At 60.1% G+C, this 56950-nt stretch carries 55 protein-coding genes (2 of these 55 cut by a window edge); 25 read left to right on the top strand and 30 right to left on the bottom strand.

Going from position 1 to position 56950, the window contains the following annotated elements; all coding sequences use genetic code 11:
* The 3 genes in view from F8N62_RS18240 to F8N62_RS18230 are tightly spaced (at most 38 nt apart) and all read right to left on the bottom strand, a layout consistent with a single transcriptional unit that may run on beyond the window.
* Window positions 1-558: the 5' end (the start) of a CHAT domain-containing protein gene (locus F8N62_RS18240; protein ID WP_150711970.1), read on the bottom strand. It extends 5388 nt beyond the left edge of the window; 558 of the gene's 5946 nt are visible here — the first part of the coding sequence; its start codon is at window positions 556-558; its stop codon lies off the left edge, out of view.
* 38 nt (window positions 559-596) lie between these two features.
* Window positions 597-1394, bottom strand: coding sequence for a caspase family protein (locus F8N62_RS18235; protein WP_150711969.1), 798 nt, complete (start codon window positions 1392-1394; stop codon window positions 597-599).
* Window positions 1395-1418: 24 nt separating this feature from the next.
* Window positions 1419-3011, bottom strand: a complete 1593-nt coding sequence (locus F8N62_RS18230) for a glycoside hydrolase family 19 protein (protein WP_150711968.1) — start codon at window positions 3009-3011, stop codon at window positions 1419-1421.
* Between the two features lie 211 nt (window positions 3012-3222).
* Here F8N62_RS18230 and F8N62_RS18225 point away from each other — a divergent pair, with 211 nt between their 5' ends.
* Window positions 3223-4275 (top strand): hypothetical protein, encoded by a 1053-nt coding sequence (locus F8N62_RS18225; RefSeq protein ID WP_150711967.1) that lies wholly within the window; start codon window positions 3223-3225, stop codon window positions 4273-4275.
* 209 nt (window positions 4276-4484) lie between these two features.
* Here the strand turns inward: F8N62_RS18225 and arsJ are convergent, their stop codons facing one another.
* The 6 genes from arsJ to F8N62_RS18195 are packed head-to-tail and all read right to left on the bottom strand — an operon-like array spanning window position 4485 to window position 8531.
* On the bottom strand, window positions 4485-5705 hold the full coding sequence (gene arsJ, locus F8N62_RS18220; protein WP_150711966.1) for an organoarsenical effux MFS transporter ArsJ: 1221 nt from the start codon (window positions 5703-5705) through the stop codon (window positions 4485-4487).
* A gap of 9 nt (window positions 5706-5714) precedes the next feature.
* Window positions 5715-6719, bottom strand: coding sequence for an ArsJ-associated glyceraldehyde-3-phosphate dehydrogenase (locus F8N62_RS18215; protein WP_150711965.1), 1005 nt, complete (start codon window positions 6717-6719; stop codon window positions 5715-5717).
* 23 nt (window positions 6720-6742) lie between these two features.
* Window positions 6743-7255, bottom strand: a complete 513-nt coding sequence (locus tag F8N62_RS18210) for a cyclin-dependent kinase inhibitor 3 family protein (protein WP_150711964.1) — start codon at window positions 7253-7255, stop codon at window positions 6743-6745.
* A 12-nt stretch (window positions 7256-7267) separates the two neighbouring features.
* Window positions 7268-7984 (bottom strand): arsenical resistance protein ArsH, encoded by a 717-nt coding sequence (gene arsH, locus F8N62_RS18205; protein ID WP_150711963.1) that lies wholly within the window; start codon window positions 7982-7984, stop codon window positions 7268-7270.
* On the bottom strand, window positions 7977-8132 hold the full coding sequence (locus F8N62_RS18200) for a hypothetical protein (protein ID WP_224791384.1): 156 nt from the start codon (window positions 8130-8132) through the stop codon (window positions 7977-7979). Before F8N62_RS18200 ends, arsH begins: the two co-directional genes overlap by 8 nt.
* Before the next feature lie 27 nt (window positions 8133-8159).
* Window positions 8160-8531, bottom strand: coding sequence for a metalloregulator ArsR/SmtB family transcription factor (locus tag F8N62_RS18195; RefSeq protein WP_150711962.1), 372 nt, complete (start codon window positions 8529-8531; stop codon window positions 8160-8162).
* Between the two features lie 296 nt (window positions 8532-8827).
* Here F8N62_RS18195 and F8N62_RS18190 point away from each other — a divergent pair, with 296 nt between their 5' ends.
* From F8N62_RS18190 to F8N62_RS18160, 7 genes are all read left to right on the top strand, one after another.
* Complete coding sequence (locus F8N62_RS18190; protein WP_150712000.1) at window positions 8828-10687, top strand: ABC transporter ATP-binding protein; 1860 nt, start codon at window positions 8828-8830, stop codon at window positions 10685-10687.
* A 337-nt stretch (window positions 10688-11024) separates the two neighbouring features.
* The gene (locus tag F8N62_RS18185) at window positions 11025-11969 is read left to right on the top strand and encodes a PDR/VanB family oxidoreductase (protein ID WP_150711961.1); all 945 of its coding nucleotides are present in this window, start codon (window positions 11025-11027) and stop codon (window positions 11967-11969) included.
* Between the two features lie 49 nt (window positions 11970-12018).
* A complete protein-coding gene (locus F8N62_RS18180; RefSeq protein ID WP_150711960.1) occupies window positions 12019-13350 on the top strand; it encodes an aromatic ring-hydroxylating dioxygenase subunit alpha in 1332 nt (443 codons plus the stop codon).
* Window positions 13340-13873, top strand: a complete 534-nt coding sequence (locus F8N62_RS18175; protein ID WP_150711959.1) for an aromatic-ring-hydroxylating dioxygenase subunit beta — start codon at window positions 13340-13342, stop codon at window positions 13871-13873. The genes F8N62_RS18180 and F8N62_RS18175 overlap by 11 nt, the downstream gene beginning before the upstream one ends.
* Window positions 13873-14466, top strand: coding sequence for a cysteine hydrolase family protein (locus F8N62_RS18170; RefSeq protein ID WP_150711958.1), 594 nt, complete (start codon window positions 13873-13875; stop codon window positions 14464-14466). Before F8N62_RS18175 ends, F8N62_RS18170 begins: the two co-directional genes overlap by 1 nt.
* On the top strand, window positions 14463-15296 hold the full coding sequence (locus F8N62_RS18165) for an SDR family oxidoreductase (RefSeq protein ID WP_150711957.1): 834 nt from the start codon (window positions 14463-14465) through the stop codon (window positions 15294-15296). Before F8N62_RS18170 ends, F8N62_RS18165 begins: the two co-directional genes overlap by 4 nt.
* Before the next feature lie 46 nt (window positions 15297-15342).
* Complete coding sequence (locus F8N62_RS18160; protein ID WP_150711956.1) at window positions 15343-16578, top strand: dienelactone hydrolase family protein; 1236 nt, start codon at window positions 15343-15345, stop codon at window positions 16576-16578.
* A gap of 964 nt (window positions 16579-17542) precedes the next feature.
* Here F8N62_RS18160 and F8N62_RS18155 read toward each other — a convergent pair.
* From F8N62_RS18155 to F8N62_RS18145, 3 genes are all read right to left on the bottom strand, one after another.
* On the bottom strand, window positions 17543-18571 hold the full coding sequence (locus F8N62_RS18155) for an AraC family transcriptional regulator (RefSeq protein ID WP_224791383.1): 1029 nt from the start codon (window positions 18569-18571) through the stop codon (window positions 17543-17545).
* A 3-nt stretch (window positions 18572-18574) separates the two neighbouring features.
* Window positions 18575-19588: an AraC family transcriptional regulator gene (locus F8N62_RS18150; protein ID WP_191632399.1), complete on the bottom strand. Its 1014-nt coding sequence runs from the start codon at window positions 19586-19588 to the stop codon at window positions 18575-18577.
* Window positions 19589-19950: 362 nt separating this feature from the next.
* Window positions 19951-21207, bottom strand: a complete 1257-nt coding sequence (locus tag F8N62_RS18145) for an OprD family porin (protein WP_150711955.1) — start codon at window positions 21205-21207, stop codon at window positions 19951-19953.
* 394 nt (window positions 21208-21601) lie between these two features.
* Between F8N62_RS18145 and antA the strand changes: the two genes are divergently transcribed.
* The 8 genes from antA (at window position 21602) to F8N62_RS18105 (ending at window position 29330) form a co-directional block, all read left to right on the top strand.
* Window positions 21602-23005: an anthranilate 1,2-dioxygenase large subunit gene (gene antA, locus F8N62_RS18140; protein ID WP_150711954.1), complete on the top strand. Its 1404-nt coding sequence runs from the start codon at window positions 21602-21604 to the stop codon at window positions 23003-23005.
* Window positions 23006-23007: 2 nt separating this feature from the next.
* A complete protein-coding gene (antB, locus tag F8N62_RS18135; RefSeq protein ID WP_150711953.1) occupies window positions 23008-23499 on the top strand; it encodes an anthranilate 1,2-dioxygenase small subunit in 492 nt (163 codons plus the stop codon).
* Between the two features lie 18 nt (window positions 23500-23517).
* Window positions 23518-24543, top strand: coding sequence for an anthranilate 1,2-dioxygenase electron transfer component AntC (antC, locus tag F8N62_RS18130; RefSeq protein WP_150711952.1), 1026 nt, complete (start codon window positions 23518-23520; stop codon window positions 24541-24543).
* Between the two features lie 107 nt (window positions 24544-24650).
* Window positions 24651-25811 carry an ABC transporter substrate-binding protein gene (locus tag F8N62_RS18125; protein ID WP_150711951.1) on the top strand — a complete coding sequence of 387 codons (1161 nt, stop codon included), beginning with the start codon at window positions 24651-24653 and terminating at the stop codon, window positions 25809-25811.
* A 146-nt stretch (window positions 25812-25957) separates the two neighbouring features.
* Window positions 25958-26869 carry a branched-chain amino acid ABC transporter permease gene (locus tag F8N62_RS18120; protein WP_129444802.1) on the top strand — a complete coding sequence of 304 codons (912 nt, stop codon included), beginning with the start codon at window positions 25958-25960 and terminating at the stop codon, window positions 26867-26869.
* A gap of 10 nt (window positions 26870-26879) precedes the next feature.
* Window positions 26880-27905 (top strand): branched-chain amino acid ABC transporter permease, encoded by a 1026-nt coding sequence (locus tag F8N62_RS18115; RefSeq protein WP_150711950.1) that lies wholly within the window; start codon window positions 26880-26882, stop codon window positions 27903-27905.
* On the top strand, window positions 27902-28651 hold the full coding sequence (locus tag F8N62_RS18110) for an ABC transporter ATP-binding protein (protein ID WP_150711949.1): 750 nt from the start codon (window positions 27902-27904) through the stop codon (window positions 28649-28651). Before F8N62_RS18115 ends, F8N62_RS18110 begins: the two co-directional genes overlap by 4 nt.
* On the top strand, window positions 28644-29330 hold the full coding sequence (locus F8N62_RS18105) for an ABC transporter ATP-binding protein (RefSeq protein WP_150711948.1): 687 nt from the start codon (window positions 28644-28646) through the stop codon (window positions 29328-29330). Before F8N62_RS18110 ends, F8N62_RS18105 begins: the two co-directional genes overlap by 8 nt.
* An 88-nt stretch (window positions 29331-29418) precedes the next feature.
* Here the strand turns inward: F8N62_RS18105 and F8N62_RS18100 are convergent, their stop codons facing one another.
* The 15 genes from F8N62_RS18100 to F8N62_RS18030 all read right to left on the bottom strand — a co-directional run bounded on the left by F8N62_RS18100 (window position 29419) and on the right by F8N62_RS18030 (window position 42944).
* A complete protein-coding gene (locus F8N62_RS18100; protein WP_150711947.1) occupies window positions 29419-30042 on the bottom strand; it encodes an NIPSNAP family protein in 624 nt (207 codons plus the stop codon).
* A 135-nt stretch (window positions 30043-30177) separates the two neighbouring features.
* Window positions 30178-31176 (bottom strand): 3-hydroxybutyryl-CoA dehydrogenase, encoded by a 999-nt coding sequence (locus tag F8N62_RS18095; RefSeq protein ID WP_150711946.1) that lies wholly within the window; start codon window positions 31174-31176, stop codon window positions 30178-30180.
* Window positions 31173-32279, bottom strand: a complete 1107-nt coding sequence (locus tag F8N62_RS18090) for an NAD/NADP-dependent octopine/nopaline dehydrogenase family protein (protein WP_150711945.1) — start codon at window positions 32277-32279, stop codon at window positions 31173-31175. Before F8N62_RS18090 ends, F8N62_RS18095 begins: the two co-directional genes overlap by 4 nt.
* Before the next feature lie 217 nt (window positions 32280-32496).
* Window positions 32497-33678, bottom strand: coding sequence for an alpha-hydroxy acid oxidase (locus tag F8N62_RS18085; protein ID WP_150711944.1), 1182 nt, complete (start codon window positions 33676-33678; stop codon window positions 32497-32499).
* Window positions 33679-33819: 141 nt separating this feature from the next.
* The gene (locus F8N62_RS18080) at window positions 33820-35097 is read right to left on the bottom strand and encodes an OprD family porin (protein WP_150711943.1); all 1278 of its coding nucleotides are present in this window, start codon (window positions 35095-35097) and stop codon (window positions 33820-33822) included.
* 227 nt (window positions 35098-35324) lie between these two features.
* Complete coding sequence (locus tag F8N62_RS18075) at window positions 35325-35825, bottom strand: flavin reductase (RefSeq protein ID WP_150711942.1); 501 nt, start codon at window positions 35823-35825, stop codon at window positions 35325-35327.
* Between the two features lie 19 nt (window positions 35826-35844).
* Window positions 35845-36804, bottom strand: coding sequence for a PDR/VanB family oxidoreductase (locus tag F8N62_RS18070; protein ID WP_150711941.1), 960 nt, complete (start codon window positions 36802-36804; stop codon window positions 35845-35847).
* An 80-nt stretch (window positions 36805-36884) separates the two neighbouring features.
* Entirely contained in the window at window positions 36885-37625 is a 741-nt protein-coding gene (locus tag F8N62_RS18065; RefSeq protein WP_150711940.1) for an SDR family NAD(P)-dependent oxidoreductase, read from the bottom strand.
* 10 nt (window positions 37626-37635) lie between these two features.
* The gene (locus tag F8N62_RS18060) at window positions 37636-38115 is read right to left on the bottom strand and encodes an aromatic-ring-hydroxylating dioxygenase subunit beta (protein ID WP_150711939.1); all 480 of its coding nucleotides are present in this window, start codon (window positions 38113-38115) and stop codon (window positions 37636-37638) included.
* Between the two features lie 15 nt (window positions 38116-38130).
* Complete coding sequence (locus F8N62_RS18055) at window positions 38131-39405, bottom strand: aromatic ring-hydroxylating oxygenase subunit alpha (protein WP_150711938.1); 1275 nt, start codon at window positions 39403-39405, stop codon at window positions 38131-38133.
* Between the two features lie 53 nt (window positions 39406-39458).
* Window positions 39459-39992, bottom strand: coding sequence for a nuclear transport factor 2 family protein (locus tag F8N62_RS18050; protein WP_150711937.1), 534 nt, complete (start codon window positions 39990-39992; stop codon window positions 39459-39461).
* Window positions 39993-40008: 16 nt separating this feature from the next.
* On the bottom strand, window positions 40009-40368 hold the full coding sequence (locus F8N62_RS18045; protein WP_150711936.1) for an IacB protein: 360 nt from the start codon (window positions 40366-40368) through the stop codon (window positions 40009-40011).
* Window positions 40369-40394: 26 nt separating this feature from the next.
* Window positions 40395-41567, bottom strand: a complete 1173-nt coding sequence (locus F8N62_RS18040) for an acyl-CoA dehydrogenase family protein (protein ID WP_150711935.1) — start codon at window positions 41565-41567, stop codon at window positions 40395-40397.
* Between the two features lie 26 nt (window positions 41568-41593).
* Window positions 41594-42706 (bottom strand): amidase, encoded by a 1113-nt coding sequence (locus F8N62_RS18035; RefSeq protein WP_150711934.1) that lies wholly within the window; start codon window positions 42704-42706, stop codon window positions 41594-41596.
* A gap of 16 nt (window positions 42707-42722) precedes the next feature.
* A complete protein-coding gene (locus F8N62_RS18030) occupies window positions 42723-42944 on the bottom strand; it encodes a hypothetical protein (RefSeq protein WP_150711933.1) in 222 nt (73 codons plus the stop codon).
* A 551-nt stretch (window positions 42945-43495) separates the two neighbouring features.
* Here F8N62_RS18030 and F8N62_RS18025 point away from each other — a divergent pair.
* The 7 genes from F8N62_RS18025 (at window position 43496) to F8N62_RS17995 (ending at window position 51817) form a co-directional block, all read left to right on the top strand.
* Window positions 43496-44647 (top strand): ABC transporter substrate-binding protein, encoded by a 1152-nt coding sequence (locus tag F8N62_RS18025; protein WP_150711932.1) that lies wholly within the window; start codon window positions 43496-43498, stop codon window positions 44645-44647.
* A 107-nt stretch (window positions 44648-44754) separates the two neighbouring features.
* Window positions 44755-45792: a branched-chain amino acid ABC transporter permease gene (locus F8N62_RS18020; RefSeq protein ID WP_150632643.1), complete on the top strand. Its 1038-nt coding sequence runs from the start codon at window positions 44755-44757 to the stop codon at window positions 45790-45792.
* On the top strand, window positions 45789-47591 hold the full coding sequence (locus F8N62_RS18015; RefSeq protein ID WP_150711931.1) for an ABC transporter permease subunit: 1803 nt from the start codon (window positions 45789-45791) through the stop codon (window positions 47589-47591). The genes F8N62_RS18020 and F8N62_RS18015 overlap by 4 nt, the downstream gene beginning before the upstream one ends.
* Window positions 47588-48382 (top strand): ABC transporter ATP-binding protein, encoded by a 795-nt coding sequence (locus F8N62_RS18010; protein ID WP_178082315.1) that lies wholly within the window; start codon window positions 47588-47590, stop codon window positions 48380-48382. Before F8N62_RS18015 ends, F8N62_RS18010 begins: the two co-directional genes overlap by 4 nt.
* Before the next feature lie 73 nt (window positions 48383-48455).
* Entirely contained in the window at window positions 48456-49442 is a 987-nt protein-coding gene (locus F8N62_RS18005) for a ketopantoate reductase family protein (RefSeq protein WP_150711930.1), read from the top strand.
* Window positions 49443-49465: 23 nt separating this feature from the next.
* Window positions 49466-50230: a class II aldolase/adducin family protein gene (locus F8N62_RS18000; protein ID WP_150711929.1), complete on the top strand. Its 765-nt coding sequence runs from the start codon at window positions 49466-49468 to the stop codon at window positions 50228-50230.
* A 15-nt stretch (window positions 50231-50245) separates the two neighbouring features.
* Window positions 50246-51817 carry a methyl-accepting chemotaxis protein gene (locus F8N62_RS17995; RefSeq protein ID WP_224791382.1) on the top strand — a complete coding sequence of 524 codons (1572 nt, stop codon included), beginning with the start codon at window positions 50246-50248 and terminating at the stop codon, window positions 51815-51817.
* A gap of 18 nt (window positions 51818-51835) precedes the next feature.
* On the opposite strand, the gene F8N62_RS17990 is transcribed toward F8N62_RS17995, so the two are convergent.
* Window positions 51836-52816 (bottom strand): AraC family transcriptional regulator, encoded by a 981-nt coding sequence (locus tag F8N62_RS17990; protein WP_150711928.1) that lies wholly within the window; start codon window positions 52814-52816, stop codon window positions 51836-51838.
* A 325-nt stretch (window positions 52817-53141) separates the two neighbouring features.
* Here F8N62_RS17990 and F8N62_RS17985 point away from each other — a divergent pair, with 325 nt between their 5' ends.
* Complete coding sequence (locus F8N62_RS17985; RefSeq protein WP_224791381.1) at window positions 53142-54485, top strand: spinster family MFS transporter; 1344 nt, start codon at window positions 53142-53144, stop codon at window positions 54483-54485.
* 110 nt (window positions 54486-54595) lie between these two features.
* Window positions 54596-55072 carry a MarR family winged helix-turn-helix transcriptional regulator gene (locus F8N62_RS17980; RefSeq protein ID WP_084317873.1) on the top strand — a complete coding sequence of 159 codons (477 nt, stop codon included), beginning with the start codon at window positions 54596-54598 and terminating at the stop codon, window positions 55070-55072.
* 64 nt (window positions 55073-55136) lie between these two features.
* On the opposite strand, the gene F8N62_RS17975 is transcribed toward F8N62_RS17980, so the two are convergent.
* Together F8N62_RS17975 and F8N62_RS17970 are read right to left on the bottom strand one after the other, a co-directional pair.
* On the bottom strand, window positions 55137-56471 hold the full coding sequence (locus F8N62_RS17975; protein ID WP_150711927.1) for an amidohydrolase: 1335 nt from the start codon (window positions 56469-56471) through the stop codon (window positions 55137-55139).
* Window positions 56472-56651: 180 nt separating this feature from the next.
* On the bottom strand, window positions 56652-56950 hold the 3' portion of the coding sequence (locus F8N62_RS17970) for a class I SAM-dependent methyltransferase (protein WP_150711926.1). It continues 418 nt past the right edge of the window; the window shows 299 of its 717 coding nt (coding positions 419-717); its start codon lies off the right edge, out of view; its stop codon occupies window positions 56652-56654.

Raw genomic sequence — 56950 nt, 5'->3', positions numbered from 1 at the left:
GGCCAGGGTGCGTTCGATCACCGCCATTAAGGTCTTGGCGCTTCTACGCGCCGCCCAATCGATGGCCGGGGCGCCGAGCACATCGCTGATCTGGCTGCAGGCTTCGGCAGTGATTGCATCGTCGCTCAGCACCAGCTCGCTGATCTGCTGCCAGACCCAGCCCAGGGCGCCACGGCTGACATCTGCCTTGTCGCGCAAGCCGGCAAAGTCCACCGCCCCCGAGGCGTCCACCAGCTCCGGGCGGGTGCGGCGCAATTGCTCAATCAGGGTGTCGGTGCGGATAAAAATCGTGGTGCCGTCGGTGGCCTCCAGCGCCAGCAAGCCCTGATCGGCTGCCAGCACTTCGGCATGGGGGGCGTCGCCGCTGCGGCTCGTCGGCGCCAACTGCCAGGTGCGCTTGACCTGCACGTTGTCCAGCAGGCCGACGCCGGCGCCACCCGGCCCGCGACTGCCGGGCAAGGTCAAGGCCTGGGGCATGGCCCCGCCAGCCGTTGCCGCATGCAGCAGCGGCAGCTTCAAACCCGGCGTTGGCGGGGTTTTCTCATCAAACGTTTTCATACCCGCAGCCTCCACGGCAAAGGGATAGGCACTCGGCGTCAGCTCAGAATTGGCCAGTGACGCGCCGTGCGGCTGCCGAACAGCTGTGGATCTTGCGGCAATTGGTTTGTGGGCAGGTAAGTCGGACTGATCGCCTTGATCCAGTCTTGATAGGTCGCCGTGGCATCGAGACTGGCCAGGGTTTTCAAGGCGTAATAAGTGAAGGCGCCGTTGGGGCGGTTCTTGAAGCGCGTGTCCCAGCTCAACTGGCTGTCCGTGCAACCGGCCAGCAACAGGTCGCCACCGCTGCGCGCCAAACCGCCCAACAACTGCCTGGGCCGTTGCGCGACGTTGATAAATTGCTCTGGGGGCATCCAGACCTGAGGGGGTAAAAAGCGCGCCCGCGGCAGTTCCGGGTCCAGTTCGCTGCTGTCGCCACGGGTCACCGAGCCGGAATGGCAACTGTCGGAGATCAACAGGATACGTACGCCGCGCGCACGCTTGGCGAAGATCGCCTCGATCTCGTCATCGAGCAGGGCATTGCCCTCAGCGATGTCCCTGGGACACAAGGCCTCATCGCGCCCGTCAGGCTCGTCTGCGCCAAGGTCTGGCACCCAGGTACCGTGGCCGGAATAAGTGAACACCACCAGGCCACCCTCCCCGGCCTCGGCGATAGTTTGCGTCATGGCGCCGACCATGGCCAGTTTGGTGGCCGCGGCATCGAGCAAGGTGTTGACCACAAAGCCGCGATTGCCCAAGGCTTGCGCCCAGTCATGGGCATCGTTGACACAGCCCTTGAGGTCATTTTCGGTGCCCGGGTAGTCGTTGATGCCAATGCACAGCGCACGCTTGTCCATAAAGAGCTCCTGGTACGCACGGCGTCAGGGATGACGCCAGAAAGCAAAGGACTGGTACTGGTCGTTCAGCCACCAGGCCGAGCGGCTGACGGTGTACTTGCGATTTCTGCCGCTGGCCATCGACTGCACCGGCCGCGTCACCCGGCCGGCAGCGTCATGCCGGGCCTGGAACCCATCCTGCTGAGGGACCACCAGCGCGATTTCACCGGCCAGGTTCGGGTCTTTGCGCCGGGACACGATCAGGCAGACTTCGCCGGCGTCGGCGGCGGCCTGCAGGGTCGTCAGGTCTAGCTCGCGGTACCAGCCGAACCCGGGGCCATGGTCTTCCAGCCAATCGTGCAGGGCGTTGGCGTTGAGTTCGCGCACGCTCTGGCCATAAGCGACCGGCACGCTTTCACCTCCGGTGATGCGCAGCAAAGCGCGTTCGGTCCACCAGACCCGTGGCAGGTAGACGCCGGCGAGGTGGCAATAATCATAGGCGTAGATATCGCTACAGGTGCTGCCGGCGGCGGCTTTGTAACGACGGTGGGCGGCTGCGGCACAGTCCAGGTAATCGATGATTTTCAGCAGTTGCGCCGCCCGGGCCGAAGGCTTGCTCGCCGTGCGGTGCGGGCGCCGGCCTTCACCGAGTGGGTAGGCCCTGCCTGTTTCGCTTTTGCGGGTAATGGCCTTGAGGTTCTGCTGCAAGTGCACACCCGGGAATACCCGTTCTGGCACCGGCGCTTCTACCGGGTCGAACCCTCCACGGGAGATTGGCAGCGGCGCCAGATACTGTTCGGCCACAAACCCTTCGCGCACCGCGTGGCCGATCTGCACTCGGATCTGCACCCAACCCTCGGCGAGTTGGCTGACAACCTCGACCTTGCAACCCTGATGCAGCGTGGCCACCCAGGTTGCCGGTGTCACACGCGGGGCCGAACGCAGGTTCAATTGCAGAGGCGCTACCTGATGGGCCGGCTTGAAGTCCGTGCTGTCCAGCTCGGCCGCAGGGCTCTGGCCTTCGGGCTCATCGCGCAACGCGGCCTTGGCTTTTTCCAGCAGCAGGCGGCGCTCGTCGAAGCCCTTGAGCCCGCCATTGATGGCCTCGGTGATGCGCCGGATGTCGTCGGTATCGGCCAACCGATTGAGGTGGTGGCTGTCCCAGAAATACACCGCCGAATGCGAGGCAAAGTGCTGGGCAACGCGCTCGGGCGCGGCCACCACGTCTTCCTCAAGCCAGTTTGAAAACGCCTTGTAGTTTGATTTACCCGTGAGTTGCATCAGCCCCCGGCCGCGGTACAGGTAACCATCGCCGCTCGCCTCGTCGCCATTGCCCATTCGCGAGGCATAGACATGGTTGCCGATCATCATCGGCTTGCGCGCGTAGGTCTGGGCCAGGGACCGGGAAGGAAAATACTTGCCGAACACATTGAGCAAGCCGTCAACCGAGTAATTCATGTTCTCTTCGACATGCTTGAAGTGCCCGGACTCGTGGACCACCTGGGCGAGAAAATGGGCGATGCGTAACCGGGAAGCAATGCCGTACCTGGCCATCGCCGCAGTGAGCGGTTCGAGGTATTTGTCCACATCGGCGTGGCTGACGCCGAGTTTGCCGAGCACATCACCAGAGAGTTTCATGGCAGGCGTCTCACAGACAAACGTGCTCAGTGGATTTAAGTTCACGCAAGGCGTTATTTCAAGGCGCCAGATTGCCCGGCAGGCACGGATTACGCGGCGTTCAGCCGAGATGCCTGATTGTGTATGGCATTGCCGAGGCTTTTTTGAATTTCACTGAATCGGTTAGAGTTCTGTGACCACGCTTCACCACCCACGGAAGGTTTGACAACCCATGGCAAAAACACGCGCATTCACCTCCCCTCACGATGCCGGCCTCGACCACATGGTCACGGCCAGACAAGTCGCCCATCAGCGCACGACCCAGTTCAACGGGCAACCCACACCCGACCGTTACTTCAGCAACCATCGGCCCGGAAAGCGCGTTCCGGTCAAACATGTCATGAAGGGCGAGAGCTGCTACTTCTCCTACATCGGCGACGGTAGTGGCGGCCATGGCGAGGGGGAGTCGCTGAATCACCTCCTGTTCAAAGAGGCACTGCTCAGCGTCACAACGATGACCTTGAGCCTCGATTTCCCTGCCAGCGGCAAATCAAGGAACAGCCATCAAATACCGATCACCATCACCCATATCGAAGCTGAAAAGCTGGTGACTACAGTCAATGGCAATCGCTACGTGGACATCTATCTGGAATTCCAGGCAGCGCATTGGCTGACCACCAAATGGGAAGGCAAACTTTACCTGGAGATCCACAACACCCACGCAGTGGATGCCGCCAAGCAGACCGAACTCAGAGCGCTCGGTATTCCGCTTGTGGAGGTCGGTATTCCCAAGGTCTTCGAGTACAAGACCCCGGAAGAGGACACCACCGATGATCGCGAAGAGGCACACCGTCAACGCATCAAGCGGACACTTGAAGGACCGAATGGCTACCTGCAGGGCGTGGTGCTGAGCAACCCGAGTTCAAAAGCATTTCTGGAATCGGTGGCCAAGGAACAGTTGAAAAATATCGAAGCCATCCGCCAGGAAAATATCCAGCTGAAACAGCACGTGAGCACCGCCGACGATGCCCTGCGACAAGCACGGCAAAGCGCTGCAGAGACGGCAGCGAAACTGGTCGAAGCGACCCGGCAGCGTGATGCGTATGCCAGCGCCGCGAGCGATGCCGCCAATAAACTGAAGGCGATGACGAAAGCGCGCGACGAACTCCAGGCGGACCAGCGCTCCTTTATCATTGAGCGACGCTGGTTGATCGTTGGTATCTGCCTGATGACGGTGCTGTGTGCAGTCTCCGTGTGGATGCTCTGGACCCAGTTGCCGAATTAGGTGAAAGCTATGTAATTGCGAGATCCCGACACCCACACACAAATCGCGCACAAACATCTGGAGCGGGAAACGAGACTGAAATCCTCGCTCTTTCTCTTTCAAAACATTGATGCTTTTCGGTATCGATGCCGTCGATGTACGGGATGAGGTACGTCTTGACGGTCGCGGCTCGGCCTTGGCGACTGGTTGCAAGCCACTTCAGAGTGGCTTTATATCGCCTCGGCATGCCTGGGCAACCCAATAGAAATCAGTGCTGCGAGCAGCACGAATGCGCTCGATATCCATAAGCACGCACCCAGCCCATACACCTGATAAACCCAACCGGAGAGCACCGTGCCGATCAGTCGTCCCATAGCGTTCGACATGTAGTAAAAACCTACGTCCAGCGACACGCCGTCTTTCTTGGCGTAAGAGACAATCAGGTAGCTGTGCAGTGACGAATTCACCGCGAACAGCGCGCCAAAGACCATTAATCCGCCGAGCAGCACCCTCTGTTGCGACAAACCCGTGTTTAACCCGAGCGCGATTGCCGCAGGTAACCCTGCCAGTGCAAGTGCCCACAAAAATGCCGCGCGACCGTCCGGTACGTGTCCACGTTTCTTGCCGGTGATGTTAGGCGCGAAGGATTGCACGATGCCGTAGCCGATTACCCAGGCCGCGAGGAAGCCACCCACCTTCCAGAAGTCCCAGCCCAAGACACTGCTCAGGTACACCGGCAAGGCCACTACAAACCAGACATCGCGAGCACCAAACAGAAACATCCGCGCCGCTGAGAGGATATTGATCGCCCGGCTCTTGGAGAGGATGTCGCGAAATTTTGGCTTTGCTTTGGCCTTGCCCAGGTCCTTCTTCAACAGAATCAAGCTGCTGATCCAGATCAGCGCCAGGACACCCGCCATGGCCAGCAAGGCGCCTTTGAAGCCGATAAGTGCCAGCAACGCTCCGCCAAGAAAGAAGCCGACACCTTTGAGCGCGTTCTTCGAGCCGGTGAGAATGGCCACCCACTTGTAGAGCTTGCCCTGTTGCCCATCCGGAACCAGAAGCTTGATGGAGCTTTTGGCGCTCATCTTGTTCAGGTCTTTGGCAATCCCCGACAGCGCCTGAGCGCCCATCACCCACGGGATGGTTAGCCAGGCGACAGGAACCGTCAGCATCAGTAGCGCCGCGACCTGAAGGCCCAGCCCGATGTTCATGGTTCGGTTCAGACCCAGCCGGGCGCCGAGGTAGCCACCCACCAGGTTAGTGATCACACCAAAGAGTTCGTAGAACAGAAACAATGCCGCGATTTGCAGTGGGCTGTAGCCCAACGCGTGAAAGTGCAGCACCACCAACATGCGCAAGGCGCCGTCGGTGAGGGTGAAGGCCCAGTAGTTGCCCGTGACGAGCAGGTACTGCCGCACTTCCGGCGCGAGGGCTGACAACGCTTTCATGACCGCTCCTCAGACTGCCAGACCGACCATCTTGGCCAGTTCAACGGTGCGGTTGGCATAGCCCCATTCGTTGTCGTACCAGGCATAGAGTTTGACCTGGGTGCCGTTGACAACCATGGTCGACAGCGCATCGATGATCGATGACCGCGGGTCGGTACGGTAGTCGATGGACACCAGTGGACGCTCCTCGTAGCCGAGAATGTCTTTCAGCTCATTCTCGGAAGCGTCCTTGAGGAACTGATTCACCTCTTCGACAGTGGTGGCCCGCTCGACCTCGAAGACACAATCGGTCAGCGAAGCGTTGGCCAGCGGCACGCGTACGGCGTGACCATTCAGGCGCCCACGCAGCTCCGGGAAGATTTCGGCAATTGCTGTGGCCGAGCCGGTGCTGGTCGGAATCAAACTCATCCCGGATGCACGTGCACGCCGCAAATCCTTGTGTGGCTGATCGAGGATGCTCTGAGTGTTGGTCAAGTCGTGGATAGTGGTGATCGAGCCGTGGCGAATGCCCAGCTTTTCGTGGATCACTTTCACCACCGGCGCCAGGCAGTTGGTGGTGCACGAAGCAGCGGTGACGATGCGATGTTCCGCCGCATTGAACAGCTGATGATTGACGCCCATGACGACGTTCAGCGCGCCCTTTTCCTTCACCGGAGCGCAGACCACCACACGCTTGACGCCCTGATCCAGGTAGGCCTGCAAGACCGCCACGGTTTTCATCTTGCCGCTGGCTTCGATCACCAGATCGCAGCCCGACCAGTCGGTGTCGGCAATCGCTTTGTTCGCGGTCACCTTGATGCGCTTGCCGCCGATCACAACATGATTGCCTTCTGCAGTGGCTTCGTTGTGCCAACGACCATGCACAGAGTCGAAGTTGATCAGGTGCGCATGGGTTGCTGCATCGCCTGCCGGATCGTTGATCTGCACGAATTCGAACTCTGGCCAGCTCCAGGCAGCTCGCAGCGCGAGGCGACCGATCCGGCCAAAACCATTGATGCCAACTTTGATAGCCATGTTGTTGTGCTCTGTCTCTGTTGTCAGAGGGAGTTCGACTGAGGGTCGAACTGGCCGATGTATTCAATATGGGCAGGATGCTGAATGGCGCGTGGACGCAACGACTGAACATCGCGGATGGCATCGCTGAAGGGCACACCGCTTTCGATCAACAGTTGAGCGGCGACCAAACCGGTACGGCCCGAGCCGCCCTTGCAATGGATGGCGATGGTTTTCCCTTCGGTCAGCAATTGCTTTAGACGCGGATGGTGTTGAGCCCATGCGGCTTTGAAGGCTTCGCCAGGCGCTTGATCATCTTCTATGGGCAGGTGAAACCACTCGATGCCGAGCATTTGGCACTCTTCGGGCAGCAGGTCGATCTCGGTCTGAAGCAACTCCTCGGTCGGCATCAGCGTCAGCAACGCCGATGCACCTGCATCCTTAAGGGTTTGCAACGCCTCGAATGGTCGGGTGCCCTTTGTGCCTGGGCACGGGGTGAAGATCAATTGGCCATTGAACTGTGCCAGAGGCAGTACGGAATAAGGGTGTTGTTGCACGGTGAAAAGTCCTCAGATGGAGCGCTGATTGACACGTTTCATGAGTTCTTCCGCTGACTCTTTGCGCTCGGAATAACGATCAACCAGATAGTCCTGACGGTCGCGAAGCAGCAGCGTGAATTTCACCAGCTCTTCCATCACATCAACGACACGGTCGTAGAACGGAGAAGGTTTCATTCGGCCGTTGTCATCAAATTCCATGTAGGCCTTCGGTACGGAGGATTGGTTGGGGATGGTGAACATGCGCATCCACCGCCCCAGCACTCGCAGCTGATTGACCACGTTGAACGATTGCGAGCCTCCACACACCTGCATGACGGCGAGGGTTTTGCCCTGGGTCGGGCGTACCGCGCCCATCGCCAGTGGCACCCAGTCGATCTGCGCTTTGAACACTGCGCTCATGGAACCGTGACGTTCTGGAGAGCACCAGACTTGCCCCTCGGACCACAACATCAGGTCGCGCAGTTCCTTCACACGTGGGTGATCGTCGGGTGCGTCATCTGGCAGCGGCAAGCCTGACGGATTGAAAATCCGCGCCTCGGCGCCGAAGTGTTCCAGCAATCGAGCGGCTTCCTCTACCAGCAGGCGACTGAAGGAGCGCTCACGGGTCGATCCGTACAGCAGCAGAATGCGCAGTTTGTGGATGGAGGTCTTCTCGATGCCCAACTTGTCAGTCGATGGGAGTTCGACCCATTCAGTATCGAGTTGGGGGATGTGATCATCAAACATAGTCTTTGTCCTGCGCAACGGCGCTCTTGGGTTCATCGAACCAGCGGCGTTTCAGCCAGAGGGCAACGCCAACCAGGGAGATCTGCACCGGCACTTCACAAAGGACGCTGCGACAGCTATTGGCAGGGCAGAGGAACAGGATTTTCATCGAGCGATCTCGTAGTCGAAGGCGGAATCAGGCGATTTTGCTTTCACAGCACACGGCTGCCCGTTCAGGACGGTCACCCATTTCATCAAGGCGTTTGGCATCAGGGCTCAACCAGTGCTTGTTGCTTTCCAGCACGGTGGTCAGTATTTGATGAACCCAGTCAGGGAGATTGGGGTGCAGTCGGTAATACACCCATTGCCCTTGCCGACGGTCCGACAACAGGCCGCAAGTACGCAGTTGCGCCAGATGCCTGGAGATTTTTGGCTGACTCTCGTTCAACGCGCAGGTCAGCTCGCAAACACAAAGCTCTCCTTCACGGGTGATGAGCATCATCGTGCGGACCCGAGTGTCGTCGGCCAGGCATTTGAAAACAGTGGTCGGTGTCAGATGGTCAGCCATATCGTTTTCTCAGTGTTTGTTTTTGCCCCAGACGAACATCTTGATGCGCTCATGAATTTCGTGACCCTCTGCCCATATGCGGTTTGCCGAATATATGTTTTTCCGTATGCAAGGTAAAGAGCCAACGACCCACTAATCCTTCAAAACGATTGGACTTCGCCGAACACCTTCACTGAAAGCTCGCTCCCAACTTCCAGGGCAACATGCCGATAGAGCCATAGCCGCCACTCCACATAACCCTCAAAGGTCTCTTTAAATGGCAGAATCTCCTCAACTTGATCGTTTCGGTGACCACCATGCTTCGCGTATTTGAACAAAGACTCGACCCCTTCCCGCCCGACGAGGTACCACCGCCACCCGAAGGCCTGGCTCGGTTCCTTTGGGCGTGCACACGGGGCGCCCGCGGCTATATGCTCGTGTTTGCGCTGCTCAGTGCCGGTGTGTCGATCTATGAAGCCTGGCTGTTTTCTTTCCTCGGTCAGGTCGTGGATCTGCTGTCGACCTGGCAAGCCGGTGGTGATGCGGCTGCGCAGGAAAGTCGTGTGTTGTGGGGCATGGGCATCTTAATGCTGACCAGCATCGGGCTGGTGGCGTTGCGTACCATGGTGCAGCACCAGATATTGGCGATCAATCTGCCGTTGCGGCTGCGTTGGGACTTCCACCGCCTGATGCTGCGGCAAAGCCTTTCGTTCTTTTCCGATGAGTTCTCCGGCCGGGTCACCACCAAGGTGATGCAGACGGCGCTGGCCGTGCGCGACGTGCTGTTCACCCTTATCGAGATTGCACCCGGAATCGGGGTGTATTTCATCGCGATCATCGCACTGGCCGGCGGCTTCGCACTGAAACTGATGCTGCCTTTCGTTGCCTGGATCGCGCTGTTCGGCCTGGCCATGCTCTACTTCGTGCCCCGCTTGGGGAAAGTCGGACAGGAACAGGCCCATGCGCGCTCCTCGATGACCGGACGTATCTCAGACGCCTACACCAACATCACGACAGTGAAACTGTTCTCCCATTCCAATCGTGAAGCGCACTTCGCGCGCGCGGCCATGGAAGATTTCAAGCAGACCGGCTTTCGCCAGATGCGCCTGGTCAGTCAATTCGAAATCGTCAACCAGGCGTTGGTGGTGGCGTTGATCATGGCAGCAGGCGGATATGCACTTTGGCTGTGGCACCTGGGCGAAGTCGGCACAGGTGCCGTGGCGGCGATTACCGCCATGGCGTTGCGCATCAACGGCATGTCGCACTGGATCATGTGGCAAATGACCTCGCTGTTCGAGAGCATCGGCACCGTGCAGGATGGCATGGCGACACTTACCCGCGGCCCCAAGGTGCAGGATGCGCCGGACGCGGGCGTGCTGGTGACCTCTGGCGGGGCAGTAACCTTCGACAATGTGAGCTTCAACTATAGTGGCGAACGCCAGGTGCTCGATGGCCTGAGCCTGAACATTCGCCCGGGCGAAAAAATCGGCTTGGTAGGCCGCTCCGGCGCGGGCAAATCCACGCTCATCAATTTGTTGCTGCGCTTCTATGATGTCGACAGCGGGCAGATTCGCATTGACGGGCAAGACATTGCGCACGTGACGCAAGACAGCCTGCGCAGCGCCATCGGCATGGTCACCCAGGACACTTCCCTGCTGCATCGTTCCATTCGCGACAACATCGCCTACGGCCGACCCGATGCAAGCGACGCACAAATTCGCCGTGCCGCAGCCAATGCCCAGGCCGATGAGTTCATCAGCCAACTGAGCGACCGGCAAGGTCACACCGGCTACGACACCCTGGTGGGCGAGCGCGGCATTAAGCTGTCGGGCGGCCAGCGCCAGCGCGTCGCGATTGCCCGAGTGATGCTCAAAAACGCCCCGATCCTGTTACTTGACGAGGCTACCAGCGCGCTGGATTCAGAAGTCGAAGTGGCCATTCAGGAAAGCCTCGATGAGATGATGCAGGGCAAAACCGTAATCGCCATCGCCCATCGGCTGTCCACAATTGCGGCGATGGATCGCCTTATTGTCATGGATGATGGACACATCATCGAACAAGGCACCCACACCGAATTGCTCGCCAGGAACGGCATCTATGCGCGGCTGTGGCACCATCAGAGCGGCGGGTTCCTGGGGGAGGATCGGGGGGTGGCCGAGGCTATGGATCAGGTATGAGCGTGAACAGCCCGGGGATAATCTGCAATCGGCTGCTTTGGGTCGATGGCTGCCCGTCAGCTCTCAATCAGGCGACATAATCACAGCCGCATTGCCTTGCCCAGTGCCGCGGATGGCTCCGTGCAGTATCCACTCCCGGTGAACGCCGCGGCACTCATGAATTGCCCCATCACCGCCACCCACATACGATTGGCTCACTGCCTGACACCCAGTCCCGCGTACTTACGCAAAATGCGGCTATCGACTTGCCGATATCGGCTTTTTCACCCCAGCCCCCCTCCCTACAGTGTGTACGACTTCAACGGCGAGCAGCGCTCGCCCCGTTCAGGAATCGTGCATGCCCAGCCTGTCTTTGCGTATCGAAAGGATCGACCTGCTCACGCCTCACATTCGTCGCCTGATCCTGGTCGCTGACGCCGGCCATACCCTGCCCGGTTTCACCCCGGGGGCTCATATCGAAGTGCTGATACCCGGCAGTAAACCCATGTGGCGTGCTTACTCGCTGGTCAGCCTGCCTGAGCACTCTCATTACGAGATCGCGGTGCAGCTGGAGGATCAGAGCAGCGGTGGTTCGCGCTGGATGCACGAGGTGCAAGTCGGTCAACCACTGACGGTACGTGCGCCCAACAACCATTTTCCATTGGTGGCAAATGCCAGTGATTACCTGCTGATCGCGGGAGGGATAGGCATCACCCCAATGCTTGGCATGGCCCGCTCGCTGGCGGCCAGGCAGCAGCCATTCACTTTGCACTATGCCGGTCGCGACGCTGACCGCATGGCGTATCTGGAAGAGGTCCAGGCACTCGGCACCGCCCGATGCTGGATCAGCGGCGGCGATCCGGCGCGGCGCCTGCCCCTGAACAGCCTGCTGGACTCGCCCGTCAGCGGACGTCAGCTGTATGTGTGCGGCCCCAAGTCATTGATCAGCAACGTGCTGCAAACGGCTCGCGCACTGGGCTGGGATGACAGCCAACTGCACAGCGAATTGTTCATCGGCAGCCTCGGCACCGAGACCGAAGGCGGTTTTGAAGTGGAGCTGCGCAGCAGTGGAATAACGCTTCAGGTGGCCGCGGGCAAAAGCGTGCTGGACGCAATGATAGAAGCCGATCTGGACCCGATGTTCGATTGCCGTCGGGGTGACTGTGGGGTGTGCGTGGCCCAGGTGCTCGAAGGCGCCGCTGACCACCGCGATATTTGTCTGTCAGAGCGCGAACGGGCTGACGGCAGTTTCTGCACCTGTGTATCGCGCGCCTCCAGCGCTCGCCTGGTGCTCGATTTGTAAGTGCGTTGCTGTGCCACGCACCTCTTTATGGCTGGTTAAAGGAGACATCATGATTCCCTCGAACGAACAGATCGCGGCATTGATCCGCGACGACAGCGTGCACAAAAGCGTCTACACCGACCCTCAACTGTTTGATCTGGAAATGCAGCGAATCTATGGTCAGGCATGGATCTACGTCGGCCATGAAAGCCAGGTCAAAAACGTCGGTGACTACCACACCACACGCATCGGCGATCAGGACGTGATTCTGGTTCGCGGTGCCGATAAAAACGTCAATGTGCTCTACAACCGTTGCCCGCACAAAGGCGCCAAGCTGGTGGCCGAAGGCGACGGCAACGTCGGCAAATTCTTCCGCTGCCCTTACCACGCCTGGACCTTCAAGCTGGACGGCCAGCACCTTTCGGCACCGTTGAAGAACGGCTTCGAAGGCACTTGCTTTAACCCCCGGCACCCGGACTTTTCAATGGTGAGCCTGGCGCGGGTCGACAGCTATCGGGGCTTCGTGTTCGCCAGCCAGATCGATCATGGCCCCGACCTGAAAAGCTTTCTCGGCGGTGTGATCACGTCCATCGACAACCTCTGCGATCGCTCGCCAGTGGGTGAAGTCGAAGTGGCTGGCGGTATTTTTCGGGTCATGCAGCGCTCCAACTGGAAAGTCTTCTACGAAAACCTCCACGACACCATGCACGCTCGCGTCACGCATGAATCCTCAGTGGACGCGGCCCGCAGCGAGGCCGAATCCTTGGGAGAAATGCCATTTGAACTGCTGATCATGGACGGCAACGGCGAGCCTTACTATTTCTGGGAGAAGCTCGAACTGCGCGCCTACAACAATGGACATGGCTACATGGAAGCGATCTTCGACCCGGCCGCCGCCGAGCGCGACGAAGTGTCCAGGGCCCACTTCGAATGCCTGAGCAATGCCTACGGCGAAGAACGCGCCCGAGGCATCATGGGGATGAATCGCCACAACACCGTGATCTACGGCAGCGGCTCACCCCACACGGTGTTCATGCAGTTTCGGGTGATCCGGCCGATGGCCGTCGACCGCACCCTGGTGGAAATCCAGACGTTTCGCTGCAAAGGCGCTCCGGATGCCGTATTTGACCGGGCGCTGACGTACGCCAACGTCATCAACTCGCCCTCCTCCAACGTCATGCCCGACGACGTCGAAGTCTATGCCCGCTGTCAGGAGGGCAACATGACCCGTGGCGGTGAATGGATCAGCATGCATCGTTATGTCGGCACCGACCGCTTGCTGCCCGATGGCGCGGTTTCGACCAATGGCACCAGCGAGTTGCCGATGCGCAACCAGTTCGCCGCCTGGAAGCACTACATGACCGCCACCCTGATCGCCAAGGAGAGCACCCATGCTGCTTGATCGCACCTTCGACGTCTCGACTCACGCCCTGACCCCGGCCCAGGTACCCAGCGAAACCTTGCGCGAGATCGAGCAGTTCCTCTATCGCGAAGCACGCCTGCTGGATGAGCGCCGCTTCTGGGAGTGGGATCAACTGTTTACCGATGCAGGCATGTACTGGGTGCCGCACCTGCATGGGCAGGCCGACCCGTTCGAGCACATTTCGCTGTTCTGGGAAAACCGCATGCTGCGCGCAGTGCGCATCCGCCGGGTAGAGAACACACGCAACTGGTCGCAACAACCACCGACCCGCACGGCTCATCTGGTGGGCAACGTGATGGTCGAAGGACTCGACAGCCAGGGACTTCTGGTGGTGAGCGCGACGTTCCAGGTCAGCGAATGGCGTCTGGAACAACGCCAGTTGGCCGGGCGCTACACCTACAAGCTGGCCAGTCAGGACAGCGGCGGCTGGAAAATCCAGCTCAAGCGGGTTGACCTGATCAACTGCAACGATGTGTTCGCCAACCTCGAGGTCTTTGTCTGATGGGGCGCCCGACCGTATTGGCCCTGCATTACCAAAACGACGTCTTGCATCCTGACGGCCGCATCCGGGTCGGGCTCGCAGCCGATGATCCGGCCCGTGACGCCGTGCTGGACGCCGCCATCAGGCTGCAGCAAGGTGCCCGCGCACGGGGCTGGCCGATCATTCATGTGCGCGTGGCGTACCGCCCGGACTATGCCGACCTGGTGCAGAACGCGCCGATCCTGCGTGCCGTCGCGGACAGTGGCGCCGTCCAGGAAGGCACTTGGGGCGCGCAGTTCCATGACGCGTTGCAACCGCTGGATGGCCCGAACGAGTTCGTCGTCACTCATAACCGCATCAACGCGTTTTACGGCACACCGCTGGACACCCTGTTGCGTCAGCTCGAAACGCGACAGTTGCTGATCGCCGGCGTTGCCACCCACTCGGTGGTGGAAAGCACGGTACGGCATGCCGTCGATTGCGGTTTCGAGGTCACGGTGCTCGCCGACGCCTGCGCCGCCGCCCGCCCCGCGACACATCTGGCGGCGCTGGACAGCATGCGGTTGATCGCCACTGTCACGGATGTCGCAAGCACCCTGGAGTCAATGCCATGAAGTCCATTCCGACTGCCAACCTGCAAGGTCAGGTGGCGATTGTCACGGGCAGCACCCAAGGCCTGGGGACTGACATTGCTCGCCAACTGTTAAACGCCGGCGCCAGCGTCATGCTGGTCGGCCGCAACCGTGACACCGGGCCGGCACTGGCCAGTGAGTTGGGTGAGCGGTGTCGGTTTGTCGCCTGCAATGTCGAACTGGACGAGGATATCGACGACTGTATCGACACAACGCTGGCCGCCTTCGGCCGTCTCGACATTCTGGTCAATAACGCCTGTGTCTACGACGATCAGGGGCTACAGTCAGACCGCGAGCAATGGTTGAACACTCTCAACATCAACCTGGTGTCGGCGGCAATTTTCGTCCAGAAAGCCACGCCACACATGAATGAAGGCGGCACGGTGATCAACATTGGCAGCACCGGCGGTAAGTTCGGCGCGGCCGGGCGGGCCCTGTACCCGGCGTCCAAGGCCGGACTGCTACAGCTGACCCGAAACCTTGCGGTGAGCCTGGCACCGGATTCGATCCGGGTCATCAGTGTCTCGCCGGCCTGGACCTGGTCGCCGTCGGTGGCGAACCTCAGCGGCGGCGACCTTGCAGTGGCCGACCGTGTAGGGGCGACCTTTCACCCGCTTGGGCGCGTCGGCCGCGGCGAAGAGATTGGCCAGGTGGTCGCCTTTCTGTGCAGCCATGGCGCGTCCTGGATTACCGGGGTGGACATTCCGGTGGACGGCGGTTTCTCGATCCTCGGCCCCGATCAGGGCCTCTCGCCCCGCGTGTGGTTCGAGCGTTTGCGTGACCAGCCTGAATCGCTCGACAGCCCCCATTGAACAACGTCAATAAAACCTGATGATGAGTCGATAACGAGGTAACACCATGGGCAAGATGATCACCGTAAAAGCCAGCGACGGCAGCGGCAGCTTCACCGGTTACCTGGCGCTACCCGCCAGCGGCAAAGGCCCCGGCGTGGTAATCGGCCAGGAAATTTTCGGCATCAACGCCAACATGCGTGAAGTGGCCGATTTTTACGCCGAGGAAGGCTATGTAGCCCTGGTGCCGGACCTGTTCTGGCGACTGGAACCGGGCGTAGAACTGGGCTACACCGAAGCCGGCTTCGCCCGTGCCATTGAGTTGTTTCAGCGCATGGACGTGGACAAGGCTGTCGATGACATCGACGCCAGTTTCAGGGCGCTCAGCGATTTGCCCGAAGTCGAGGATGTCGGTTTCGGCTATGTGGGTTTCTGCATGGGCGGCAAGCTGGCCTACCTGACGGCGACGAGAACCGACGCCGCCTGCTCGGTGGGCTATTACGGCATGGGCATTGAACAGTTGCTCGACGAAGCCGACAACATCAAAGGCCGCCTGGTGCTGCACTTCGCCGAACAGGATGGCTACTGCGATGCCAGTGCCCGCCTACAGATCAGCCAGCGCCTGGGCGGGCGCAGCAACGTCGAGATTTACACCTACCCCGACGTCGACCATGCCTTCGCCCGCAACGGTGGCATGCATTACAACAAGCCAGCCGCGTTGATGGCCCATCAGCGCAGCATCGCAGCGCTCAAGCAGGCCATCGGCCCACATTACAATCTGTCCGAGCTGTGGGACAAGCACATCGAATTCGAGTTTGCCGTTCGCGATGTCCCGGCGACGATGGCGACCATGGTTGCCGAACCTTACGTCAACCACATTCCGACCATGACCGGTGGCGTGGGCTACCGCGAATTGAGCCGTTTCTACCAGCACCATTTTGTCCATGCCAATCCGCCGGACATGAAGCTGGTGCCCATCTCTCGCACGGTTGGCGCCTCGCAAATCGTCGACGAGTTCGTGATGTGTTTCACCCACACCAGCGAAATCGACTGGATGCTGCCCAACGTCGCACCGACGGGCCAATACGTCGAGATACCCATGCTGGGGGTCATCAAGTTCCGTGGCGACAAGCTGTGTCACGAACACATCTATTGGGACCAGGCCAGCGTTCTGGTGCAGATCGGCCTGCTCGACCCCACCGGGCTGCCCGTGGCCGGTATCGAAACGGCGAAGAAACTGCTCGACGAACAACGGCCGTCCAATACGCTGATGGGCAAATGGGCGGGTAGTGCCGAGCGGTAAAGCCACGTGGCTTGCTGATATGGATCATTTAAAACGCGGAACCGCTTTTCTGCAGGACAGACCGCTCCCCTTGTGGGAGCGAGCCTGCTCGCAAAGGCGGCCTGACAGGCGACCTGGATGTTGTTGACCGGGTACATATCCGTTGCTGCGGTAACGGCGGCTTCGGGTTTCGCCCTTACGGCGAGTCACTTTTGAAAAGCGCAAAAGTAACCCAAACGCTCTTGCCCCACCACTTGGCACCTCGCTTAGGCTCGGTGTGCCCGAACGCAGGCATTGCTCCGCGGGTCGCCGCGATGGGCCATCCCTGGCCCAGCGCGGCTAAACCGGCATCCTTGCCGGTTTCCCCGCTGCGCAATACCTGCGTTCGGCCAGCGTGGTTAACGGGGCGCCAAGATCAAAATCTGACCGCGGCGGCCTTCGGGCCGACCGTGGCATCAAGCGGGCGCGCTTCGCTTGTTTGATTGTGCACACGCACTGAATTTGCACCAATCCCCGTGGGAGCGAGCCTGCTCGCGAAGGCGTCGTGTCAGCCAACATTTATGGTGACTGACACTCCCTCTTCGCGAGCAGGCTCGCTCCCACATTTGGATTATTGTTGGGCATGGTATTGGTGTTCAGCGCCGATGGCCTGATCGAACTCACCGCCAGGTCGGCTCTCAGGCCGCCTCGCGCGCCTTTGATATTCTTGCCCCACGGAGCAGGACCGCAGCGAGGGCATGCCGAGCCTAGGCGAGGCACCGGACGAAAGGGGCAAGAGCGCTTGGTTACTTACCGCTTCTGCAAGTGACTCGCCGTAAGGGCGAAACCAATAGCCGCCGTTACCGCAGGAATGGATATGCACACAACCCACAACCTCCAGCCTGAATGTCCCCGGTCGCGGTGCAACATAGAATCTCCCACAATGGATCGCGGACGAGCCTGCAATCAGGTCGCCTGCAGGTCCCATTTGCCATGAACAGCGTGTTCAGCCGGTCATGGCGGCAGCCGTCTGATGCGGGAGTTCGCCAAAGCGTTCACGGTAGTAACGGGCGAAGCGACCGAGGTGGCCAAAGCCATGCTCCAGGGCGACTTCGGTAATGCTCACGTCGCAACGACCGATCAAACGATCACGCACCGCTTCCAGTCGCAGGTTGCGCAACCGCTCCATGGGCGTTTGTCCGTAACAGCGCTGGCACAGGGTGTTGAGGCTGCGCTCGCTCATCCCCGCCGCAACGGCCAGTTCGCCCAGGGATAGCGGGTCACCCAGACGACTGCGCATCAAGTCTTCGATCTTATGCAACTGGCGCAAGGCATGGCGCTGTGCCGGCGACGCAACGACCGCCATCGGCGACCCGTCGACTTTCGGTGGATGGGTCAGCAGGAACAGCGGCAGGCTTTCTTCCAGATGTCGCAACCAGTGCGCATGCACCGGCTCACCCGCGCTGGCCCCCAGTTGTTCAAGCAAATCATCGACCAGGCGCAACCAGCCACGCGCCTGCCCGGTGTCGAGCCGGTAAGCGGGTGGCAAGCTGAAATCGGCGGCCAGCCCGCCTTCCTCCACCAACCTTTCCTGCATCAGCCTCAACAATGAGCGCGGCACCTTGAGCAGCAACTGTTCGCAGCCACTGTGCCAGACCAGTCGCGCCTGTCGATTGGGCGAAAGCACGGCCACCTGGCCCGCCTCCAGCTCCAGCGCCAGCCCGTCGCACTCGATACTCGCCCGCCCGCGCAACGGCATCTGCATCAGGACGAAATCGGTAAAAGGCCGTGGCCGTACCTCAACCTCGGCGCCGTAACGCAAGACAAACAATTGGCAACGCCCCACTTCAGCGCGAAAAAACGCCGTGTCGACATGGCCGCTGCGCCAACTCAGATCGTGTTCGACCAGCTCACGGGCGAGCAGCCGATGGCTTTCTTGCCGCGAGCGGCTGGTGAAGACCGGTGTCTGGCACAACCGCGACAGATCAAGCCCCGTGCCAGCGCCAGGCATTGGGTGAACCGATAGCCCGGCCATGGCTCAAATCGACCGGCTTCGGCGAGCTTCGTTACGCTGCAGGGTGGTGCTCGGGGTTTCGTCGAACAGCTTGCGATACTCGCTGGAGAACCGTCCCAAGTGGGTGAAACCCCACCCCATGGCGATCACCGAAATGTTGCGCGCCGACTTGTCCTCGAGAATTTCCTGGCGCACCGCCCCCAGCCGGTGCTTCTTCAGATACGCCATCGGCGACATGCCGAAGTATTTCTTGAAACCTTCGAACAGCTTGAACCGCGACACACCGGAAATCGCCTCGATGTCTTCCAGGTGCAGCGCTTCGCGGGCATTGTCGTGGATGTACTGCTTGGCTCGAATCAGGTAGTGCGGCAACTTGACGCCGAGCACATCGCGCAACTCTTCGGAGTAGTTGTTCGGCTGGGCGAGGATCAACCCCTTGATCAGCGAACTCTCGATGTCGCGGGTGAAAAACGTCTGGTCATACAGCTCGCGGCTGCGCTCCAGTTCGCTGATGAAGTAGCGCGCCATGCGCCACCAGGAGGCAGAAGAACCGTTGACGGCGTCCATCAACGGTTCGAAACGCAAGGGGGTTTCCAAGGGGCGCTGCAACATGTCTTCAAGGGATTTGCGCATGGCCGCGCGGGTGATGACGACCTGGACCTTGCGGCAATCACCGTTGATCGTCAGTTCCTGGTTTTCGTGAGGCGACACGATGATTGCGCAGTCCCGATCAGACGTTACCTGACAGCCACTCTTGCTCAAGTGCTGCTCACCGACGAGGGGCAGACTGAGGCTGTAGCTGCTCAGGTGTTCGGCGTCTTCGATGCCGACTGTGACGTCGGTGCCGTACTCGATCACCCCCAGAGTAGTGGACATCGATTTGAGGACATTGCCGCTGTGATGAAACTGAATGCGATCGGGATGGCTGGTCTTGAGCAGATGGGGCCCACAGATCCCGGCCATCCACTGTCGCGCACCATTGAGGTCATAACGCTCGATACGAATGTCACGAACATGCACATCAGGTCTTGTACTCATCACGGGGCACCCACGGCTGTTTTATGAACGCGCTCTAACGGCACGCCTCTGTCAGGAAGAGCAATCTTCATGCCGCGTGCCGACCTCCGGGGGGCGGCCGAAATATATGGATAACATTCACCGACTAATCGGATAGGGACAGGGCATCGCCAGGACCGTCCATGCCCCTGGACGTCCTTCTCACGCAATAAACACGGGTATGGCGCTGCAAAAAAGAGCAGAGGCACACCGGTCGGCACAATCGGCATGCATTGATCACCAGGCGTGATTGGGTATTACCTGCCCAGATGAGCAGGCAGGTGTTACCCCCTGGAATTGGTGAAGTGCAGAACCCGAAATCTTCCTCGGGTGAGGCTGATCGCTTACCAGAATTTCCAGGTGTAGGTGGTGATCAGGCGGTTTTCGTCGAAGTCATTACCGTGTCGGAACTTGACGTTGATGTTGCGCAGTTCGACGCCAAGGTTCTTCAGCGGGCCATCCTGAACCACGTAGGACAGGTAGATGTTGCGCTCCGATTCGCTGTTGTCGCTGAGGGCGCCGCGATCGATGTCGGTGCCGCGCATGTAACGCGTCATCAGCTTCAAGCCCGGCACACCCACACCGGCGAAATCGAAGTCATAGCGTGCCTGCCAGGATTTTTCGTTGGGTTTGACGAAAGCGATGGCGGACCAGTTCACCAGGTAAGGCTGCGGCGCGTAACCGTTCAGGGTCGGGAACGTGCTGTCGCCGAGCATCCGCTGATAACCCAGGCCAAAGGAGTGTGCACCTTTGCGCACCGTGGTCATGGCGCCGTAGGAGCGGTTATCGATGCGGCCGTACAGTGCGTCGCCATCTTCCTTGTTATTGAAATAGCGCAAATCGGTCTTCAGAGCGTAACCGCCGCCCAGGTCTGCCAGATAGGTTGCGCCCAGATAATGCTGGCGATAGATGTCTTCCAGCTGACCATAGAAATAGGTCCCGGTCAGCGCCGGCGTGAACGCGTAGCTGGCACCGCCGAAGTTCAGACCGTCGCTGCGGCGCTGCACATCCGGCCCGTTAAACAAGTACATTTTTTCGCTGTTGGAGGATTCGCGACCGCTGATTTCGGTGAAGCGCCCGCCCGTCAGCGTCAGCTTGTCCACCTCTTTGGACTCGATCAGGGTGCCGTGATACGTGGTCACCAGTTGCCGCGAATCGTCGGTGTAGGCCACCGGCAGTGTTGGCCGATGCTCACCGTATTTCAATTCGGTTTTGGAATAGCGCACCTTCGCGGTGTAGCCGCCACGGCCATAGTCGGTCGCTTGCTCTTGCTTGCTGACGCTATAGGGAATGATGCTGTCAGGCCCCCTGCCACCACCGCCGTCGAGCCGGTAGGCGTATTGCATCGAAGCATCCAGGCCAAATTGCAGCGGCCCTTCGGTGTAGCCCGAGATGAAGCGCAGGTCGAAGCCCTGGCTCCAGCTGCCGACGCGGGAGTTCTTCGGGTTTTCGCCCTTGAAGTCGCGGTCGATGTAAAAGTTGCGCAAGCCCAGCGCCAAATGGCTGTCCTCAACGAAATCCGCCTGGGCCATCATCGGTGTAATTATTCCGGCCAGGCTGGCCGTCTGAACGCAACGGGTAAACCAACTCGCTTGAAACATAACTTATCCCCTCTTATTTAATGTGCGAACACATCAAGTAGCGGCGCGACCAAAGTGATCGCTCCAATCGTTGGCAGTTGTTTCTTTATTAAAATATTCAGCGTGAGTCGTTATGGTTGATGTCGGTTCGGCGGGACAGCCGATACGCATCGACAACGATTAGGCAGCATTGGCGCCAGAGTCTCTATCCTGTTAATTCGAGACTCATATCCGTTTACTTCGATTTATCAATCTCTCTCCAGCCCGCTATTTATGGACCCACGCGCACTGGCCAATTTTATGGACTGTGTTTGCCGACAAAGCGGATAGACCCCGCCGCGGGCAACTTATTTAATGCAGGCACGAACAACTTATTGAACGCACGAATTATCCCGATGCAACGAGGTATCGATTAATGAGCAGTGCCAAAAGCGTCGAACAGTGGAAAAGTTTTATTGAAGGCTGCCTGGACTTCCGGCCAGCGGAAGGCATCTTCCGAATTGCCCGGGATATGTTTACCGAGCCGGATTTGTTTGATCTGGAAATGGAACTGATCTTCGAGAAAAACTGGATCTACGCCTGCCACGAAAGCGAAATCGCCAACAAGCATGACTTCATGACCCTGCGCGCCGGGCGTCAGCCGATGATCATCACCCGCGACGGCGACGGCCAACTCAACGCACTGATCAATGCCTGCCAGCACCGGGGCACCACCCTGACCCGCGTCGGCAAGGGCAACCAGTCGACCTTCACCTGCCCGTTCCATGCATGGTGCTACAAAAGCGATGGCCGTCTGGTCAAGGTCAAGGCGCCAGGTGAATATCCGGAAGGCTTCGACAAAGCCACCCGAGGCCTGAAAAAAGCCCGCATCGAAAGCTACAAGGGGTTCGTGTTTATCAGCCTCAATGTAGACGGGACGGACTCACTGCAGGACTTCCTCGGCGACGCCAAGGTGTTCTTCGACATGATGGTCGCCCAGTCGCCCACCGGTGAACTGGAAGTGCTGCCGGGCAAGTCCGCCTACACCTACGACGGCAACTGGAAACTGCAGAACGAAAACGGTCTGGACGGCTATCACGTCAGCACCGTGCACTACAACTACGTGGCCACCGTACAGCATCGCCAGCAGGTCAACACCGAGAAAGGCCTGGCCGGGGCGGACACCCTGGATTACAGCAAGCTCGGCGCTGGCGACAAGGAAACCGACGACGGCTGGTTCGCCTTCCACAACGGCCACAGCGTGCTGTTCAGCGATATGCCCAACCCGGCGGTACGTCCCGGTTACAACACCATCATGCCGCGCCTGCTCGAGGAGTACGGTCAGGGCAAGGCCGAATGGATGATGCACCGGCTGCGCAACCTGAACATCTACCCGAGCATGTTCTTCCTCGACCAGATCAGCTCGCAGCTGCGCATTATTCGTCCGATCGCCTGGAACAAGACCGAGATCAACAGCTTCTGCCTGGGTGTGGTTGGCGAGTCGGATGCCGATCGGGAAAACCGCATTCGTCAGTTCGAAGACTTCTTCAACGTGTCCGGCATGGGCACCCCCGACGACCTGGTGGAATTTCGCGAAGCCCAACGCGGTTTCCAGGCACGTCTGGAGCGCTGGAGCGACATTTCCCGTGGCGTGGGCAAATGGGTCGAGGGGGCGACGCCCAATAGCGAGACCATTGGCATCTCACCGGCGCTGACCGGCACCGAGTTCACCCATGAAGGCCTCTACGTCAATCAACATGGCAACTGGCAGCGCTTCATGCTCGAAGGTCTGGCGCGCAAAGCCGCCGAAGAGCAACCGTTGAAACTGCGTGAGGTGTGAACATGAATTCGCAACTGCAATACCGCATCGAGCAATTTTTCTACCGCAACGCCGAAGCCTGCGACGCCCAGGACTGGGATACGTACTTGTCGATGTTCAGCGACGACAGCGAGTTCCACTTGCCGCAATGGGACTCGGAGCATGTCTACACCACCGACCCGAAAAAAGGCATGTCGCTGATTTACTACCCCAATCGTGGCGGCCTCGAAGACCGGGTGTTCCGTATTCGCACCGGCAAGGCGGCGTCGACCATCCCGATGCCGCGCACCCTGCACCTGATCAGCAATGTGCGGGTTGCGCCACTGGACGACGATGAGCTGGAGGTGCGGGTCAACTGGCACACCCTTTACTACCGCTTGCAAACCGCCGAGCAATTCTTCGGTCGCGCCACCTACCGCCTGCGGCCCGATGGCGAGAGCTGGAAGATCAGCCGCAAGCATGTGGTGCTACTCAACGACACGATCAACTCGGTGCTCGATTTTTATCACCTCTGACTGGCGGAAATCTGGATCATGAGTCACAAGGTCGCGTTCAGTTTTGCCGATGGCAAAACCTTGTTCTTCCCGGTGCAGAACAATGAAATCCTGCTCGATGCGGCGCTACGCAACGGCATCAATATCCCGCTCGACTGCCGGGAAGGCGTGTGCGGGACATGCCAGGGACGCTGCGAGTCGGGCCAGTACAGTCAGGACTATGTCGACGATGAAGCGCTGTCGGCCGACGATCTGCGCCAGCGCAAAATGCTGACCTGCCAGACCCGCGTCCAATCCGATGCTGCGTTCTACTTCGACTTCGCCTCCAGCCTGTGCAATGCGCCGGGACCGGCGCGGCTCAAGGGCATTGTGCGAGCCGTCGAACAGGTATCGCCGAACACCGCGATCCTGCATCTGGACGCCGGAGCCGATGGCCAGCAGCTGGACTTTTTGCCCGGCCAGTACGCTCGACTGCAAGTGCCGGGCACAGACGGCCAGCGCTCCTACTCATTCGCCAACCGCCCCAATGGCAGCAACCAGTTGCAGTTCCTGATCCGGTTGCTGCCCGACGGGCTGATGAGCAATTACATCCGCGAACGCAGCCTGATCGGCGACGAGATCATGCTCGAAGCGCCCCTCGGTGCCTTTTACCTGCGCCATGTCGACAAGCCTTTAGTGTTTGTCGCGGGTGGGACCGGGCTCTCGGCGTTCCTGGGCATGCTCGATGAACTCGCGGAGCGTGGTGGGTGCGGGCATCCGGTGCATCTGTACTACGGCGTGCGTAACGCCGCCGACCTTTGCGAAACCGCGCGCATCACGGCCTACGCAGAGCGGATTCGCGATTTTCGCTTCACCCCGGTCATCAGCGATCCGACCCCGGACTGGAGTGGGAAGCGCGGCTACATCACCGAGCATTTCGACCTCGCCGAGTTTCGCGATCAGGACCTGGACATGTACCTCTGCGGCCCGCCGCCGATGGTCGAGTCGATCAAGCAATGGCTGGCTGGCCAGGCGCTGGACCAGACGCGCCTGTACTACGAGAAATTCACCGAAAGCAACACCTGACACTGGAACCCACAGCCACAACAAATTTCCAGGCACCCGGATCTTTTTTACTGCCCTCAACTAACAACTACGTCACGCGCGATGCGGACTTCATTAAAGGCGGCACTATGAAAAAACTACTCGTGGGTACACTGCTGGCGGCCAGCTGCGTGACCAGTCTGCTGGCCCAGGCCCAGGACCCGGTGCGCATCGGTTTTATCACCACCCTCTCGACCCCCGCCGGTTATCTGGGCGAAGACTCCCGCGATGGCTTCCAGCTGGCCATCGACCAAGAGGACGGCAAGCTCGGCGGTGTGCCCGTCAACCTGCTGGTCGAGGACGACGGACTGCAACCGGCGCGCGCCAAGCAGATTATCGACCGGATGAGCCTGGACGGCATTTCGCTGTACACCGGGGTGATCTTTTCCAATGTGCTGGCGGCGGTGGTCAACACGGCAACCAAGGACGGCTTCTACATCAGCAACAACACCGGCCCTTCGAGCCTGGCCGGCAAGCAGTGCAAACCCAACTACTTCGTGGCCTCGTACCAGAACGACACGATCCATGAAATGGCCGGTGTCGCGGCGAACGAGCTGGGCTACAAAAAAATGGTCATCCTCGCCCCCAACTACCAGGGCGGACGCGATGCACTGGAAGGCTTCAAGCGCACGTACAAAGGTGAGGTCACCGAGATCTACACCAAGCTCAACCAACTGGATTTCTCGGTCGAACTGGCCCGGGTGCGTTCACTGGCACCGGATGCGATTTTCGAGTTCCACCCCGGCGGTGCAGGCATCAACTTCGCCAAGCAATACGGCAGCTCGGGCCTGAGCAAAACCATCCCGATGGTCGTGCCTGTGTTCTCCATGGACGAACGCATGCTCGCCGCCACCGGCGATGTCGCCAAAGGCATGAACATCGTGACCCTGTGGAACCCTGAATCCAAAAATCCGGCCAACCAGGCGTTCGTCAAAGCGTTCAGCGAAAAATACAAGCGCGTGCCAACGGTATATGCCGCTCAGACCTATGACACGGCGCGTCTGATCGGTGCAGCAATGAAGAGTGTGGGCGGCAACATGAAAGACCCCGAGGCCTTCCGAAACGCACTGCGCAACGTCAAATTCGACTCGATCCGTGGCGATTTCGCGTTCGGCAAAAACCAGCATGCGGTCATCGACTGGTACTTGCTGCGCGTCGAAGCCGATGCCAACGGCAAGCTGATTCAGGTGCCGGTGCAGACGATCGCCAAGTCGCAAGTGGACAGCTTCGCCGCTGAATGCGCCCTCTAATCCGCTAGCCCCGTGGCAAGGGAGCTTGCTCCCGCTGGGGAGCGAAGCGCCCCCCCCCCGCTCTTGCGCTTTAAAGAAAGGACTGCTGCGCAGTCCAGCGGGAGCGAGCTCCCTCACCACAGGGACTTTTCGTAGGATTTCCCAGCATGCTGTTACTTGAACAAATTCTGAACGGCCTGCAATACAGCGCCTTGCTGTTTTTGCTCGCCTCCGGCCTGACGCTGATCTTTGGCATCATGGGCGTCATCAATCTGGCCCATGGCGCCTTCTACATGGTCGGTGCGTTCTGTGCCGCCTACACCGCTTCGCTCAGCGGGTCGTTCTGGCTGGCCGGACTGGCGGCGGTGATTGGCTCCGCACTGTACGGGCTGCTGATTGAAACCAGCATCATGCGCCGTCTCTACACCCGCGATCACCTCGACCAGGTGCTGGCCACCCTGGCCGTGGTGTTTTTTACCAACGAGTTGATCACCGTGCTGTTCGGTCGCAGCCCGCCGGCGATGCCGACACCCGAGTGGTATGGCACCTTCGTCGAAGTCCTGCCGGGCTTGATGTACCCGGTCAGCCGCCTGCTGTTCATCGCTGCCGGGGCCTTGGTGGCGATTGCCATGTGGCTGCTGATCAACCATACCCGCCTGGGGATGCTGATACGTGCCGGGGCCGACGATCACGAGATGGTCGGTGCATTGGGCGTGAACATCGCGCGCCTCTACACCCTCGTGTTCGTCTTCGGCTGTGTGCTCTGCGGGCTCGCCGGCTTCATGGCCGCCCCGCTGCTGTCGGTGGAAATCGGCATGGGCGAAAAAGTCCTGATCACCACGTTTGTCGTGATCGTCGTCGGCGGTGTCGGCTCAGTGCGCGGCGCGCTCGCGGGTGCCTTGCTGATCGGCATGGTCGACGGCCTCGGGCGAGCGTACATCCCGCAATTGCTCGACCAACTGTTGCCTGCCGAAGTCAGCGGCACCTTGAGTGGCGGGCTTATTTCCGCCAGTGCCTACATCGTCATGGCCGTCGTGCTGCTGGTCCGTCCACGCGGCCTGTTGCCCGCCCGCGCCTGAGGAGAACACCATGTCCCGTCGAGTTCTTATCGATCTGCTCTGCCTGGCGACGTTCGCCCTCCTGCCGCTGCTTGCGTCGTTGTTGCACGAACCCTTTCTGGTCAGCCTGTTCACGCGTCTGGCGATCTACGGCATGGCCGCCGCCAGCCTGGACCTGTTGATCGGCTATGGCGCGATGATCAGCTTCGGTCATGCAGCGTTCTTCGGCCTGGGCGGCTACGTGGTCGGCGTCATCGGTTTCCACACCTCGCAGGCCATGCCGTTGTGGGGCTGGGACGGCTCTGACAGTGCGCTGATCGTCTGGCCGCTGTCGCTGCTGGTCTGTGCGCTGTTTGCCCTGGTGGTCGGCTATCTGTCGCTGCGTACCAGCGGTGTGCAGTTCATCATGATCACGTTGGCGTTCGGCCAGATGCTGTATTTCCTCCTCAGTTCGCTGTCGTTGTATGGCGGCGACGACGGCATCCTGCTCAACCAGCGCAATACGCTACCGGGAGTGGATCTGGAAAACCCCGTGCAGTTCTACTACCTGTGTCTGGGGCTTCTGGTGGCCTGGCTGCTGTTCTGTCGGCGGCTGGTCAACTCGCGCTTCGGCTATGTATTGCGAGGCCTGAAGCAAAGTGAACGGCGCAGCATCAGCCTGGGTTTGCACCCGTTGCGCTACCGCCTGAGCGCCTTCGTCATCGCCGGCGTCGGGGGTGGCCTGGCCGGGATTTTGTGGGCCAATTACGCGATGTTCGTCAGCCCCGACATGGGCGCCTGGCACAAGTCCGGCGAACTCATGGCGATGGTCATTCTGGGCGGCGTGGGCACCCTGCTCGGACCGGTGCTCGGCGCTGCGGTGTACCTGGGACTGGAGCAGGTGTTGAGCCTCTGGACCGAACACTGGCTGCTGATCTTCGGTCCGTTGTTGCTGGTCGTGGTGCTGTTCGGCAAAAAAGGCCTGTACGGCCTGCTGCTCAGTCCGTGGCCGCAATGGCGCAAGCCCCCGGTGCCACACGCTCCGCCCGCCATTGCCAACAGCGAGGTACGCCCATGATCGCGCAACTGTCGATCCAGGATCTGGAAAAAACCTTTGGCGCGGTCAAGGCCACCAACGGTGCAAGCTTCGATATCGCCCCGGGAGAATTGCACGCCATCATCGGCCCCAATGGCGCCGGCAAGTCGACGTTGATTTCGCAGATCGCCGGGGAGATACGCCCGGACAAGGGGCGGATTTTCCTCAACGGTCAGGACATCACCGCCGTGCCCGCCCATCAACGCCCGCGCCTCGGCCTGGCGCGCGCCTTTCAGGTCAGCCAGCTGTATCCGGAATTCACCCTGCTGGAAAACGTCGCGGTCGCCATCGCCGCCCGCGAGGGCAAGACCTTCGGCATGTGGAAACCTCTGAGCAGTGACGCCCGCCTGCTGGGCCCGGCAGCGGACTATCTGCAACGCGTCGGCCTCGCGGCACGTGGCCAGGCACTGGTGCGCGAGTTGTCCCATGGCGAACGGCGGCAATTGGAAATCGCCCTGGCGCTGGCCCAGGAAGCTTCGGTGCTGTTGCTCGACGAACCGATGGCAGGCATGGGGGCGGAGGAATCGGCGCGCATGACGCAATTGTTGCTCGAACTCAAGGGTCGCTACGCGATCCTGCTGGTCGAACACGACATGGACGCCGTGTTCGCCCTGGCGGATCGCATTACCGTGCTGGTCTATGGCCAGACCATCCTGACCGGCAGCGTCGAACAGATTCGCAACGACCCGCAAGTACGTGCCGCCTACCTGGGAGAAGAACATGCTTGAAGTGACGGGATTGCAGGCCGGCTATGGCCTGAGCCAAGTGCTGTTTGACATGCACTTGAAGATCGAACAGGGCCAGGTTGTGTCGCTGATCGGGCGTAATGGCATGGGCAAGACCACCACGGTCAAGTCGATCATGGGTCTGCTCAAGCCCACCGCTGGCAGCGTCTTGATTCACGGTCGGGAAATGCGCGGCGCCCCGCCCTACCGCATTGCCCAGGCCGGACTGGGACTGGTGCCCGAAGGCCGGCGCGGTTTTGGCAGCCTGAGCGTGCGGGAAAACCTGCTGGCCACCGCGACCCGGGGCAAGTGGGACCTGGCGCGAATTTACCAGTTGTTTCCACGACTGCAGGAACGCCAGGACCAGTTGTCGAAGACCCTCTCCGGTGGCGAACAGCAGATGATGGTGGTCGCCCGCGCCCTGCTGACCAACCCACAATTGTTGATTCTCGACGAGGCGACCGAAGGCCTGGCGCCGATCATTCGCGAAACCATCTGGAGTTGCCTGGCGAGCTTGAAAGCCGAAGGCGAAACAATTCTGGTCATCGACAAGAACCTCAAGGAAATGGCCCGGGTGGTCGACTGCCATCACATCATCGAAAAGGGCCGACAGGTTTGGCACGGTACGCCGCTGCAGTTGGCGGCAACACCTGAGTTGTCCCAGCGTTATCTGGGTGTTTGAACACACCGTCAGCAAGCCCGATCTTTGATCTGTAGGAGCCGGCTTGCTGGCTCCTACAGGGGAACGCGTCAGTGTCCGTCAGCGGGGCTTATTGCAGCGGTGAAAAGCTCGCCGGCAGGTAGATCGTCGAGTGCATGTCGCGCAGTTGCGGGCCTGAATTTTCCGGCGGCCAGACGCCGTCGTGTACGGCACGGGTGCGCACGTCCAGGCGCTGTTCGAGCGAGGCGTAAGGCCAGATGTGCAGGTAACGCGGCAGTTGACCGTCGGTGGCGTAGAAAGCGGCATACACCGGGGAGTATTGCGCGCCGGTTCTGGGCCCTACGGCTTTTTCCCAGCCCTGGAGCGTAGGTGCCAGGCCCGACGGTACGAGATCGTAGACGCGAAGTTCGTAGAACGGCCCGTGGTGCCCGGCAGGCAGCGGCTGGATAAAGGGAAACAGCGTGTAGTTTTCCACACGCATGTCCGTCAGATACGCCTCGATGCCAAACGCGTCGGCACTCGACAGATAACGTTCGCGCTCAGCCTGGCGAGACGCTTCATCGACAAAACCACGCAACACCGCGATCTGATTCAGCGGGCCGATTTCCGACGCCCAGCAGCCGATCAGTTTGGCTGCGGCGTTACCGGCGGCCAGGCGTTGCTCCAGACAAGCCATGGCAGGAGCGACAGTGCGCACCCGCACGGTGAACGTGATCAATTCGTACAGCTTCATGACAACCTCGATTCAGGACCCGACAAATCCGTGGATGACCTGCATCCACCACTAAAAAACCGACGCAGCCATAAACGGCGCGCCGGTTGTGCAACCCGGTCGTGAAGCTGGCGCGATCACACGGCAGCTCCGCGCTCAGGACGTTGCCACAGCACCGTTGAACACCGGCGACAGCCCCATCAACTCGAGCTTGCGGGTGAACTCACCCAGCCGCTGCAGTTTGTAGGCCTCCAGGTCAACGTCCTGGTAATCATAAAAACCCTGACCTTCACGCAGCCCGTTCCGCCCTTGCGCCATGTTCTCGGCAATGACTTTGGGCGGCAGGAAACGCGGATCGATGGCTTCAGCCAGATAATGGGAGGCATAAAACAGAATGTCGCCGCCGCCCCAGTCGATAAACTCAAGCATCCCCAGCACAGAGAAACGCAGGCCGAAACCGACGCGAATCGCGGTGTCGATATCCTCGGCGCTGGCCACCCCCTCTTCGACCATTCGCGCCGCTTCATTCATCGCCAGTGCCTGGATTCTCGGCACGATGTAACCGGCTGCCGGGGAGCATTGCACGGGAACTTTGCCAATTCGCTTGAGCAATGCCATCAGGCGTTGCACCCCCTGCGGGCAGGTGTCCTCGCTGCGACTGACCTCGACCAGCGGCATCAGGAACGCCGGGTTCAGCCAATGGGCATTGACGAAGCGTCGCGGGTGCGTAACCAGTGCCGCCAACTGCGTCACCAGAAAGGTCGAGGTTGTCGATGCAATCACGGTTTCATCGCCACAGGCCGCACTCAGCCAAGCGAACGTCTGGGCCTTGAGTTCAAGCACTTCAGGCACGGCTTCGAACACGACGGCAGCACGGTGCAAATCGTCGCCACTGCCCCCGCGATCGCTCAAGCGTAAATGGCTCATCGCCTGGTCCACTTGCGCCGAATCGAGTGACCCCAGACGTGCAAGTGTTGCCAGTTCGCCGCGCAAGTGGCCCTCGATCTGGCGGAAGTAGCGGTCCTGCGCCATGGGCTCGCGTTGCTTGATATCGATCAGCGTCACCGGCAGCCCCGCGAACATGAACGCCAGGGCAATGCCCTCGCCCATGCGTCCCGCGCCGACGATACAGATGCGTTGCGGGTCGGCGCTCATGCCTGCAATCCCTGGCTCAGGCACTGCGCCATTTCGCTGCGGCTCAGTTGATCCAGCCCGAGGTTTTCCAGGGTTCGACCCTCGGCGTACAGGTCGATGCCACTGACCACCGTGGCCAGGCTCAACAAGCCTTGAGCGACCGGCGTCGGCACGCCGGCCCAACGCCCGACCGACACCAGCAACGACAAGCCCAGTCGTGTGTCTTCAAGCATGTAGCGGTGCTTTTGCAGGTCGATGTCTTCACGCCAATCGCCGCTGTCGGTCAGTTTGCCGTGAGCGCCGCGACCGTACATCCACTCATCGCCGTCAGTGGCGTAATGATCGGCCAGTGGGAAATGCGGGGCGCCATAGCCCAGTGCTTCACGAACGGCGATACGCTCGGCGTCGAGGGCATTGGTCACGCGACGAATCGAAGGCACAGTGCCCTCGTTGTGAATGTCCCAGGTCTCGAAATGCTCAAGGGGACCCGCGTTCATCAGGATCAACGGCGGATGAATGATCGGCCCGGCGTTCATCAGCGCACCGCTGAGTGCATCTTCGATCGGTTCGACGCTGGGGTAAGCCTCGCGCAAGACGGCGAACGCCGACTCGCTTAATCGACTCGGAAAAACCCCGGTTGGCAGACGGGTCGCGTAGCCGCTGATCACCACTTGGTTGTCGCCATGCTTGCGCGCCAGATAGGGCAAGGTGCCGGTCTCGGCAAACGCCACTTCGCTGTGATTCCCCACTTTCGCCATGGCTTGGGCGAACACCATGCTGCCGAACGTCCCCGGCGGCAGGAACACCACTTGCCCATCGCGCAACAAGGGGGCCAGTTCGCGGGCAAGGGCTGGGTGAGAGGTAGACGGCAAGGCAATGACCAACAACTGAGCATCGGCCACGGCCCGTGCCAGATCAGCCGTCAAGGTCAGGGCATCGCCGACCTGCCCCAGGCTCAAGCGGCGTTCGCCACGAAAGTCGCGCACGAGCAGATGACCGAGGCCTTGCAGTTTTTCCAGCGCGGCACTGTCCCGGCGCCACAACTGCACCGCGTGACCTTTTTCCGCCAACTCTATCGCTGCCGCGTAGCAACCGTGACCACCGCCGATAACACTGATATTCATGAAAGCACTCCTGTAGAAGAGCCTCGATCCTAGCAACGGCCCCGGTGAGCCACTGCCCGAAACGCGCAAGCGTCATTCCGATTCTGCAACGCAATAAACCGCTCGAGTGCGACCACAATCCTTGTGGGAGCGAGCCTGCTCGCGAAGGGGCCGGCACGTTCAACATTTGCATCGCCTGACACTCCGCTTTCGCGAGCAGGCTCGCTCCCACAATGGTTCAAGCGCGTCGGCGTTCGAACACGCTGTCGCCATCAAGGTGGTTGAGGTGCGTGCAGCCCATCAGGTTCATGGTTCGCGCCAGTTCTTGCGTCAATACGTCAAGTGCCCGACCAGCACCGTCTTCACCTGCCACCGCCACACCGTAAAGGGTGGAGCGCCCCAGCAGCACGGCATCGGCCCCCAGCGCGAGCGCTTTGACGATGTCGCTGCCACGCCGGATCCCGCCATCCACGAGCAGACTGAACTTGCCTTTCGCCTGGGGCGCAATGGCCGCCAATGCGTCGAGGCTGCTCAGAGCACCGTCCAGTTGACGGCCGCCGTGATTGGACACCACCACACCGTCGAGCCCGAGGGCGACAGCGCGCTCCACATCCGCCGCATGCAACACACCCTTGAGCAACAGCCGCTCGCCCCACTGATCACGCAGACGCGCCAGCATGTCCCAGTCAAGCAAGGTGTCCATTTGCTTGCCGATAAACGCCATCGATCCCAGGGGATTGCGCTCGCTCGTCGGCAAGTAAGCTTCAAGATTGCCCATGCCAGGCAACCCCGATGGCCACATCACTTGCTTGAGCCAACGCGGGTGACGGACTACGTCAAACTTGCTGCGCCATGTCAGCTGTCGCGGCCTGGCAAAACTGCGGCGGTCCCACTCGCGATTGCCTAGCACCATGGCATCACAGGTCAACACCAGGGTCCGGCAACCGACAGCGGCGGCTCGCTGCAACAGGCTTTTTTGCACCGCCGGATCGCGCATGGCGTACAGCTGGAACCACAGGTCGACGCCGGACGCCGCCGCGACGAGGTCTTCAAGTGACGTGTTGGAGGCGGTGCTCAGGCTGAACGGCAAACCACGTGCCGTTGCAGCCCTGGCCAAGTGAATGTCGGCATCGCGATGCAGCAGGCCGTTGTAACCCGTCGGCCCGATCAGCATCGGCATTGGCAGCACCTTGCCGAACAATGCGCGAGACGTGTCGGGCGCATGGCAGGGCACCATGGCTCTGGCGTGCAGGCCATAAGCGCTGAACGCGTCGAGATTATCCTTGAGCGTCAGTTCGGCTTCCGCGCCGCCGCTAAGGTATTCCCAGACGAAACCAGGCACGCGTCGCCGGGCCATGTCTGCCAGTTCGGCAATGCTGTGCACACGATTCAGGTCGGAACCGGTATAGAAACGACGCATGGGTCATCCTCGTGGGGCGGATAAAACCGCTGCGAAAAAAAACCCGGCAGGAGCGATCCGGGCGAAGGAAAACCAGTGTCGAAACCCTTTGCCCGATGCGCGGGCAATCCCGGAAGCCGCGAACAGCTCCCGGGGGGGTTTTCAGAACTTCCAGGTGTAGGTGGTGATCAGGCGGTTTTCCTGATAATCCGCACCTGATGCGCTGCCGTTGCCATAGCGCGTCTTGACGTCAATGCGGCGCCATTCGAAACCCACATCTTTGAGCGGGCCGCTTTGCACCACATAGCCGAGCACGATGTTGCGTTCGCTTTCGACGTTTTGGTCGAGGGCATTGTTGCCCCGATCGATACCCGTGCCGCGCATGTAACGCGTCATCAATTTCAGACCCGGAAAACCGATGCCCGCGAAGTTGTAGTCATAGCGCAACTGCCAGGAGCTTTCGTTCGGCTTGACGAACGCCACTGTCGACCAGTTCACCAGGTAAGGCTGCGGCGCGTAGCCGTTGAGCGTCGGGAATGTCGACTCGCCCAGCATGCGCTGATAGCCGACACCGAACGCATGGGCCCCTTTCTTCAGGGTCGTCATGACCCCGTAGGACTTGTTGTCGATGTCGCCGTACAGTGCCTTGCCGTCTTCGCTGTTATTGAAGTAACGGAGGTCGGTCTTCAAGCCGTAACCGGCGCCCAGATCGTGGTTATAGGTCAAGCCCAGGTAGTGTTGTTTGTAAATATCCTCCAACTGACCGAAGAAATAAGTACCGGACAAGTTCGGTGTAAATGCATAGGTGGCACCCCCGAAGTTCAAGCCGTCACTGCGACGCTTAACGTTAGGTCCATTGAACAAGTACATCTTTTCAGTATTGGAAGACTCCCGGGAACTGATTTCGGTAAAACGGCCACCGGTCAGTGTCAGGTTGTCCACTTCTTTCGATTCGAGCTGTACCCCGTGATAGGTGGTGATTAATTGCCGCGAGTCGTCGATGTACGCCACCGGCAACGTCGGGCGAAGTTCACCTATCTTGAGTTCGGTTTTGTTGTAACGAACCTTCCCGGTCAGCGCCGCACGGCCATAGTCCCGGACTTGTTCGCCCTTACTGGTGTCGTACGGAATGATGCTGTCCGGACCACGGCCACCGCCGCCATCCAGGCGATAGGCGTACTGCGCCGAGAGGTCCAGGCCAAACTGCAGCGTGCCTTCGGTATAACCCGAGATCGCGCGAAAATCAAAGCCTTGGGACCAGCTGCCGATCCGCGATTGCGGCGCGTCATGCTGTTTGAAATCGCGGTCGATATAGAAGTTTCGCATTCCCAGACTGACTTGACTGTCGTCTACGAAGGCAGCCTGCGCAACCACAGGTGTGAAGATCCCCATCACGGCCGCAGTGGTGACGCCACGGCTTACCCAGCTCTTCTGGAACATCAAGCTTTCCTTCTTTTTTACATGCACGAGGGCACGACTAGTGGGAGCAGATCAATCCAGCAAAAGTGCAACTTTGGCAGTCAATCCGCAGTATTGTTTTTATAACCACTTACTGCAAAAAAGTCGTAACGCAGCCGTTCGCCAAAATAGCGAAAACCGCTTTATAGTTATTTTAAATACTCAACGATGATGGAAAGTCTTATCGTTATCCTTGGAATGAATTCCTATCAGGAAGTTGCTTTAGAGGCATCTCCCAAGCGGTGGTAGGCACGATTGAAATACACCAGGCCCTCCTGGCTTTCGCCATTACGAATTCCCAGGACTTCACAATAGAAAATCGTGTGCGACCCGACTTCATGAGCCTGGGCGATTCGGCAGTCGAAACTGACCAGTGACTCATCGAGCAGCGGCGCACCGCTTTCCATCGTGCTCCAGGATGCGCAGGAAAAACGCTGCTCTGTGTCGAGGTTGCGGTTGGAAAACGCCCCTGACACTTCTTGATGCCCGGGGGTCAGCACGTTGACGCTCAGCACGCCGTTGGTCTTGAAATGCACGTTGGAAAACGACGAGCGATTCATGCACACCAACAGCGTCGGTGGCTGGTCGGTCACGCTGCACACCGCCGAAGCGGTAAACCCGAAACGACCCGCAGGACCATCGGTGGTGATGACCGAAACCGCGCCACCAAGCATTGCCATTGAGTTACGAAATCCAGTTGTATCGACCATGGTCTTACCCTCCGGTCTATCAGATATCCAGCACCAGTTTCTTGGACTTGGCCCGGGAACAGCACACCAGAATCTGGTCATTGGCAGATTTTTCGTCATCGGTGAGATAGACGTCGCGATGATCCGGTTCGCCCTCGATAACGTCGCACACGCACGTGCCGCAAACGCCTTGCTCACACGACACTTCAATCTTGATGCCCACGGCTGTCAGTGCATCGACGATGCTCTGGCCCTCGGCAACCTGTACGGTCTTGCCGCTGCGCTGAGCGACCACTTCGAAACCGGCGCCCGAAGCGTCGACTTCGACCTGGAAATACTCGCGGTGCACATGATCGTCGGCGTACCCGGCGTCCAGGGCCTGGGCAATCACCCAATCCATGAACCCGGCCGGTCCACAGACATACACGTGTACGCCGGCGTGTGGAGTGCCCAGCACTGTTGGCAGGTCGAGTTTCTGTTCGGCGGCTTCGTCGTCAAAGTGGGTGTGCAACCGCGACGCAAACGCAGCGTTACCCAGCTCCCCGAGAAAGGCGCTGCGGCTACGCGAACGACCGCAATAATGCAGATCGAAATCGCTGTCGCGGGCATTCAGCGCGTAGGCCATGGCGACCATCGGGGTGATGCCGATCCCGCCGCCGATCAGGATCGAACGCCTGGCATCGCTGGCCAGCGGAAAGTGATTGCGCGGCAGGCTGATCTCGATTTCGCGACCTTCCTGAAGCAGTTCATGCACCGCCACCGAACCGCCACGCGAGGCGGGATCCTTGAGTACACCCAAGCGATAGGCGCCAGCGTTGGCCGGATCACCGCACAGCGAATACTGGCGAACCAGACCGGTCTTGAGGTGGATATCGACATGCGCGCCCGCCTCGAAGGCGGGCAAAGGCTGCCCGGACGGATCGCTCAGATCCAGTACGACGACCCCTTCGCCCTGCTCTTCGCGCTTGCGCACGACAACTTTCAATAATTGATCGCTCATACAGGCCATCCCGAATTCTTTGTAAGGGAGCGCCTCTGGGCGCCCCCTGCTTGGTGTTGCAAAACCTGAAACCCATCCGCTCAGCGCATGAAGATCCCGCCGTTCACATCCCAGGTCGCCCCGGTGGTGAAGTAGGCGTCTTCGCTGGCCAGTTGCACGATCAGCTTGCCGATGAACGCGGCGTTGCCCAATTGCTTGACCGGGATCGCCTCTATCAGTTTTTCCAGGCGCTCGGGCGGCACGGCGGCGCGCACCGCCGGCGACTCGATAGGGCCCGGTGCGATGGCGTTGACCGTGACACCGGACGCCGCCAGCTCCTTGGCAAAGATTTTGGTCAAGGTAATGATGGCGCCCTTGGACGCGGCGTAATGCGCGCCGGTCGCGGTGCCGCCGTTCTGCCCGGCCAGGGAGGCCATGTTGATGATCCTCCCGTAACCCTGGGCCGCCAGATAGCTGCCGAACACCTGGCAACCGACAAACGTGCCGCGCTGATTGACGCTCACCACACGGTCGAACTCTTCCGGGCTGATCTGCATCACGGGTGTGGTCATGGTCATCGCGGCGTTGTTCACCACCACCTGCAATTCACCCCAATGCGCGACGACGGCCGCCAGCGCTTCTTCAAAATCGGCCTTGCTCGATACATCGAGTTTGAGTGCCAGGACCCGTTCGCCCGTGGCGTCGAGTTCAGTGGCGGTGGCCTGTGCCGACTCCAGCGAACGGTCGCTGATCACGACCCGGTACCCTGCGTTCAGCAGTTGCCCGGCAATGCTTTTGCCCAGCCCCTGGGCTGCGCCGGTGACCAATGCAACCTGTGTCATGGCAACGTCCTCAGAGGATGTAGCCGATACCGGCGAGGGTATCGGTGGAGTTGATCAACTGGATCAGCTTGCGCTGAATCTTGAAACTGTCACCGCTGCGTACCAGTTCGAACGTGACATCGGCGGTGTACTGCTTGAGCACATCCTTGCGAAACTCGCGCAGGTTCTGCGCACAACGCACGGTGACGATTCCCTCTTCATCCGACAGCACGCGAAAGCGCGACTGACTGCGCACGGTGCGCGCCCGGGGGGTGGTCGAAATCGATTCGCCGCTGGTCAAGCGGGTGACACGCAACTGACGCATGTGGTGGTCGTCGTAGGCGTAGTTCAGGGTGTTCTCGAAGTCGGTTTCCAGCGGATCGATCGGGATGATGTAGGTCGCGTTTTCGGTCCACAGATCGAGCCATTCGACGAAATCGCCGTGGTCGAGCATGTCCGCTTCCTGCCAGATGAAAGCGCTGACTTGGTTGAGCAATTGCAGATTGTTCATGGTGTTCTCCGTCACTCAGGCCGACATCATCTTTTTCCACTGCTGGTAGCCAGCACGCATGCCGGTCTCGGCGCTCACATCGCTCACCAGCCCGTCTTCGGATTTTTTTTCACCCGGCAAGCCGCGGTTGAGCATGATCCACAGATCGGTGCCGGCACTGGCGCCGCGCTGTACGCGCTCCCAGGCTTCGGAATCGTCCGGGGTGCCAAAACCCATCGGGCCCTGGAAGTGTTCATGCAGGCGCAGGCGATAACGGTTGGCCACGGCCGGGCCCCCGTCCATGGTGATGACGGCATGATGGATTTCGGTTTCGTTCACCGCGATCGGTTGCAGCACCCGGAAAAACGCCATGGAACAGGCGATGTTCGGGAACAGGTTGAGGTTGAAGCCCGAACCGCCGACCGCACGCACGATACGACGGACAGATGCTTCGTCCTGGCCTTCGGCGCGTAACTGCGCGGCCAGGTCTTCGAAACGCTCAGGGATCGGCAAGTCGAGGTTGGCTTCCAGGTCGACCAGGTCAGGAATCATCACCATCACGCTGTGACCGTTGCCGAGGTCTTCGACATAACCCGGCCCTTCGACGAAGTCGAACAGCTCCAGGGTCTGTTCATCCACGGACGACAGGAACGACTTGTGCACCAGCGGGAAGTGGTAGGCGTCGGTGGTGTTTTCCAGCTGGATCTTCCAGTTGCCCGGGAAGCGGAAGCGGTGCTCGCCACCCACTTTGACCGGGTAGCCGGCGCCCTGCTTCATGAACAGGTCGATCCACTTTTTGGCCGGGCCGAGGAAATCGGCGAGGGGCTCGATGTCATCCTTGAAGGTGGCGAAGATCATGCCGTTGTATTGCTCGACACGCAGGCTGACCAAAGGCAGCTCGCTTTTGTCCAGGCAGTCGGCGTAGCTTTCCGGGTGCGGCACACCGCGCAGGCTGCCATCCAGGGCGTAGCTCCAGCCGTGATAAGGGCAGACAAAACTGTTGGTCTTGCCCTTCTTGTGTTCGCACACCGTCGCGCCACGATGGCGGCAGCGGTTGAGCAACACGTGCACTTCTTTTTTGCGGTCGCGCACGACGATCACCGGCTGCTTGCCGATATAGGTGCTCTTGTAGCTACCGGACTCCGGGATCTCGCTGGCGTGAGCGACCCAGATCCAGGTGCTGTAGAAAATCTTGTCCAGTTCCTGATCGAAGATCTTGCCGTCGGTGTACAGCGACGTGTGGACGCGGTCATGCAGGACCAGGTCGGAAGGACTGGCGTCGAGCGTTACGGTGTTTATCAGGTTGTTCACGATCACTCCTCGTCGGCATTGTTCGCCGACTCTAAGAATTCCGGGTGTTGCTTTCAGGACTGGCCGGACTTGGCGGGTACGGGCAGGTGCGCGGCGCTGTTCCAGGTGTCTACCGGTCGGCTGAACAGGTTCTCGGTCTGAAAATGCGCCATGCGCCACTGCCCTTGTTCCTGGGCGAACCTCACGGTCAGGCGGGCGCTGTTGAGGTGCGAGGCACCCGAGGCAAAGGTCGAGGTCTGCAACATCACCCAACTGGCATCTGCGGTCTCACCGCTGACCCGGATCAGTTCCGAGGTCAGGAAGTGCACGTTCAACGAAAAGTGCGCCGGTTCGACCATGTAGGTGGCGAACATCGCTTTTATCGCCTCACGCCCGTGATAACCGCCGAAACTGTTCTGGTACTTGGCACCCTTGCCTTCCCAGACCGCCTGCTCGGTGAACAACCCGGCCAGTTCCTCGAGCGGGGAACCCACGCCCAGCTCGTCGCACAAAAACATGTAGCGATTCATGCAGGCGCGGATCGCGTACTCGCTTTCCAGCTGCTCGAGCCGTTGTTCCAGTGCGCGCAAATACGCTTGTGATGACATGGCGACTGTTCTCGACTCAGCGCTGGATGATCAATTCGCGACCGGTACGGGCCTCGACTTTGCAATACTTCCAGAGTTTGTAAGGGCCGTTGCCGACGTCAGTGGTGCGGAACAAATTGCACGCGGCATGCACGGTTTCAATGTCGGGTACATCGGCCAGCAGGTAGGTGGTCCAGGGCCAGCCGGCGGATGGGCCGACCATGCTCTGATCGTCGTCCATGTTGCCTAGCACGGTGACGCCCGGCAGGTCGGCGATGCCGTTCCACATGGCGCCGAACGCGGCCCAGACGTCGAGCGCTTCAGGACGCGGAGCATCGAAAAAGTTTTGGTTGATGCCGATGCAGAACAGAACTCGCAGGGCTTTTTTATCGGTCATGGGGTTCACCAATCAGTAGGAAAAAATTACAGGTAGCCAGGCAGCGGCTTATTGCCGAAGAAGATCGCGCCGGCGTTCTGGTAGGTCATATCGCCCATGAAGGCGTGCTGGGTAATGACTTGGGTGTCGTTGACGAATCGCGACAGCGGACTGGTGCGGTACACCCCGCTCATGCCCGACAGCATTTGCGCTGTGCGCGCAACATCGGCCGCGACGCGCGTGGCGTGGGTCGAAGACAAGCGCAGCATATTGGTCTGCTCGACGCTCACCGGGTCGCCGGCCAGAACGCTGGTCCAGGCATCATCGATGGATTGGTAGAACCACGAACGTGCAGCGCGCAGCGACGCTTCGGCCTTGGCCATCTCAACCTGGGCCAGCGGCCGGTCGGACAACGATGGAGCACCCGTCACGGAGATTCGGCCGCTGGCCATGCCGCTCAATTCATCAAGTGCCGCGCGAGCAACGCCCAGGCCGACCACTGACAACACCTGCGTGGCGAACGACAGTGACGGATAGCGGAAGAACGGTTCGTCAAGGTTCGATGGACCGCCGCGAACGAAGGTCCACTCCTCCGGCACCACCACGCCTTCGACAACAACGTCATGGCTGCCGGTGCCGACCAGGCCGACGACGTTCCAGGTCTCCTCGATTCTGACCTTTTCCCGAGGCATCACCGCCAGTCGTGGCAGGCCGAGCATCTCGCCGTTTTTCGGGCTGATGCCCACGCCGATGAGCGACGCGCCCATACAACCGCTGGAAAATTTCCAGCGCCCGTTGACTTCCAGCCCACCCTCAACAAAGGACGCAGGCTGCGGAGGAAAGATCCCGCCGGCGAACACCACGTCAGGTGAATCAGCATAGATTTTCTTGATGGTTTCCAGCGGCAGCGCCGCCAGATAAACCGGGCTCATGCCGAAGCTGGCAACCCAACCGGCGGAGCCATCGGCGATCGAGATATCTTCCACCATCTGGCAAAACTCGGCCGGCGAACGCTCGTCGCCGCCGAAGCGTTTTGGCACCAGAGCCCGATAGACGCCGAGCTTGCGGAACTGCTCGATCACGTCTTGCGAGATGAATTTTTGTTGGTCGAATTCTTCGCTTCGAGCGCGCGCACGAATCTCGACCAGCAGTTTCTGAAACGCTTCATTCGCCGTGATCGGCACGCAGCGCTGGTGATTCAGCTCGCTTGGCGCAGTCATGGGTTTCTCCATAGTAAGCATGACGATTACTCTTCCAGGCGCCGGACCAGTTCGCGAGCGACTGCACACAGCAGTTCGTCCGCGCCATGGGCGGCAATGAGTTGAAGGCCGACCGGAAGTCCCGAGGCGCTTTCCAGAGGAATGCTCAGAGCCGGATGACCGGAAAGGTTGAAAGCGCGCACCAATGAGGTCATGCCCAGGGCGGCGCGGGTGTCGGCCGCATCGGCGACCAGCAAGGGGAAGTCGGGCATGGTCGGCATGGCCAGAATCGGCGTGATGGCCAGGGCGGCGTCCACTTCTGCGATAAAGGCGCGACGGATGATTTCGGCCGCTTCTACGGACTCGGCCGAGGTCAGACTGGCGGCGCGCAGACGATCGGCGACATCGCTGCCAACCCGACCGGTTTGCAGAAGATGACCGCACGCGGCCCAGGTTTCGGCGTTGATGATCGCCATGCCGGCGCCGTACGCTGCGGCCATGCCCGGCAGCGTTTGCTCGAGCAACTTGAAACCCGAACGGCCCAGCGCCTGGTTCACCACCGAGTGAACCTGTTCGTTGGCCTCTACCGCGACAACGCCGATAGCAAGATGCTCAGGCACCGCAACGGAAGTGAACGTGGGATCAATGATGTGCATCGCTTCAATCAAGCGATCCATATCCAGTGCCAGAGGGCCTACGCAATCGAGGGTACTGCGCGCAGGCATCACACCCTGACGGCTAACACGACCGAAGGTTGGCTTGAGCCCGAATACACCACAGCACGCCGCTGGAATCCGTACCGAACCGCCGGTATCGGTGCCCAGCGCGAAGTCGCAAAGGCCTGCCGCCACTGCAGCGGCCGAACCACTGGAAGAGCCCCCCGGTATATAGCCCGGATAGCGCGGATTGGACGCCGTGCCGGTCCATGCGTTGAGGCCGGTGGTGCCGAATGCCAATTCATGCAGGCTGGTTTTACCGGTGATCCGGCAGCCCGCATCCAGCACAGACTGAACCACGTGTGCATGTTCGCCGGCCGCCGGCGCATCGGCCAGTGCGCTGCTTGAAGCGCGGGTTGGGTAGCCGGCGATATCAATGGTGTCTTTCACCATGACCGAAAGGCCATTCCCTCCCAAGGCTAAATCCTCAACAACGATCGACATGCTCTTTACCTGCTCGTTATGTGTCACCAGAACGGATGACCTCGGCACGAGGGCCGGGGAAAACGCTTAAATCTAAAATCGTAATAATTACGTGAAATGTCAATTGAATTTTACCAAATAAAACAGTGTGTATTTTAGGTGCAGATTTTACCTGGCCGCACCAGCGTCGTGCAGTTTGGTAACACTGCTGCAAAACGATGAAATCCTCGATAAGTTGTATTTTTACGTTATAAATCATTTAGTTAACTCGTTATAAACAACAGAATCCGCCGAAACAATTAGAAAAATGTTGAGCATGAACCTCTCCGAAAAAACCACCATGAAAAAATAAACGGGCTCAAAAATGGCAGCCTAAAACCGCTTAAAAAAACGCTGTTTTTTTAGTTTTTCATAAGCTCGTTTTTGCTCATTTGAGAAATTCCTTGATCCAGATCAAAGCCTTGTCGGGCATGGCGTGCTGCGGGTTTTTCACGCCCTTCACATCCCCTTCCACGAGTCCGTCGGACGACCTCGGCTGACCCGCCTCGAAGCGTTGGGATCAGGCATCGCAGTAACGGCTTTCTGCCATGCACCGAAAAAAATCTGGCATGCAATCTGCTTTTGCTCTCTTCGCCCTCGACCGATCACTCATGGTCGACCGACACCTGATGGCTCGGTAACCGACCATGGGTGTCGCCGCAGTTCGATAACTAAAAACAGGGCCGTACCTTGGGCCGTACTCGCACCACGTCGTGTTCGGGGCGGCTGGCCATTAGCCTTTTGCAGCGTTGCAACTCTTCGGAGAAAGTCATGCTTTTCAGAAAAGCCGTGTCCACGTTGTTGTTGAGTGCCGCCTGCGCCGCCGCTGCGCAGGCGGATGTGAAAATCGGTGTCATCACCTCCTCCACCGGACCGATCGCACTGGTCGGGCTACCACAGAAAAACACCGTACCGTTGCTGCCGACCCAGGCCGGCGACCAGGTGGTGAAATACATTTCTCTGGATGATGCGAGCGACCCGACCGCTACGGTAAAGGCGCTGAAGAAGCTGATCGACGAAGAAAATGTCGATGCGATCATCGGTCCGAGCGGCTCGCCCAACGCCATGGGTGTGATCCAGTTCGTCGCCGAGGCAGGTGTGCCATTGCTGGCACCGGTCGGTACCGCTGCGGTGGTGCTGCCGATGACCGAGCAGAAGAAATGGGTATTCAAGACCACGCAGAACGATGACTTGATCGCCAAGGCGCTGTTCGAACACATGGCCAAAAAAGGCGTGAAGACCCTCGGTTTCATCGGCACCGGCGACCCTTACGGCGAGAACTGGGCCAAGGTCATGGCGGGCCTGGCCGCGCAGCAGAACATCAAGGTCGTGGCCAACGAGCGCTTCCAGCGCCAGGACACTTCAGTCACCGGGCAGAGCCTGAAAATTCTCGCCACCCGCCCCGATGCGGTGCTGGTCGCAGCGCCTGGCAGCTCGGCGGTGATGCCGCAGACCACGCTGTTCGATCAGGGCTATCGCGGCCAGGTCTACCAGACCCACGGCGCAGCGCTGCAAGACTTCCTCAAGCTGGGCGGCAAGAAGGTCGAAGGCACCATTCTGGCGGCCAGCCTGATGCTGGTACTCGATGAAATCCCGGACAACCATCCTTCGAAGAAAATCGCCAGCGACTACACCGCGGCTTACGAAAAGCTCAACGGCAGCAAGCCGGCGACTTTCGGTGGGAACACCTTCGATGCCGGCCTGCTGTTGCAGCAGGCAATCCCGATTGCAGCCAAAAAAGCAGCACCGGGCACTCCCGAATTTCGTGCAGCCCTGCGTGATGCGCTCGAGCAAAGCCATGAACTGGCCGGCACCCAAGGCGTTTACAACATGACGCCGCAGGACCACAGCGGCTTCGACGAACGCGGTCGCGAATTGATCGTGGTGAAAAACGGCAACTGGATGTTGTTGCACGACAACTGATCGAGACCAGGGCGCACAGCCTGTTGCGCGCCCTGCCCGCTTGCCGGCGAGTCGACTCGCGCCGGTAAGCGCGCCTGATATTCAATCTGTAGAAAAGAGCTCTCATTATGAATTTCCAGATAGCCATGCTGCTGGGGCAGGACGGTATGACCAACGGCGCGATCTATGCGCTGTTGGCCCTGTCGATCCTCCTGGTGTTCACCGTGACCCGGATCCTGCTGATTCCCCAGGGTGAATTCGTGACCTACGGCGCCTTGACCATGGCCACGTTACAGAGTGGACATCCGACCGCTCTGGTCTGGCTGCTGCTCGGCCTGACGCTTATCGACTGTGCACTCGACGTATGGGGCGCGGCACGTTCAAGCCAGGCCTTTCGGTTCCCCGTGCGCATTCTCTTCAAGCTGGGCTATGCAGGCCTGCTGGCGGTGTTGATCAACACCTTGCCGTTGGCCGAATTGCCGATGGCGGTCCAGGCGTTGTTGACGCTGGCGTTGGTAGTTCCGCTGGGGCCGCAAATCTACCGCCTGGTGTTCCAGCCGATCGCCTCGGCCAGTTCACTGGTTTTGCTGATTGTGTCGATCGCCGTGCACGTCAGCATGGTCGGTATCGCCCTGTTGCTGTTCGGCCCAGAAGGCGCACGCACGCAACCGTTCTCCGAAGCCGGCCTGGAACTGGGCCCGGTCACCTTCAACAGCCAGACGCTCTGGGTGCTGGCCGTGTCCCTGGGGTTGATCGTCGGGCTGTACCTGTTCTTCGAGCGCACGCTCTATGGCAAAGCCCTGCGTGCCACCGCGGTTAACCGCATGGGTGCCAGGCTGATGGGGATCTCGCCGACTCTCGCGGGCAAGTCGACCTTCCTGCTCGCGGCGCTGATCGGCACGCTGTCGGGGATACTGATCGCCCCGATCACCACGCTGTATTTCGACTCTGGTTTTGTCATCAGCCTCAAAGGCTTTGTCGGCGCGATCATCGGCGGGCTGGTGAGCTATCCAGTCGCCGCGCTCGGCGCCCTGGCGGTCGGCCTGATCGAAGCATTCTCGATGTTCTGGGCCAGTACCTACAAAGAGATCATCGTGTTCACGCTGATTATTCCGTTCCTGCTTTGGCGTTCGTTCACCAGTCGTCATGTGGAGGAAGAAGAATGAATTCGCGCTATCTGTTGCTTGCCCTGTTGCTGGTGGTGGGCGTCGCGCCGCTGCTGTTGCCGCCGTACTACGTCACCCTGCTCAATTACATCGGCATGTACGCCATGGTCGTATTGGGGTTGGTGCTGCTCACGGGTGTCGGCGGCATGACCAGTTTCGGTCAGGCCGCGTTCGTCGGGCTGGGCGCCTACACCTCAGCCTACCTGACCACCACTGAACAACTGCCGGCATGGCTGGCCTGGGCCGGGGCGTCACCGTGGCTGACGCTGCTGGTGGGCGTGGTGCTCACCGCCTCAGTGGCACTGATTCTCGGCGCCCTGACACTCAAGTTGTCGGGGCATTACCTGCCGCTTGGAACGATTGCCTGGGGCCTTTCGCTGTATTACCTGTTCGGCACCCTGGAATCCCTGGGTGGCCATACCGGTGTCGGCGGCTTGCCATCGATTTCCTTGTTCGGCCTGAAGCTGGACAAGGGTGAGAATATTTTCTACCTGATCTGGGCCCTGCTGTTGCTGGCAATCGTCATCACGCAGAACCTCCTGAATTCTCGCGAAGGCCGCGCCATTCGCGCACTCAAGGGAGGCCAGGCAATGGCCGAGTCGATGGGGGTCAACACCTTCCGCTCGAAGATGGTGATCTTCGTCATCTCTGCGGTGTTCGCGGCCATTTCCGGCTGGCTCTATGCGCACACCCAACGCTTCGTCAACCCGACGCCGTTCGGCTTGAACATGGGTATTGATTACCTGTTCATGGCACTGATCGGTGGTGTCGGCAGCGTGTGGGGCGCCCTCCTCGGCGCAGGCATCCTGACCATGCTCAAGCAATGGTTGCAGGACTGGTTGCCGCACCTGTTGGGCAACACTGGCAACTACGAAATCATCGTATTCGGCATCCTGATCGTGGTGCTTATGCAGCGTGCACCGGGTGGTCTGTGGCCTCTACTGACGCGCCTGATACCGGCTCGCTTCAGGGTTCGCGCCAAGGTTCGCAATGTCGACGCCAAGGCTGCGCCCCTGCCCCGCCGGCAACTGCCCAGACATGGCGAACTGATCCTGGAAGCGCGCAATGTGACCAAGCGCTTCGGCGGACTGGTGGCCAACAACGACATGAGCCTGGAAATCCGCTCAGGTGAAATCCTCGCGCTGATCGGCCCCAACGGTGCCGGCAAAAGCACTATGTTCAACCAACTCTCCGGCGTCGATACACCGAGCAGCGGCGATGTGCTGTTTATGGGTCAGAAGATCAACGGCTTGAACTCGCGGCAAGTGGCGCGCATGGGCATGAGCCGCACCTTTCAGCACGTGAAACTGCTGGGCAACATGAGTGTGCTGGAGAACGTCGCCATTGGCGCGCATTTGCGTGGCCAGCAAGGCGTGCTGTCGGCGGCCTTGCACCTGGATCGTCGCGAGGAAGCCGAGCTGCTCGGCGAGGCGAGGCGTCAGCTGGAGCGTGTAGGCCTGGGCGACTATTTGTATGAAGAGGCCGGGAGCCTGGCACTCGGCCAACAGCGGATTCTGGAAATCGCCCGCGCCTTGTGCGCCGATCCGTGCCTGCTGTTGCTCGACGAACCCGCCGCCGGTCTGCGCCTGAAAGAAAAGGAAGCCCTTGGCATCCTGCTCAGCCGCCTGCGCAGCGAAGGCATGGCGATTCTGCTGGTCGAGCACGACATGGACTTTGTCATGGGCCTGGTCGATCGCGTGGTGGTCATGGAGTTCGGTCAGCGGATTGCCCAGGGCCTGCCCGAAGACGTACAGAAGGATCCGGCCGTGCTGGAAGCCTATCTGGGAGGAGTTGAATGATGAACATGCAAGTGGAACCGCACCTCGCACCGCGCAACCAGGTTGACGACGCCGTGCTGGAGATCAAGGGCCTGAGCGTGGCCTACGGCAAGGTCGAAGCGTTGAGCGACGCCAGCCTGACCGTCGGCAAGGGCCAGATCGTGACAGTGATCGGCCCCAACGGCGCCGGCAAGACCACCCTGCTTTCGGCCATCATGGGCGTGCTTGGCTCCCGGGGTCAGGTGCATTTCGACGGCAGCCTGGAAACCTTGCCTGAGGTCGAAGTAATGGTCTCGCGGGGTCTTGGCCTGGTGCCGGAAAAACGCGAATTGTTTACCAGCATGAGCGTCGCTGACAACTTGCTGCTCGGCGCTTTTCAACGCCATCGCCGGGGCGACCGTCGTTATAGCGAGACGCTGGGCGAAATCTACGAACTGTTCCCGCGCCTGTGGGAACGCCGCGAGCAACTGGCGGCCACGTTGTCCGGCGGTGAACGACAGATGCTCGCCGTGGGCCGGGCGCTGATGGCCAAGCCCAAGCTGCTGATGCTCGACGAGCCAAGCCTGGGCCTGGCGCCGCTGATTACCCGGGAGATCTTCCGCATCATCACCGCGCTGCGTGAGCAAGGGGTATCGATTCTGCTGGTCGAACAGAACGCGCGTGCCGCCCTGCGGGTGGCCGATTACGCCTATGTGCTGGAAACCGGCCAGATCGCCATGCAGGGCCCGGCGCAACAACTGGCTGACGACCCACGCGTGATCGAAGCCTATCTCGGCCTGGCCAGCAAGCATCAGGAAATGCTCGCCAACTGACCGCCGCCCTGCCCCGGCGCTCGAAAGCGTCGGGGCCGGTTTTCCCAGACCTTTCTGATCATCCGGAGACACGATGAACGCTTTCCCCTTGCGCATCGGCATCGCCGGCGCCGGTGCCATCGGCTGCACCCTGGCAGCCCGTCTTGCAGGCAACGGCCATACGGTCAACGTACTGGCCCGAGGTGAAACCCTGACCGCCATCCGCCGTGACGGCATCCACTTGTCCGATCTGGACGGTGATCATCACGTGCGAGTCGAGGCCAGCGACGACGCGGCCAGCCTTGGCGAGCAAGACCTGATTTTTCTCTGCACCAAGGCGCAAGCCTTGGCCAGCCTGCTACCGCAACTGCAACCGATGATCGGCGCCGAGACGGTGGTGATCCCGGTAATCAACGGCGTGCCGTGGTGGTATTTCCACGGTGAAGGCGGACGCTACGACGGGCAACGGGTGAACGCGGTTGATCCGCAGTCGACGCTCAGCCAAGCCCTGGACCTGCGCCATGTGATCGGCTGCGTGGTGTTCATCACCGCACACTGCCCGGCCAACGCAGTGGCTGAATCGAACACCCCGCACCTGATGATTTTCGGTGAGCCCGACAACTGCCTCAGCCCTCGCCTGGAGCGCGTGCGCGCACTGATCGAAAGTGTCGGCATCGAAGCACGCGCCACTGACCGCATCCGCGACAATCTGTGGACCAAGATCATCGCCAACCTCACGTCCAACCCGCTCTCGGTGATTACCGGCGCGACGCTTGATCAGCTTTACAGCCTGCCGGAGTTACGCGACCTGGTCAGCAGTTGCCTGCACGAAGCCTTGCTGACCGCCGCCGCGTACGGCGCGCGCGTGAGCATCGATCCGCGGACCTTTCTTGAACTCGGCGCCGGCATGGGCGCCGTGCGCACCTCGATGCTGCAGGACTATGAAAAAGGCCGCCCTCTGGAGTTGGCCGCCATCGGCGACGCGGTGCTGGAGTTGGCCGACGGCATGGCGATCCCGATGCCCGTTACTCGACACCTGATTGCCCTGGCACGCTTTCGCGGCGAACAGGCCCGTCACTGAATCACTACGACAAGGACTCAGACATGGACCACACCCCAATGGCAAAACCGCACGCGTACAGCGACGAAGAATGGGCACTGCGCGTGCAACTTGCGCACTGCTACCACCTGGTGGATTTCTTCGGCTGGACCGAGACGATCTTCAACCATATTTCCGCACGCCTTCCCGGCCCGGCACACCATTATCTGGTCAACCCGTTCGGCCTCAATTACACCGAAGTGTCGCCGCAGAACCTGCTCAAGGTCGACCTGCACGGCAAGAAGCTCGAGGACTCACCCTACGACGGCAACCCCGCCGGTTTCGCCCTGCACAGCGCGGTGCACGGTGCGCGTTCGGACATTCAGTGCCTGATCCATACGCACACCACACCGATTTCGGCCATCGTCATGAAGAAGGCCGGTTTTGCCCACAACGACTTCTACGGCGCACAACTCTACGGACGGATCGGCTACCACACCTTCGAAGGCATCACGCTGTTCGATGACGAAAAAGCGCGGATGATCGACAGCCTTGGCGACAAGCACATCCTGGTGCTGCGCAACCACGGCATTGCCGTTGGCGAAAGCAGCATTGCCAAGGCGTTCTTCCTGCTGTGGACGGTGCAGCGCGCCGCCGAAATCCAGTGCCAGGCCGGCGCTCTGGGCGGTGAGGACAATCCGCTGCCTGAAGCGATCAGCCAGAAGTGTGCCGAACTTACGGCCATGCTTATTCGGGACAGCGGCTTCGCTGTGAAATTTTTCGACGCGATGGTTCGCAAAATGCGCGCCGAACGCGGCCAGTGCTGGTAATCGCGGGAGCATTCAGTGGCTAAGTCAAAGGAATACACGCCGCCGGTCATTGTTGCGGCGCAGCCAGAAATACCGATCTCGCGCCTGGATACTCGCGGCCATCTGATGGCTTGCAACGATGCCTATGTGGCGCTCTGCGGTTTCGCCCGAGAGGAGCTGCTCAACCAGCCGCACGAACTGATCAATCATCCGCTGATGCCCAAGCGAGTCATTGATCGTATGTGGGAGACCTTGCGCAGCGGTGTGCCGTGGACAGCGCCCATGATGGGACGCAATAAACAGGGCACGAGTTTCTGGTGCAATCTCTATGTGGTGCCACTGTTTGAGGACGGCCAGCTGAATGCGCTGGGTACGGCGTATCACCCGATGGACGCCGCCCAAAGCCTGAGAGCGGAAAAACTCTATCGACGCTTGAATAACGGCCACGGCCCGCTGACTTTCGCCCGGCGCGTGCAGGAGCATGCCAGCACTCAGGGCATCGCCTGGCTGCTGGGGCTGGGTGTCACGGGCGCGATGGTCGTCGGACAGATCGGCTTGGCACCGGGCCTGCTGGTGCTCGCCGGAGTACTCGCCGCGAGCTGGCAATGGCGAGCCAGACAACAGGCGGACGTGCGCCGGATCATGGCCCGGCACGAACAGGTCTACAGCGACGCGTTGCTGGCCCCGCTCCAGGCAGGCAGCGCCAGCGTCGCCAGCCGGTTTGACATGGCCCTCAACAGCCAGAACACGCGGATGCGCACCGTCATGGCGCGTATCCGGATCAACGGCGAGACCGTGCGTCAACGCGCGCAAGAATCGTCGACACTGGTGCAGACCCAATCCGGACACCTGCAACGGCAACTTGAAGAAGCCGAGCAGTCCGCCGCGGCCGTCCATCAAATGAGTGCCACGATCCAGGAGCTGTCGCGAAACCTGCAACACGCGGCTGAGGCCACCCAAGCCGTCGACCGCCTGGCTCGCGAGGGTGACCGGATGTCCGGGCAAAGCCAACTGTCGATGACCGGGCTGTGCACCTCGGTCGAGGAAATTGGCCAGGCCGTCAGCCGCCTCGCGGAATCGATCGAATCAATCAGCGGTGTCGCGCATGTGATTCGCAGCATCGCCGAACAGACCAATTTGCTGGCACTCAACGCGGCCATCGAAGCCGCCCGCGCCGGCGAGACCGGACGTGGTTTCGCGGTGGTCGCCGATGAGGTACGCAGCCTCGCGACCCGCACCCGGGAATCCACTGAGCAAATCCAGCGCTCCATCGAGCAGTTGCGTGACGGCAGTGCCCAGGCGCTCGCCACCGCGCAACGCGGCGAATCGGCCGCTCGGGAATCACGCGAAGACGTATCGCAGGTCCAAACCGCCTTGCGGCGCATCTGCGAGGAAGTCGGACAGATCTCCGGCATGAGTTTGCAAATGGCTTCGGCCATTGAACAGCAAGGTCAAGTCGCCCAAGAGATCAATGGGCAGATTTCCCAGATCGTAAACCTGGCGCAAACCAGCAGCGACCAGTCCCGACGCAGTACCCAGATCGGCGAGGAGCTGCATCAACTGGCCAACTCCCAACTCGATCTGGCCCAGCGTTTTCTACAGGGCTGAGCCATTCATTCTCATGCATCAGGCCTGACGGCGCAGGGTCTCGGAAGGCAGGCAGCCGTACTGCTTGCGGTACTGCATGGCGAAATGGCCGAAGCTGGCGACCCCGTGACGCAACAAGATATCCGTCACGCTGTCGGCCGGTCCGGCCTGCTGCAGGGCTACGTGAACCAGGGCCAGCCGACGAGTGCGGACGTAGTCGCTGGGGGTTTGCTGGAGAAACCGCGTGAAGCCATTTTGCAAGGTGCGGATCGACACGTCGCAGAACTGCGCCAGGCTCGCCAGCGCAATCGGTTCGCCCAGGTGCTGCTCGATGTAGTCACGGGCCTTCTTGACGTGGTGAGGCATGGGTTGGCGCTGGTCTTGCAGCAGATCAACCGAATAATTGTGCGGCAACTGGGTCAGCAGCACCGACAGCAAATAGTCCGACAGGCTCCCGCCCATGGTCGAGGTCAGCAACGACTGGCTGGCATCGCCATAGAGCTGGCAGATGTAATCCAGGGTGGTGCGTACCATCGCCATGCCCTGATGCTCGGCGTCGACCTGAATGTCGAACACCAGCGGCTGACGCAAACGCCGGTTGAGCAAGACTTGCAGCTGACGCTCGAGGGCTTGGCGATCGACGCGCAAAATCAGGTTGCGGCAGTCCTTGTCGATACGGATAAAACTGCGCTGCGAAGGCGAAGAAATGGTCAGCCCGCCCTTGCGCATAATCGCGTTCTGTTTGCCCAGGCTGACCATGCCGCTGCCTTCCAGGGTGACCCGAATCAGGTAGTAGTCACTGATATCGCCGGCGTCGATTTCCACCGGTGCACCGTAGTGCAAATCGAACAACGCCGAGCTGCCGAAAAACACGCCGTACAGCTGCGATTGCAGGGCGCCGCCCTGGTGCATTTTCATCTGGTGAGGCCACAGGTAATGACTGACCCGATCCTTGACCTCGCCAAACCCGCCGGAACTCAGAAGGCAATGATGACGGAGCGAAGAGTGTTGATCGAACATGCTGAAGCACCTCCAGAAAATGACACCGTTGCCCGTAGGCACGTCGCTAATTTAGTGGAAATGGAAAGCAATTTTCACGCCACGCAAACGCTTTCTGCGCGCCCGGAACAGCCTCTGCGTCTGGTGCATAGAGTCAAGGCAAACAAGGGCTTAAAAAGGTCCTGCAGCACACACCTGCCAAGCCATTGGCAACCTGGAACCGCACAACAAAACCAATAAACGCACCAGGGCAAGGCGCTCGGGTAACGACGGCGTCACCAATGCACCCACCTGCGAACCGCTGCCGCCGACTGACTGATTGCCAACCCTGAAGGGGCCAAACAGCATGACCAGCAAAACACCGACCGAGGTCACCCGTAAAAGCTATGCCTACGAATGGTATGTCGTTGCCGTTTGCATGCTGGCCTATATTTTTTCGTTCATCGATCGTCAGATCCTCGCGCTGATGATCGAACCGATCAAACACGACATGCAGTTATCCGATACACAGTTCAGCCTGCTGCATGGCCTGGCTTTTTCCCTGTTCTATGCCTTCATGGGCATGCCCATCGCCCTGCTGGCGGACAAATTTTCCCGACCGAAAATCATCGCCATGGGCATCGCGTTCTGGAGCCTGGCGACGGCCCTGTGTGGTGTGAGCAAAAACTTCCTGCAGATGTTTATGGCGCGCATCGGTGTCGGGATTGGTGAAGCGGCGCTGTCGCCGGCCACCTACTCGATGCTCAGCGATATGTTCCCCCGGGAAAAACTCGGGCGCGCCGTGGCGATCTACTCGATCGGCTCGTTCATCGGCGGCGGCGTGGCCTTTCTGATTGGCGGCTACGTCATCGATTTGCTGAAGAACCTCGACAGCGTCGCCGTACCACTGCTAGGCGAAATGCGGCCATGGCAGGTGACGTTTTTTCTGGTGGGACTGCCGGGCATTCTCGTTGCCCTGCTGATTGCCCTGACCATTCGCGACCCGGCTCGCAAAGGCTTGAAGCTGGACGCCGAGGGCAAGGTCCATGCGCCCAGCATGAAACAGGCGTTCAAGTTCCTGGCCGTGCATCGCAAGACCTTTTTCTGCCATTACCTGGGGTTTTCGTTTTACGCGATGACGCTGTTCTGCATGCTTAGCTGGACCCCGGCCTTCTACATGCGCAAATTCGGCCTCGCGCCCAGCGATACCGGCTACATGCTCGGCATCGTGGTGCTGCTGGCCAATACCAGCGGCGTATTTTGTGGCGGTTGGTTGATCGACTGGCTGGCGAAAAAAGGCTATAGCGATGCGCCGATCCGCGCCGGAGTCATCGGGGCGATCGGCATGGCCGTACCCGCCATCGCGTTCACCCAGGTCAGCGAACTGTGGATGTCGGTGGCGTTGCTGGCACCGGCGATGTTCTTTGCTTCGTTCCCAATGCCGGCATCAACCGCAGCCATGCAGATCCTGCCACCCAATCAGATGCGAGCGCAGATCAGCGCGCTGTTTCTGCTGATTTCCAATCTGATCGGCCTGGGTCTTGGTACCACACTGGTCGCGTTGCTCACCGACCGGCTATTCCAGAACCCGGCCATGGTCGGCTCGTCGATTTCCCTGCTCAATGCCTTCGCAGGCGCATTCACCCTGCTCTTGCTGATCAAGGGTTGCCGACACTTCCGTGAGAGCCTCAAACACGAAGGCCTGGCCTGACGTCCTTACCTGAGGCACGCTACGGCGTGTCTGCTGGTTTTTTACCGCGGGCGGCGCGACAATGACGCCCGCTGTCAAACCCGCTCACCTGAAAGACTACGCCAACCTCTATGACCACCCCGAAAAAGCGCCTGAGCCGATACAACCCCGCCAGCGAGGACTTCAAGAAGGAAGAGTTCCCCTTCTACTGGCTGGCTCGCCTGCACGGCCGCTACTCCATGGCCATGGAGAAAGCGCTGAAAAAAATCGATATGGACATACCGCGCTGGCGGATTCTGTTCATCCTCAAGGAAAATGGCGAGTCGAGCATTTCAGAAATCTCCATCCATGCCATCGCGAAGCTCTCGACCATCACCAAAATTGTCTACCGCATGAAAGCCGACGGCCTGGTGGAAACCAACACCAGCGCCAGCGACGGACGCGTGACTCAAGTCTCACTCACCGATGTCGGCCGCCATACCATCGAAGAAATCCAGCACGGCACCAGCGATATCTTCCGCACCAGCTTCAAAGGCCTGACCGAGGCCCAGATCACCAAACTGAACGGGACACTGGAAAAAATATTCAATAACCTGCCGGAAGACTGAGCCATAAAAACCTGCGCGGTGGGCACTGGCCACAGTTTGCATGCCTTGAATACGTGCACTGCAGTTACGACCCCTTTTGTCTGTTCTCCAAAAACTGGACGGTCATCCCTGAGAGGGCACGGGTCCCGGTCACTAGCGCGCTCTCATCGACAAAAAACCCTGGATTGTGGTTAGGTGCAGCCGTTGCCGGATCCTGGCCATTGGGCGTTACGCCGAGGAAGAAATACAGACCCGGAACCTGGCGGGCGAAAAACGAAAAGTCCTCCGAAGCTCCGACCAGGGCGGCAGGCGCCACTTTGCCTGAGGCGGCCCGGCCAAGTACTGGAGCCATTTGCGCCACGAGATTTTCGTCGTTGATCGTAGTGCCGTATGCCGGGATCACAGAAACATCCGCCTTGGCTCCGGCGCTTTCGGCAATCTTCTGTGCACTGAGTTTTATATCGCGGGCAACCTGCGCACGGACATTCTCGTCGTAGGTACGAATAGTGCCGGCCATTTGTACCTGTTGCGGCACAATGTTAGGGGCACTGCCGCCCTGAATCATGCCCACGGTGACAACCGCTGGCGATTGGATCAGGTTAGTTCGTCGGCTGACCACGGTCTGCAGGCCGGTAATGATCTGAGCCGCATTTACCACCGGGTCGACGGTGTTCCAGGGCATACCGCCATGGCCCTGTTTGCCGGTGACCGTGATGTTCAAATCATCGCTACTGGCGGTGGTCGCCCCGGCGCGCCAGCTCAGCTCACCGGAACGCCCGGGCATGACGTGCACGGCAAAAATAGCGTCGGGCTTGAGTGTCTTGAACAGCCCTTCCTCCAACATCAACTCTGCGCCCCAGCGCTGATTCTGGCCGGGCATGACCAGGCTGGATCCCTCTTCCGATGGCTGGAAGATGAACATCACTTTACCCGGCAGGTTTTCGCGCATACCGGCCAGCACTTCGGCCGTGGCCATCAGCATGGCAGTGTGGGCATCGTGACCGCAGGCGTGCATGACATCGACCTCTTTACCCTTGTAGGTGCCGCGAGCCCTGGAAGCAAACGCGAGGCCCTCCGATTCCTTGACGGGCAGTGCGTCCATGTCCGCCCTCAGGGCAACGGTCGGGCCAGGCTTGCCTCCCTCAAGAATGCCGACCACACCGGTATGGGCGATGCCGGTGCGAACCTCAAGTCCGAGTTTGCGCAGGTGATCAGCCACCAGCGCCGCCGTGCGCGTTTCCTGATCGCCGAGTTCCGGGTGCTGGTGAATGTCGCGACGCCATTCAATCAACTTCTGCTCAACGGTTGCAGCACGGCTGTAGGCCTGCTCCTCAAGTGCGCTGGGTGTTTGCGCCTGGGCGGTACCGGCGAGGGCCAGCAGCAATCCTGCCATTAATGTTGAGGGTTTGAATGGTGGCATCGCTTTTACTCCTGAACACTGCAACGGCCCTTTGTGGCCGCTGCCCGGCGTCAGCCTAATAGATGGGGATAGCAGATGCCAGCCGAGCACGGGCGCCCCGCCTGGCCAATCGTAACCGGACGTATCACAGCAGCATGACCGCCGCTTAGCCGGGTCCAAAAGCAATCTATCGGTTCCATTTTAAAGGGTCTTACGCGTTAGCCAGGCACCCCAGAACAGACTACTGAAGAAACGAGTAGCGTCTCCGAATCCAGAGTCATGCATCAACTGTTGAACCGCAGCCTCGGAATGTGGCGGGTCAGCTCCCTGAAGAATTTTCCCCAACCTGGCTTTTACTTCATCCGGGCTCGCGCCATGTTGTCGCCACCGCTGCCCCCAGGCGGCCAGCAATAGCGGTTGGCTGGCATAAGCATACTGATTACCCGCGACAATCAGCGGCGCACCCGGTTTCAGATGAGCCCGAATGGATTGCAGAACTT

The sequence above is a fragment of the Pseudomonas fluorescens genome, assembly GCF_902497785.1.
In the GTDB taxonomy this organism is placed as follows: Bacteria; Pseudomonadota; Gammaproteobacteria; order Pseudomonadales; family Pseudomonadaceae; genus Aquipseudomonas; species Aquipseudomonas fluorescens_BO.
The sequence above is the reverse complement of the archived record's forward strand: the minus strand, read 5'-3'. Positions and strand labels throughout refer to the sequence as shown.

Bases quoted from the DNA above. Each gene is read 5' to 3' on its own strand.
- F8N62_RS18235 (WP_150711969.1), bottom strand. From the start codon at position 1,394: ATGGACAAGCGTGCGCTGTGCATTGGCATCAACGACTACCCGGGCACC.
- F8N62_RS18230 (WP_150711968.1), bottom strand. From the start codon at position 3,011: ATGAAACTCTCTGGTGATGTGCTCGGCAAACTCGGCGTCAGCCACGCC.
- F8N62_RS18225 (WP_150711967.1), top strand. From the start codon at position 3,223: ATGGCAAAAACACGCGCATTCACCTCCCCTCACGATGCCGGCCTCGAC.
- arsJ (WP_150711966.1), bottom strand. From the start codon at position 5,705: ATGAAAGCGTTGTCAGCCCTCGCGCCGGAAGTGCGGCAGTACCTGCTC.
- F8N62_RS18215 (WP_150711965.1), bottom strand. From the start codon at position 6,719: ATGGCTATCAAAGTTGGCATCAATGGTTTTGGCCGGATCGGTCGCCTC.
- arsH (WP_150711963.1), bottom strand. From the start codon at position 7,984: ATGTTTGATGATCACATCCCCCAACTCGATACTGAATGGGTCGAACTC.
- F8N62_RS18200 (WP_224791384.1), bottom strand. From the start codon at position 8,132: ATGAAAATCCTGTTCCTCTGCCCTGCCAATAGCTGTCGCAGCGTCCTT.
- F8N62_RS18195 (WP_150711962.1), bottom strand. From the start codon at position 8,531: ATGGCTGACCATCTGACACCGACCACTGTTTTCAAATGCCTGGCCGAC.
- F8N62_RS18190 (WP_150712000.1), top strand. From the start codon at position 8,828: ATGCTTCGCGTATTTGAACAAAGACTCGACCCCTTCCCGCCCGACGAG.
- F8N62_RS18185 (WP_150711961.1), top strand. From the start codon at position 11,025: ATGCCCAGCCTGTCTTTGCGTATCGAAAGGATCGACCTGCTCACGCCT.
- F8N62_RS18180 (WP_150711960.1), top strand. From the start codon at position 12,019: ATGATTCCCTCGAACGAACAGATCGCGGCATTGATCCGCGACGACAGC.
- F8N62_RS18175 (WP_150711959.1), top strand. From the start codon at position 13,340: ATGCTGCTTGATCGCACCTTCGACGTCTCGACTCACGCCCTGACCCCG.
- F8N62_RS18170 (WP_150711958.1), top strand. From the start codon at position 13,873: ATGGGGCGCCCGACCGTATTGGCCCTGCATTACCAAAACGACGTCTTG.
- F8N62_RS18165 (WP_150711957.1), top strand. From the start codon at position 14,463: ATGAAGTCCATTCCGACTGCCAACCTGCAAGGTCAGGTGGCGATTGTC.
- F8N62_RS18160 (WP_150711956.1), top strand. From the start codon at position 15,343: ATGGGCAAGATGATCACCGTAAAAGCCAGCGACGGCAGCGGCAGCTTC.
- F8N62_RS18155 (WP_224791383.1), bottom strand. From the start codon at position 18,571: ATGGCCGGGCTATCGGTTCACCCAATGCCTGGCGCTGGCACGGGGCTT.
- F8N62_RS18150 (WP_191632399.1), bottom strand. From the start codon at position 19,588: ATGAGTACAAGACCTGATGTGCATGTTCGTGACATTCGTATCGAGCGT.
- F8N62_RS18145 (WP_150711955.1), bottom strand. From the start codon at position 21,207: ATGTTTCAAGCGAGTTGGTTTACCCGTTGCGTTCAGACGGCCAGCCTG.
- antA (WP_150711954.1), top strand. From the start codon at position 21,602: ATGAGCAGTGCCAAAAGCGTCGAACAGTGGAAAAGTTTTATTGAAGGC.
- antB (WP_150711953.1), top strand. From the start codon at position 23,008: ATGAATTCGCAACTGCAATACCGCATCGAGCAATTTTTCTACCGCAAC.
- antC (WP_150711952.1), top strand. From the start codon at position 23,518: ATGAGTCACAAGGTCGCGTTCAGTTTTGCCGATGGCAAAACCTTGTTC.
- F8N62_RS18125 (WP_150711951.1), top strand. From the start codon at position 24,651: ATGAAAAAACTACTCGTGGGTACACTGCTGGCGGCCAGCTGCGTGACC.
- F8N62_RS18120 (WP_129444802.1), top strand. From the start codon at position 25,958: ATGCTGTTACTTGAACAAATTCTGAACGGCCTGCAATACAGCGCCTTG.
- F8N62_RS18115 (WP_150711950.1), top strand. From the start codon at position 26,880: ATGTCCCGTCGAGTTCTTATCGATCTGCTCTGCCTGGCGACGTTCGCC.
- F8N62_RS18110 (WP_150711949.1), top strand. From the start codon at position 27,902: ATGATCGCGCAACTGTCGATCCAGGATCTGGAAAAAACCTTTGGCGCG.
- F8N62_RS18105 (WP_150711948.1), top strand. From the start codon at position 28,644: ATGCTTGAAGTGACGGGATTGCAGGCCGGCTATGGCCTGAGCCAAGTG.
- F8N62_RS18100 (WP_150711947.1), bottom strand. From the start codon at position 30,042: ATGAAGCTGTACGAATTGATCACGTTCACCGTGCGGGTGCGCACTGTC.
- F8N62_RS18095 (WP_150711946.1), bottom strand. From the start codon at position 31,176: ATGAGCGCCGACCCGCAACGCATCTGTATCGTCGGCGCGGGACGCATG.
- F8N62_RS18090 (WP_150711945.1), bottom strand. From the start codon at position 32,279: ATGAATATCAGTGTTATCGGCGGTGGTCACGGTTGCTACGCGGCAGCG.
- F8N62_RS18085 (WP_150711944.1), bottom strand. From the start codon at position 33,678: ATGCGTCGTTTCTATACCGGTTCCGACCTGAATCGTGTGCACAGCATT.
- F8N62_RS18080 (WP_150711943.1), bottom strand. From the start codon at position 35,097: ATGTTCCAGAAGAGCTGGGTAAGCCGTGGCGTCACCACTGCGGCCGTG.
- F8N62_RS18075 (WP_150711942.1), bottom strand. From the start codon at position 35,825: ATGGTCGATACAACTGGATTTCGTAACTCAATGGCAATGCTTGGTGGC.
- F8N62_RS18070 (WP_150711941.1), bottom strand. From the start codon at position 36,804: ATGAGCGATCAATTATTGAAAGTTGTCGTGCGCAAGCGCGAAGAGCAG.
- F8N62_RS18065 (WP_150711940.1), bottom strand. From the start codon at position 37,625: ATGACACAGGTTGCATTGGTCACCGGCGCAGCCCAGGGGCTGGGCAAA.
- F8N62_RS18060 (WP_150711939.1), bottom strand. From the start codon at position 38,115: ATGAACAATCTGCAATTGCTCAACCAAGTCAGCGCTTTCATCTGGCAG.
- F8N62_RS18050 (WP_150711937.1), bottom strand. From the start codon at position 39,992: ATGTCATCACAAGCGTATTTGCGCGCACTGGAACAACGGCTCGAGCAG.
- F8N62_RS18045 (WP_150711936.1), bottom strand. From the start codon at position 40,368: ATGACCGATAAAAAAGCCCTGCGAGTTCTGTTCTGCATCGGCATCAAC.
- F8N62_RS18040 (WP_150711935.1), bottom strand. From the start codon at position 41,567: ATGACTGCGCCAAGCGAGCTGAATCACCAGCGCTGCGTGCCGATCACG.
- F8N62_RS18035 (WP_150711934.1), bottom strand. From the start codon at position 42,706: ATGTCGATCGTTGTTGAGGATTTAGCCTTGGGAGGGAATGGCCTTTCG.
- F8N62_RS18030 (WP_150711933.1), bottom strand. From the start codon at position 42,944: ATGATTTATAACGTAAAAATACAACTTATCGAGGATTTCATCGTTTTG.
- F8N62_RS18025 (WP_150711932.1), top strand. From the start codon at position 43,496: ATGCTTTTCAGAAAAGCCGTGTCCACGTTGTTGTTGAGTGCCGCCTGC.
- F8N62_RS18020 (WP_150632643.1), top strand. From the start codon at position 44,755: ATGAATTTCCAGATAGCCATGCTGCTGGGGCAGGACGGTATGACCAAC.
- F8N62_RS18015 (WP_150711931.1), top strand. From the start codon at position 45,789: ATGAATTCGCGCTATCTGTTGCTTGCCCTGTTGCTGGTGGTGGGCGTC.
- F8N62_RS18010 (WP_178082315.1), top strand. From the start codon at position 47,588: ATGATGAACATGCAAGTGGAACCGCACCTCGCACCGCGCAACCAGGTT.
- F8N62_RS18005 (WP_150711930.1), top strand. From the start codon at position 48,456: ATGAACGCTTTCCCCTTGCGCATCGGCATCGCCGGCGCCGGTGCCATC.
- F8N62_RS18000 (WP_150711929.1), top strand. From the start codon at position 49,466: ATGGACCACACCCCAATGGCAAAACCGCACGCGTACAGCGACGAAGAA.
- F8N62_RS17990 (WP_150711928.1), bottom strand. From the start codon at position 52,816: ATGTTCGATCAACACTCTTCGCTCCGTCATCATTGCCTTCTGAGTTCC.
- F8N62_RS17985 (WP_224791381.1), top strand. From the start codon at position 53,142: ATGACCAGCAAAACACCGACCGAGGTCACCCGTAAAAGCTATGCCTAC.
- F8N62_RS17980 (WP_084317873.1), top strand. From the start codon at position 54,596: ATGACCACCCCGAAAAAGCGCCTGAGCCGATACAACCCCGCCAGCGAG.
- F8N62_RS17975 (WP_150711927.1), bottom strand. From the start codon at position 56,471: ATGCCACCATTCAAACCCTCAACATTAATGGCAGGATTGCTGCTGGCC.